The sequence below is a fragment of the Streptomyces sp. NRRL S-31 genome (genome assembly GCF_000718775.1).
Lineage (GTDB): Bacteria > Actinomycetota > Actinomycetes > Streptomycetales > Streptomycetaceae > Streptomyces.
Genome location: NZ_JOCB01000006.1, coordinates 57,672 through 115,342, shown reverse-complemented (window position 1 = coordinate 115,342; position 57,671 = coordinate 57,672). Strand labels below are relative to the sequence as shown.

45 protein-coding genes (2 of these 45 cut by a window edge) are annotated in these 57,671 nt (G+C 72.9%); 23 read left to right on the top strand and 22 right to left on the bottom strand.

The window, feature by feature from the left end; genetic code table 11:
• Nucleotides 1–247, top strand: partial view of a histidine phosphatase family protein gene (locus IF37_RS0104445; RefSeq protein WP_030736425.1) — the 3' portion only. Its footprint begins 353 nt before the window's first position; 247 of the gene's 600 nt are visible here — the last part of the coding sequence; its start codon lies off the left edge, out of view; its stop codon occupies nucleotides 245–247.
• 475 nt (nucleotides 248–722) lie between these two features.
• The gene (locus tag IF37_RS0104435) at nucleotides 723–1,343 is read left to right on the top strand and encodes a hypothetical protein (RefSeq protein ID WP_030736419.1); all 621 of its coding nucleotides are present in this window, start codon (nucleotides 723–725) and stop codon (nucleotides 1,341–1,343) included.
• A gap of 186 nt (nucleotides 1,344–1,529) precedes the next feature.
• Here IF37_RS0104435 and IF37_RS0104430 read toward each other — a convergent pair whose 3' ends face one another.
• The 8 genes from IF37_RS0104430 to IF37_RS0104395 form a co-directional block, all read right to left on the bottom strand.
• On the bottom strand, nucleotides 1,530–2,897 hold the full coding sequence (locus tag IF37_RS0104430) for a nucleobase:cation symporter-2 family protein (protein ID WP_030736416.1): 1,368 nt from the start codon (nucleotides 2,895–2,897) through the stop codon (nucleotides 1,530–1,532).
• Nucleotides 2,898–3,141: 244 nt separating this feature from the next.
• Complete coding sequence (locus IF37_RS0104425; protein WP_030736413.1) at nucleotides 3,142–4,527, bottom strand: 8-oxoguanine deaminase; 1,386 nt, start codon at nucleotides 4,525–4,527, stop codon at nucleotides 3,142–3,144.
• A 72-nt stretch (nucleotides 4,528–4,599) separates the two neighbouring features.
• Nucleotides 4,600–6,012, bottom strand: a complete 1,413-nt coding sequence (locus IF37_RS0104420; protein WP_030736410.1) for a nucleobase:cation symporter-2 family protein — start codon at nucleotides 6,010–6,012, stop codon at nucleotides 4,600–4,602.
• Nucleotides 6,013–6,076: 64 nt separating this feature from the next.
• Nucleotides 6,077–7,012, bottom strand: a complete 936-nt coding sequence (pucL, locus tag IF37_RS0104415) for a factor-independent urate hydroxylase (RefSeq protein WP_030736407.1) — start codon at nucleotides 7,010–7,012, stop codon at nucleotides 6,077–6,079.
• An 8-nt stretch (nucleotides 7,013–7,020) separates the two neighbouring features.
• Complete coding sequence (gene uraH, locus IF37_RS0104410) at nucleotides 7,021–7,422, bottom strand: hydroxyisourate hydrolase (protein ID WP_030736404.1); 402 nt, start codon at nucleotides 7,420–7,422, stop codon at nucleotides 7,021–7,023.
• Between the two features lie 8 nt (nucleotides 7,423–7,430).
• Nucleotides 7,431–7,940, bottom strand: a complete 510-nt coding sequence (gene uraD / locus IF37_RS0104405; protein ID WP_030736401.1) for a 2-oxo-4-hydroxy-4-carboxy-5-ureidoimidazoline decarboxylase — start codon at nucleotides 7,938–7,940, stop codon at nucleotides 7,431–7,433.
• 189 nt (nucleotides 7,941–8,129) lie between these two features.
• Nucleotides 8,130–8,498 carry a helix-turn-helix domain-containing protein gene (locus IF37_RS0104400; protein WP_030736398.1) on the bottom strand — a complete coding sequence of 123 codons (369 nt, stop codon included), beginning with the start codon at nucleotides 8,496–8,498 and terminating at the stop codon, nucleotides 8,130–8,132.
• Complete coding sequence (locus IF37_RS0104395) at nucleotides 8,495–8,743, bottom strand: hypothetical protein (protein ID WP_037855633.1); 249 nt, start codon at nucleotides 8,741–8,743, stop codon at nucleotides 8,495–8,497. Before IF37_RS0104395 ends, IF37_RS0104400 begins: the two co-directional genes overlap by 4 nt.
• Before the next feature lie 204 nt (nucleotides 8,744–8,947).
• Between IF37_RS0104395 and IF37_RS0104390 the strand changes: the two genes are divergently transcribed.
• From IF37_RS0104390 to IF37_RS0104370, 5 genes are all read left to right on the top strand, one after another.
• Nucleotides 8,948–9,805: a TIM barrel protein gene (locus IF37_RS0104390; protein WP_030736393.1), complete on the top strand. Its 858-nt coding sequence runs from the start codon at nucleotides 8,948–8,950 to the stop codon at nucleotides 9,803–9,805.
• Between the two features lie 40 nt (nucleotides 9,806–9,845).
• Nucleotides 9,846–10,751, top strand: coding sequence for a 2-hydroxy-3-oxopropionate reductase (locus tag IF37_RS0104385; RefSeq protein ID WP_030736390.1), 906 nt, complete (start codon nucleotides 9,846–9,848; stop codon nucleotides 10,749–10,751).
• A gap of 205 nt (nucleotides 10,752–10,956) precedes the next feature.
• On the top strand, nucleotides 10,957–12,420 hold the full coding sequence (locus IF37_RS0104380; protein WP_030736387.1) for a catalase: 1,464 nt from the start codon (nucleotides 10,957–10,959) through the stop codon (nucleotides 12,418–12,420).
• A 407-nt stretch (nucleotides 12,421–12,827) separates the two neighbouring features.
• On the top strand, nucleotides 12,828–13,061 hold the full coding sequence (locus IF37_RS0104375; protein WP_030736384.1) for a hypothetical protein: 234 nt from the start codon (nucleotides 12,828–12,830) through the stop codon (nucleotides 13,059–13,061).
• 160 nt (nucleotides 13,062–13,221) lie between these two features.
• Complete coding sequence (locus tag IF37_RS0104370) at nucleotides 13,222–13,971, top strand: hypothetical protein (RefSeq protein WP_030736381.1); 750 nt, start codon at nucleotides 13,222–13,224, stop codon at nucleotides 13,969–13,971.
• Between the two features lie 80 nt (nucleotides 13,972–14,051).
• On the opposite strand, the gene gcl is transcribed toward IF37_RS0104370, so the two are convergent.
• Nucleotides 14,052–15,839 carry a glyoxylate carboligase gene (gene gcl / locus IF37_RS0104365; RefSeq protein WP_079165544.1) on the bottom strand — a complete coding sequence of 596 codons (1,788 nt, stop codon included), beginning with the start codon at nucleotides 15,837–15,839 and terminating at the stop codon, nucleotides 14,052–14,054.
• A gap of 271 nt (nucleotides 15,840–16,110) precedes the next feature.
• Here gcl and IF37_RS0104360 point away from each other — a divergent pair, with 271 nt between their 5' ends.
• Complete coding sequence (locus IF37_RS0104360) at nucleotides 16,111–16,878, top strand: hypothetical protein (protein ID WP_173456719.1); 768 nt, start codon at nucleotides 16,111–16,113, stop codon at nucleotides 16,876–16,878.
• A 111-nt stretch (nucleotides 16,879–16,989) separates the two neighbouring features.
• Here the strand turns inward: IF37_RS0104360 and IF37_RS0104355 are convergent, their stop codons facing one another.
• Nucleotides 16,990–18,582, bottom strand: a complete 1,593-nt coding sequence (locus IF37_RS0104355; protein ID WP_030736374.1) for an AMP-binding protein — start codon at nucleotides 18,580–18,582, stop codon at nucleotides 16,990–16,992.
• The gene (locus IF37_RS0104350; RefSeq protein WP_030736371.1) at nucleotides 18,579–20,252 is read right to left on the bottom strand and encodes an AMP-binding protein; all 1,674 of its coding nucleotides are present in this window, start codon (nucleotides 20,250–20,252) and stop codon (nucleotides 18,579–18,581) included. Before IF37_RS0104350 ends, IF37_RS0104355 begins: the two co-directional genes overlap by 4 nt.
• Before the next feature lie 115 nt (nucleotides 20,253–20,367).
• On the opposite strand from IF37_RS0104350, the gene IF37_RS0104345 reads away from it, so the two are divergent.
• The 5 genes from IF37_RS0104345 (at nucleotide 20,368) to IF37_RS0104325 (ending at nucleotide 27,138) form a co-directional block, all read left to right on the top strand.
• Nucleotides 20,368–21,198 carry a helix-turn-helix transcriptional regulator gene (locus IF37_RS0104345; protein ID WP_030736369.1) on the top strand — a complete coding sequence of 277 codons (831 nt, stop codon included), beginning with the start codon at nucleotides 20,368–20,370 and terminating at the stop codon, nucleotides 21,196–21,198.
• Nucleotides 21,199–21,351: 153 nt separating this feature from the next.
• Nucleotides 21,352–24,171: an AAA family ATPase gene (locus tag IF37_RS0104340; RefSeq protein WP_030736366.1), complete on the top strand. Its 2,820-nt coding sequence runs from the start codon at nucleotides 21,352–21,354 to the stop codon at nucleotides 24,169–24,171.
• A gap of 208 nt (nucleotides 24,172–24,379) precedes the next feature.
• Complete coding sequence (locus IF37_RS0104335) at nucleotides 24,380–25,171, top strand: trypsin-like serine protease (protein ID WP_030736363.1); 792 nt, start codon at nucleotides 24,380–24,382, stop codon at nucleotides 25,169–25,171.
• A 233-nt stretch (nucleotides 25,172–25,404) separates the two neighbouring features.
• Nucleotides 25,405–26,244: a patatin-like phospholipase family protein gene (locus tag IF37_RS0104330; RefSeq protein WP_030736360.1), complete on the top strand. Its 840-nt coding sequence runs from the start codon at nucleotides 25,405–25,407 to the stop codon at nucleotides 26,242–26,244.
• A gap of 186 nt (nucleotides 26,245–26,430) precedes the next feature.
• The gene (locus IF37_RS0104325; protein WP_253915641.1) at nucleotides 26,431–27,138 is read left to right on the top strand and encodes a polysaccharide deacetylase family protein; all 708 of its coding nucleotides are present in this window, start codon (nucleotides 26,431–26,433) and stop codon (nucleotides 27,136–27,138) included.
• A gap of 13 nt (nucleotides 27,139–27,151) precedes the next feature.
• Here IF37_RS0104325 and IF37_RS0104320 read toward each other — a convergent pair whose 3' ends face one another.
• Nucleotides 27,152–28,165, bottom strand: a complete 1,014-nt coding sequence (locus tag IF37_RS0104320; protein ID WP_030736348.1) for a DUF2278 family protein — start codon at nucleotides 28,163–28,165, stop codon at nucleotides 27,152–27,154.
• A 195-nt stretch (nucleotides 28,166–28,360) separates the two neighbouring features.
• Here IF37_RS0104320 and IF37_RS0104315 point away from each other — a divergent pair, with 195 nt between their 5' ends.
• Nucleotides 28,361–28,801 carry an SRPBCC family protein gene (locus IF37_RS0104315; RefSeq protein ID WP_030736345.1) on the top strand — a complete coding sequence of 147 codons (441 nt, stop codon included), beginning with the start codon at nucleotides 28,361–28,363 and terminating at the stop codon, nucleotides 28,799–28,801.
• A 491-nt stretch (nucleotides 28,802–29,292) separates the two neighbouring features.
• Here IF37_RS0104315 and IF37_RS0104310 read toward each other — a convergent pair whose 3' ends face one another.
• The 5 genes from IF37_RS0104310 to IF37_RS0104290 all read right to left on the bottom strand — a co-directional run bounded on the left by IF37_RS0104310 (nucleotide 29,293) and on the right by IF37_RS0104290 (nucleotide 36,040).
• Nucleotides 29,293–30,444 (bottom strand): XdhC/CoxI family protein, encoded by a 1,152-nt coding sequence (locus tag IF37_RS0104310; RefSeq protein ID WP_030736341.1) that lies wholly within the window; start codon nucleotides 30,442–30,444, stop codon nucleotides 29,293–29,295.
• 48 nt (nucleotides 30,445–30,492) lie between these two features.
• Nucleotides 30,493–31,950: an NCS2 family permease gene (locus IF37_RS0104305; RefSeq protein ID WP_030736339.1), complete on the bottom strand. Its 1,458-nt coding sequence runs from the start codon at nucleotides 31,948–31,950 to the stop codon at nucleotides 30,493–30,495.
• A 211-nt stretch (nucleotides 31,951–32,161) separates the two neighbouring features.
• Complete coding sequence (locus tag IF37_RS0104300; RefSeq protein WP_052844967.1) at nucleotides 32,162–34,582, bottom strand: xanthine dehydrogenase family protein molybdopterin-binding subunit; 2,421 nt, start codon at nucleotides 34,580–34,582, stop codon at nucleotides 32,162–32,164.
• A 1-nt stretch (nucleotide 34,583) separates the two neighbouring features.
• A complete protein-coding gene (locus tag IF37_RS0104295; protein ID WP_030736333.1) occupies nucleotides 34,584–35,147 on the bottom strand; it encodes a (2Fe-2S)-binding protein in 564 nt (187 codons plus the stop codon).
• Complete coding sequence (locus tag IF37_RS0104290; protein ID WP_030736329.1) at nucleotides 35,147–36,040, bottom strand: xanthine dehydrogenase family protein subunit M; 894 nt, start codon at nucleotides 36,038–36,040, stop codon at nucleotides 35,147–35,149. The genes IF37_RS0104295 and IF37_RS0104290 overlap by 1 nt, the downstream gene beginning before the upstream one ends.
• 343 nt (nucleotides 36,041–36,383) lie before the next feature.
• Between IF37_RS0104290 and IF37_RS0104285 the strand changes: the two genes are divergently transcribed.
• Both IF37_RS0104285 and IF37_RS0104280 read left to right on the top strand, forming a co-directional pair.
• The gene (locus IF37_RS0104285; RefSeq protein ID WP_030736327.1) at nucleotides 36,384–38,057 is read left to right on the top strand and encodes a PucR family transcriptional regulator ligand-binding domain-containing protein; all 1,674 of its coding nucleotides are present in this window, start codon (nucleotides 36,384–36,386) and stop codon (nucleotides 38,055–38,057) included.
• Nucleotides 38,058–38,223: 166 nt separating this feature from the next.
• The gene (locus tag IF37_RS0104280; RefSeq protein WP_030736325.1) at nucleotides 38,224–38,988 is read left to right on the top strand and encodes a hypothetical protein; all 765 of its coding nucleotides are present in this window, start codon (nucleotides 38,224–38,226) and stop codon (nucleotides 38,986–38,988) included.
• A 32-nt stretch (nucleotides 38,989–39,020) separates the two neighbouring features.
• Here IF37_RS0104280 and IF37_RS0104275 read toward each other — a convergent pair whose 3' ends face one another.
• From IF37_RS0104275 to IF37_RS0104260, 3 genes are all read right to left on the bottom strand, one after another.
• Nucleotides 39,021–39,803 carry a GntR family transcriptional regulator gene (locus IF37_RS0104275; protein ID WP_030736323.1) on the bottom strand — a complete coding sequence of 261 codons (783 nt, stop codon included), beginning with the start codon at nucleotides 39,801–39,803 and terminating at the stop codon, nucleotides 39,021–39,023.
• 275 nt (nucleotides 39,804–40,078) lie between these two features.
• The gene (locus IF37_RS0104270) at nucleotides 40,079–41,425 is read right to left on the bottom strand and encodes an MFS transporter (RefSeq protein ID WP_030736448.1); all 1,347 of its coding nucleotides are present in this window, start codon (nucleotides 41,423–41,425) and stop codon (nucleotides 40,079–40,081) included.
• Nucleotides 41,422–41,799, bottom strand: a complete 378-nt coding sequence (locus IF37_RS0104260; RefSeq protein ID WP_030736321.1) for a hypothetical protein — start codon at nucleotides 41,797–41,799, stop codon at nucleotides 41,422–41,424. Before IF37_RS0104260 ends, IF37_RS0104270 begins: the two co-directional genes overlap by 4 nt.
• 1,116 nt (nucleotides 41,800–42,915) lie before the next feature.
• Here IF37_RS0104260 and IF37_RS0104255 point away from each other — a divergent pair.
• From IF37_RS0104255 to IF37_RS0104225, 7 genes are all read left to right on the top strand, one after another.
• Nucleotides 42,916–49,008, top strand: a complete 6,093-nt coding sequence (locus tag IF37_RS0104255; RefSeq protein ID WP_052844966.1) for a type I polyketide synthase — start codon at nucleotides 42,916–42,918, stop codon at nucleotides 49,006–49,008.
• Entirely contained in the window at nucleotides 49,005–50,825 is a 1,821-nt protein-coding gene (locus IF37_RS0104250) for an amino acid adenylation domain-containing protein (RefSeq protein WP_030736317.1), read from the top strand. The genes IF37_RS0104255 and IF37_RS0104250 overlap by 4 nt, the downstream gene beginning before the upstream one ends.
• A gap of 36 nt (nucleotides 50,826–50,861) precedes the next feature.
• Nucleotides 50,862–52,646 carry a type I polyketide synthase gene (locus tag IF37_RS0104245; protein WP_030736315.1) on the top strand — a complete coding sequence of 595 codons (1,785 nt, stop codon included), beginning with the start codon at nucleotides 50,862–50,864 and terminating at the stop codon, nucleotides 52,644–52,646.
• Nucleotides 52,643–53,881, top strand: coding sequence for a cytochrome P450 (locus IF37_RS0104240; protein ID WP_030736313.1), 1,239 nt, complete (start codon nucleotides 52,643–52,645; stop codon nucleotides 53,879–53,881). Before IF37_RS0104245 ends, IF37_RS0104240 begins: the two co-directional genes overlap by 4 nt.
• Complete coding sequence (locus tag IF37_RS0104235) at nucleotides 53,881–54,096, top strand: MbtH family protein (RefSeq protein WP_030736311.1); 216 nt, start codon at nucleotides 53,881–53,883, stop codon at nucleotides 54,094–54,096. The genes IF37_RS0104240 and IF37_RS0104235 overlap by 1 nt, the downstream gene beginning before the upstream one ends.
• On the top strand, nucleotides 54,093–54,788 hold the full coding sequence (locus tag IF37_RS0104230) for a formyltransferase family protein (RefSeq protein ID WP_037855615.1): 696 nt from the start codon (nucleotides 54,093–54,095) through the stop codon (nucleotides 54,786–54,788). The genes IF37_RS0104235 and IF37_RS0104230 overlap by 4 nt, the downstream gene beginning before the upstream one ends.
• 402 nt (nucleotides 54,789–55,190) lie before the next feature.
• Entirely contained in the window at nucleotides 55,191–56,240 is a 1,050-nt protein-coding gene (locus IF37_RS0104225; RefSeq protein WP_030736307.1) for a DUF2637 domain-containing protein, read from the top strand.
• Between the two features lie 80 nt (nucleotides 56,241–56,320).
• Here the strand turns inward: IF37_RS0104225 and IF37_RS0104220 are convergent, their stop codons facing one another.
• Nucleotides 56,321–56,764 carry an ATP-binding protein gene (locus IF37_RS0104220; protein WP_030736305.1) on the bottom strand — a complete coding sequence of 148 codons (444 nt, stop codon included), beginning with the start codon at nucleotides 56,762–56,764 and terminating at the stop codon, nucleotides 56,321–56,323.
• A gap of 399 nt (nucleotides 56,765–57,163) precedes the next feature.
• Nucleotides 57,164–57,671: the final stretch of a pyruvate dehydrogenase gene (locus IF37_RS0104215; protein ID WP_030736303.1), read on the bottom strand. Its footprint extends 1,235 nt past the window's final position; 508 of the gene's 1,743 nt are visible here — the last part of the coding sequence; its start codon lies off the right edge, out of view; its stop codon occupies nucleotides 57,164–57,166.

Below are 57,671 nucleotides of genomic sequence, written 5' to 3'. Positions count from 1 at the left end.
CCCCGAGCAGGTCGGGGAGCGCGCCGACCGGATGCTGGCCAAGGCCGACGCCGCCCTCGCCGGCACCGGGGGCGCCGTCGTCCTGATCGCCCACGGTCACTTCCTCCGCGTCCTCACCGCCCGCCGCCTGGGGCTCCCCGCGCGGCACGGGGCGCTCTTCCAGCTCGCCACGGGCGCGCTGGGCCGGCTCGGCACCGAGCACGGGCGGCCGGTGGTGGCGGGCTGGAACATCCGGGCTCCGCAGTAGCGGTGGCGGGCCGCGTCGTTCGGGCCCCGGACCTCCCGGACCCGCGGTAACGCTGCCGGGCCGAACTGCGGGGCCGGGGCCGTCCGGAGCCCGAAGCAGCCGTGCCGGACCGAGCCGCCCGGGCCCGGATCCAGGCCCGCCCGAGTGCGGCGGCGGGCGGGCCGGAGGGCCCCGGCGACCAGTTGGATGACGGCCGCGTACCAGCCGGGCCGGGTGCCGGCCCGGGATCGTGCCGCCGGTGCCGGCCGCGCCGCCGAGGGCACCGAACAGGGAGGCGGCGCCGTGCACGGTGACCGCCGTCCCACCCGATGCGGGACCCTTCCGTTCCCGGAGCCGCCGATGCCGGCCACCACCACGCCCGCCGTCCTGACCGCCCGCGCCGCGCGGACCCGCGTTGTCAGACCCGCCCCGTAGTCTGCTGATGGGTCGTCCGCCGGGCGGCCGCGCACACCGACGGTGCCGGAAGGAGGCTGCCGTGTCCCGACCGCCGACCGTCGCGCAGCGGCGGGTGATCGAGGCCGCCGATCCGGTCACCGGCCGGCTGCGCGGCACCCGATCCCAGCTGGCCGCGCTGGTGCAGCGGGGGCTCGCCTTCCGTCACCCCCGGCCGCCGCACGACCACTTCCTCACCCCGGCGGGCCACCGGATACGGGAGGCGGTGCCCGAGGCGCCCGCCGCACCGGTGCCGGAGGCCGGGGTGTTCGCGGCCCGCGTCGGCGGCGAGGAGGAGCCGCCCGCGTCCGGCCCGGCCCGGCAACGCGAGGTGCACAGCGCCTGGCAGGGCCTGCTGGAGCTGCGCCGGATGACGCATCCCGACGGCGCCGTGGACCGGCCCTGCGGCTGGGAGCGGGCGCATCTGGTGCGGGCCGCGGCGCTCGCGCTGGAGGCGGCCGGGCACCGTCCGGCGGGCGGCGGCGCGGACGGCTACCGGGTCCGGGCCACCCCGCAGCCGGAGGCGGTCGCGGTGTACGCGCCGGATGCGGAGGCGCTGGCGGCCTGCGCGGCCACGCTGGAGGAGGCGGGCTGGCAGACGGGCGAGTACACCGAGCCGCGGACCAGGGCGCGCTATCTGCTGGCCTCGCCGCGCCGGGTGTGACCCGCATGCCGGGATCGGTCGACGCCAGAGCCGGCGCCGGAGTCGACCGCGGAGTCGACCGCGACATCGAACGTGGGCGACCGACCCGGACCCGCTCGGCCTGTAGAGCGCCGGGGCCAGCGCGAAGGCCGGGGGTCGCGGAGTCGGCTCCGTGGCCCCCGGCCGGGTAAGTGCTGGTCGTCGGTGTCAGTGGACAGCGGCGATCTCCTCCCCCGCCTCCATCGGATGGGTGACGTCCTGGGCGTCGCGGCCCCTGCCGATGTGGTTGAAGAGGAGGTTGAGCACCACGGCCATGACGCAGCCGGTGGAGATGCCCGAGTCCAGGACGATCTTCGCGGTCTCGGGGAAGGAGTGGTAGAACTCCGGCGCGGTGATCGGGATGATGCCGACCGCGAGGGACACGGCCACGATCAGCACGTTGTTGTCGCGGTCCAGGCCGGCCCGGACCAGGGTCTGGATGCCGCTGGCCGCGACCGAGCCGAACAGCACGACGCCGGCGCCGCCGAGCACCGGGCGGGGCACGACCGCGATGAGCGAGGCGGCCATCGGACACAGGCCCATCAGGACCAGGAAGCCGCCGCCGGTCGCGACGACGTACCGGCTGCGGATCCGCGTCATCGCGACCAGGCCGATGTTCTGTGCGAAGGCGCTGCACATGAAGCCGTTGAACAGCGGGCTGAGCGCGGAGCCGAGGGTGTCGGCGCGCAGGCCGGCGGCGATGGTCTTCTCGTCGGCGGGCCGTTCGACGATCTCGCCGAGCGCCAGCATGTCGGCGGTCGACTCGGTCATCGAGACCACCATCACCACGCACAGGGAGAGGATCGCGGCGAGCTGGAACTGGGGTGCGCCGAAGTGGAACGGGGTCGGGAAGCCGACCACGTCGGCGTCGGCGACGGGACTGAAGTCGGTGACGCCGAAGGGGATCGCGACAAGAGTGCCGACGATCAGACCGAGCAGGACGGCGATCTGCTTGACGAAGCCCCGGGTGAAGCGGCGCAGCAGCAGGACGATCAGCAGGGTGACACCGGCGAGGGTGAGGTAGGTCGTCGAACCGTAGTCGTCGGCCTTGGGGTCGGGGCCCTGCGCCCAGCCGAAGGCGACCGGCAGCAGGGAGATCCCGATCAGGGTGATGACGGAGCCGGTGACGACCGGCGGGAAGAAGCGGACCGCCTTGCAGAAGACCGGCGCGGCGAGGAAGCCGAGGAGTCCGGCGACGATGACCGCGCCGAAGATGATCGGCAGGGCGTCGGACTTGTCCTCGGTGGAGGCGACGATCGCGGTCATGGGGGCGACACCGGCGAAGGTGACGCCGTTGACGAAGGGCAGCCGGGCGCCGATCTTCCAGAAGCCGAGCGTCTGGAGGAAGGTGGCGAGGCCGGCGGTGAACAGGCAGGCACCGGTGAGGAAGGTCAGGTCGGTGGCGGACAGGCCGATGGCCGCGCCGACGATGAGGGGTGGGGCGACGACTCCTGCGTACATGGCGGCCACGTGTTGTAGACCGCTGGTCGCCATTTTGAGAGCGGGGAGTTTTTCGTCAACTGGATGGGCGGCCACGGCTGCTCCTCCGGGCGGGTGACACGTCGTCACGTGGGTTTCATGGAGGTGGTGCGTGTGGTCGTGCGGGACCGTGACGGGGGTGACGCGTGAGCGGTGGGTGAGCGGTGCGGGGTGACCGTCTCCGGGGCGCGTGCGTCCGCACGGGCCCCGGAGACGGCGTGCCGTGGATCCCGCTCGGATCCACGGGTCCCGGCCGGGAGCCGTCCCTCCCGGCCGGAGTCTGGGGAGAGCCCGGGGCGGATCAGCCCTGGGCTGCGATCCGGGCCAGGCGCTGGGCCTCCTCGCGGGTGGAGGCGGCGACGGCGTCCTCGTCGACGGTGAGCAGGCGGCCGTCCTCGACGATCTGCCGGCCGCCCACGAAGGAGGCGGTGACCGGGGCCGCCGCGCCGAAGACCAGCGCGGTCACCGGGTCGGCGATGGAGGCGTGGGCGAGCGTGTCCATCTTCCACAGCACCACGTCGGCCAGCTTGCCGGGCTCCAGCGAGCCGATCTGTTCGGCCCGGCCGAGGACCCGGGCGCCGCCGTGGGTGCCGAGCCGCAGGGCCTGGCGGGCGTTGAGGGCCGCCTCGCGGTGGGCGCCGAGGCGGTTGATCAGCAGGGCGTTGCGCAGCTCGGTGTGGAGTTCGCCGGACTCGTTGGAGGCGGTGCCGTCGACGCCGAGGCCGACCGGTACGCCCGCCTTCAGCAGGTCGGGGACGCGGGCGATGCCGGCGGCGAGGCGGGCGTTGGACGAGGGGCAGTGGGCGACGCCGGTCCTGGTCCGGGCGAAGGCCGCGATGTCGGAGTCGTTCATGTGGACGCAGTGCGCCATCCACACGTCCTCACCGAGCCAGCCGGTGGACTCGAAGTAGTCGGTGGGGCCCATGCCGAACAGCTCGTGGCAGAACTTCTCCTCCTCCACGGTCTCCGAGCCGTGGGTGTGCAGCCGTACCCCCAGGCGGCGGGCCAACTCGGCGCCCTCACGCATGAGTTCGGTGGAGACGGAGAACGGCGAGCAGGGCGCGACGGCCACCTGGGTCATGGCGTCGAAGGAGGCGTCGTGGTGCTTCTTGACGGTCTCCTCGGTGGCGGCGAGGGCGCCCTGGAGCGTCTCGACGGCGAAGTCCGGCGGCAGACCGCCGTCCTTCTCGCTGCGGTCCATCGAGCCGCGGGCCAGCGTGAAGCGGACGCCCATCTCGGCGGCGGCCCGGATGATCGAGCCGGACAGGTCACCGGTGCCGTGCGGGTAGACGTAGTGGTGGTCCATGGCCGTGGTGACACCGCCCCGGGCCATCATGGCGAGGGAGCCCTGCGCCGCCGCGTACGTCATCTGCTCGTCGATACGCGCCCACGTGGGGTAGAGCGCGACCAGCCAGTCGAACAGGTTGTGGTCGGTGGCCAGGCCCCGGGTGATCCACTGGTAGAAGTGGTGGTGGGTGTTGACCAGACCGGGCGTGGCCAGATGGCCGCGCCCGTCGATCCGGCGCACCACGTTCTCCAGGTTCCCGGGGGCCTTGCCCGCGCCGACCGACTCGATCCGGTTGCCGGCGAGGACGAGGTGTCCGGAGGCGTACTCCGTGTCCGCCGCGTCCACGGTCGCGATCGCGCAGTTCTCGATGACGATGCGCTGGGCTGCCGATGGTGCCATGGTGCTTCCTTGTCTTTCGGTGGCGGCCCGTGGACGCGGGGGGCGTGTCCACGGGGAGGGCACGGCAGGACCCTAGGAGGATTTGAGTGCCGGAGCCGTCTGACGGCTCCGGGTGCCGAGATGGTGGAAGAACAGATTCAGCAGCACGGCGACGAGGGCGCCCGCGCTGATGCCGGAGCCGAGCACGGTCTGGGCCCAGGCCGGGAAGCCGACGTAGAAGGTCGGCGCGGCCAGCGGGATGATGCCGGCGCCGAGGGCCACGGCCACCAGGATGATGTTCGAGCTGTCGTCCAGCCCGGCCTCAGACAGTGTGCGGATGCCGCTGACGGCGATGGAGCCGAAGAGCACGATGCCCGCGCCGCCGAGGACCGGCATGGGCACCAGGGAGACGACCGCGCCGAGCACCGGGAAGGCGCCGAGGACCAGCAGGCTGCCGCCGGCCACGGCGACGACGTAGCGGCTGCGCACCCGGGTGAGCGAGACGACCCCGACGTTCTGGGCGAAGGCGGAGGTGGGGAAGCCGCCGAAGACGGGGCCGAGCAGGGTGGCGAGGCCGTCGGTGCGCAGACCGCGGGTGATGATCTTCGCGTCGGCGCGGCGGTCGCAGATCTCGCCGAGGGCGAGCATGCCGGCCGAGGACTCGGTCATCAGCACCAGCATCACGATGCACAGCGAGAGGATGGCCGCCGGCTGGAACTCGGGGGTGCCGAAGGCGAACGGGGTGGGCAGCGCGGCGACGGGCGCGGACTTCAGGCCGCTGAAGTCGGCCATGCCGAAGGGGATCGCGGCCAGGGTGCCGATGAGCAGGCCGAAGAGCAGGGCGACCTGTTTGACGAAGCCCTTGCCGAAGCGCTGGATCAGCAGGATGACGGCGAGGGTGAATCCGGCGAGCGCGAGGTGCCGCATGGCGCCGAAGTCGGCGGCGGCCTTGTCGCCGCCTTGCGCCCAGCCGACCGGGACGGGCATCAGGGTGACGCCGATCAGGGTGATGACCACGCCGGTGACCAGGGGTGGGAAGAACCGGAGCAGCCGGCCGAAGAACGGGCCGAGCGCCAGGCAGAAGGCGCCGGCGACCATCACCGCGCCGTAGATGGCGGGGAGTTGGTGTCCCTTTCCGTTGGTCTCGGCGATCGCCAGGATGGGGGCGATGCCGGCGGAGGAGGCGGCGTTGACGAAGGGCAGCCGGTTGCCGACGAATCCCTTGACGCCGATGGTCTGGAGGATGGTCGCGACGCCGGCGATGAGCAGGCTCGCGGCGATGAGCCGGGTGCGGGCCGCGATGTCGAGTCCGCAGGCCTGGCCGATGATGAGCGGAGGAGTGACGACGCCCGCGTACATGGCGGCGATGTGCTGGAGCGCGGCGGGGACGAGCCGCGATACGTGGAGCTTCTCGTCCACCGGGTGCACGGACGTGACGGCGTCCTCGATGTGCTCCGGCGGGGTGGAACAGGGGGCTGTGGCGGGCCCCTTCGCAGGCAGTGCCATTTTGTTCCCTCCGGTGTGGCGTGCCCCCGGCCCGGGTGGCGGGGCCGGGGGCACGCGTCCCGCGTCAGAGGTTGGTCATGTCGACCGGGATGAGCTGCTCGGCGCCGTCCCGCAGGATGGTGGCCTCGATCAGGCCGTAGGGGCGGTCGGCGGCGAAGTAGACGGCGCCGTCCTTGGCCTCGTTGTCGATCCCGAAGGGCGACAGGTCCGAGCGGAAGTGGTGCTTGTTGGGCATCGAGAAACGGATCTCCTCGACCTCGTCGCGCGAGTTCAGCACCCGCACGCCCATCTCGAAGAGGGTCTGCTGGAGCGAGTACGAGTAGGTCTCGGCGAACGCCTGGAGCGCGTGCTTGCGCACCCCGTTGTACGAGCGGTCCCAGTCCGGGGCGTGCGAGTCGACGCCGTCCCAGTTGTGCCGCCACCAGGTGGAGACGGTGGTGGCGAGTATGCGGTCGTAGTCCTCCTGAAGGGTGGTGTACTTGTCCTTGAGGAAGCCGAAGAACTCGGAGTTGGTCGAGTTCAGGACGGTGAGGTCCTTGAACCCGGAGAGCACCTGGATGCCGTGGCCGTCGTAGGTGATCTGCGCGACGCGGGTCTCCTGGCCCTTGCGGACGAAGGAGTGGGCGATCTCGTCGGCGCCGACGAAGCGGGCACCGGACTGCGAGGTCTCGATCCGCTCCCAGGCGTACTCCTCGATGCGGATGCGGGCCCGGTGGATCGGCTCGTTGTTGTCCACGAAGTGGCGGGCGAGCTTGACGCCGAGGTCCTCGGCGCTCACGATGCCGTGTTCCTTGGCGAAGGCGTACACCGTGTTCTTGGTGGTGTCGGTCGGCAGGACGTTCGCGTTGGAACCGCTGCGGTGGACCTCCTCCATGTCGCCGGAGAGGGCGACGGAGACGTTCAGGTCCTTGATGTGGTGCGTGTCGCCGTCACGCGTGATCTTGACAACGCGGTTCTCGGACTTGCCGTACTGGTTCTGTCCCAGGACGAAACGGGTCATGGTGTCGGTCAGCTCCCTCGGTAAACGGAGTAGCCGAACGGGTTGAGCAGCAGCGGAACGTGGTAGTGCTCGCCGGGCACCACCGCGAAGGCGATGGTGACCTCGGGGAAGAACACCGGTCGGCCGTTCTCGCTGTCCCGGAGCGCGGGGGCGTCCTGCTGGGCCGCGGCTTGTTTCTTGGCGAAGTACGGCTCGGTGTCGAAGTCGAGCCGTACGTGGGTGGTTCCCTCCGGCAGAGCCGGGAGATCCTTGCACCGCCCGTCCGCGTCGGTGGCCGAACCGCCGAGTTCGCGCCACTGGGCGTCGCGCCCGGAGCGGGCGGAGAGGCGGACGGGGACGGCCTCGGCGGGCCGGCCGGCGGAGGTGTCCAGGATGTGCGTGGACACCGAGGCCGTGGTGCTGGTGCTCATGGCTGCTGTCAGTCCTCTTCGACGAGTCGTGCCAGTCGGATGCGGTTGATCTTCCCCAGCTCCGTGCGGACGATCTCCCGCTCCCGCTCCGGCGAGTTCCCGATCCGCTCCTTGACGGCGTCCCGCATCTGCTCACCGGTCCTGCCGGTGGCGCAGATCAGGAAGACATGGCCGAACTTCTCCTGGTAGGCCAGGTTGAGTTCGAGCATCTCCGCCTTGAGCTGCTCGGAGGCGCCGGCCATGCCGCGCTGTTCCCGGGCCGAGGCGGGGTCCCCCGGCTTGGGGCGGCCGATCGGCGGGTGCCCGGCCATGGCCTCCCGGAGATCCTTGGCGGTCAGCTCCGCCGTGGCGGCGTCGCTGGCTGCGTAGAGATCCTCGGGGCCGGCGTAGGGACGGGCGGCCAGCAGCCGCCGTGCCCACACCGTGGAGCTGCACGCCTCGTGGAGCGCGGCGAGCGCGTCGCCCTCCGGCGAGGTGTTGAAGCGGGCCAGGCCCGGCGGCGTGGAAGTCGAAGTCACGGGTGCCTCCGTGGCCTTGTGCTGAACGGGCTGCGGATAGCTAACGCCCTCGGAAACATGACGTCAACAGTTTGTTGAAAATTCTGAGTAACAAATACGAGGGCTTCACGACAGGGTCGAACGGCCCTCCGCCGAAACGCCGGGAGCCGCCGTCCGGACAGGCCGGACGGCGGCTCCACAAGGGCCCGGTCAGCTCTCTTTCTGGCGGTTCAGGTAGTTGTAGACGGTGAAGCGGCTGACGCCGAGGGCGCCGGCGACGGTCTCCACGCCGTGCCGCACCGAGAAGGCCCCGCGGGCCTCCAGCACCCGGACGACCTCCTGTTTGGCCTTGCGGTCCAGATCCGCGAGGGGCATGCCCTTGCGGCGCTCCATCGCGGCCAGGATGTGGTCGAGGGAGTCGGCGAGCTGCGGCAGCCGCACGGCGACGGCCGCCGCACCCTCCCAGGTCAGCACCACGTCGTCGGGGCACGCCTCGTCCGGCGGCAGCATCTCGCCGCCGATCGCGTCGACCAGCGGCTTCACGGCCGCGATGAACGACTCGTCCCCGGTGCCGGTCACTCGCTCTCCCCGATCACGTTGACCTGGAGCGAGATGCGGGTGGCGCCGGCCGCGAGCGACCTGCGCAGCAGCGCGTCCACCGCGGTGAGCACGGCGTCCGCACCGCCCTCCGCGGTGTTGCCGAACGGTCCCACGTCCAGGGCGTCCAGCCGGGCCGCCTCGACGACCTCGCGGGCGACCACGGCGTGCGGCGGCGCCTCGTCGAGGTCGAAGGGCTCGGTCGTGAACTCCACTCTCAATCGCACGCGCACAACCTAACGCCCGGCACGCCTTTCCGCGCAGCCTCGGCCCGCCCCGGACCCGGCCGCCGCGCACAGGCGGCCCGGCCGGTGCGCGGCCATCGGGGCGACCCCCCTTGACAAGCGGCGACACACAACGGCAATCTTCCATTAAGCAGAAACGAACTTCCGTAATACGGAAACTCGACCACGGAAGGGAGCGCGGCCCCGATGCCGGGTTTCAGCTGGAGCACCGCCGCAGACCAGCGCTTCAACGTCAACCTGTCGATCCTCTTCACGGAACTCCCGCTCCTGGAGCGTCCCGCGGCCGCCGCCGCGGCCGGTTTCACCGCGGTCGAGCTGTGGTGGCCCTGGATCGAGACCCCCACCCCCGAGCAGGCCGAACTCGACGCGCTGCGCAAGGCGATCGAGGACGCGGGCGTCCGGCTCACGGGGCTGAACTTCTACGCCGGGCGGCTGCCGGGCCCGGACCGCGGCGCGCTGTCGATCCCCGGCGCGGAGTCGGAGAGGTTCCGCGCCAACATCGACGTGGCCATCGCCTTCGCGGGACCCCTCGGCTGCACGACGTTCAACGCCCTGTACGGCAACCGCGTCGACGGCGTGGACCCGGCCGAGCAGGACGCGCTCGCCCTGGAGAACCTGGTGCTCGCGGCCCGGGCCGTCGGCCGGGTCGGCGGGACCGTCCTGATCGAGGCGCTCAACCGGCCCGAGTCGCCGAAGTGCCCGATCGTGAGCGCGCCCAAGGCGATCGAGATCGTCGACGAGGTGAACGCGGCGACGGGCCTCGGGAACGCCAAGTTCCTGATGGACCTCTACCACCTGTCCATGAACGGCGAGGACCTGCCCTCGGTGATCGAGCGGTACGCGGCGCGCACCGGGCACGTGCAGATCGCCGACAACCCCGGCCGCGGCGCCCCCGGGACGGGCTCGCTCCCGCTTCAGGAGCTGCTGGGCCTGTTGCGGAAGGCCGGTTACGACGGCTGGGTCGGCCTGGAGTACAAGCCGGGCGACCGTCCGAGCGCCGAGTCCTTCGACTGGCTCCCGCGCGAAGCGCGCGCCGCTCGCTGAACCCCCTTGACTTTGCAGAGCAGTTAGAGAGGCACCCCCGATGAGCACCCTTGCAGACAGCTCCCGTCCCGCGATCGCCTGGATCGGCCTCGGCATCATGGGCTCGCCCATGTCCGAGAACCTGATCAAGGCGGGTTACCCGGTCACCGGGTTCACGCTGGAGCAGGAGAAGCTGGAGCGCCTGGCCGCCGCCGGCGGCACGGCCGCCCCCTCCATCGCCGAGGCCGTCCGCGACGCCGACGTGATCATCACGATGGTGCCCGCCTCCCCGCAGGTCGAGGCCATCGCCTACGGCCCGGACGGCATCCTGGAGAACGCGAAGCGGGGCGCCCTGCTGATCGACATGTCCTCGATCACCCCGCAGACCTCCGTGGACCTCGCCAAGGCCGCCGCGGACAAGGGCATCCGGGTGCTGGACGCCCCGGTGTCCGGCGGTGAGGCCGGCGCCGTCGAGGCCGTTCTGTCGATCATGGTCGGCGGCGAGCAGGCCGACTTCGACGAGGCCGGGCCGATCTTCGAGGCGCTCGGCAAGACCATCGTGCTCTGCGGTCCGCACGGCTCCGGCCAGACCGTGAAGGCCGCCAACCAGCTCATCGTCGCCGTGAACATCCAGGCGTGCGCCGAGGCCGTGGTCTTCCTGGAGAAGTCCGGCGTGGACCTGAAGGCCGCCCTGGACGTCCTCAACGGCGGGCTGGCGGGTTCCACCGTGCTGACGCGGAAGAAGGACAATTTCCTGAACCGCGACTTCCGGCCGGGCTTCCGCATCGACCTGCACCACAAGGACATGGGCATCGTCACCGACGCCGCGCGCAACGTCGGCGCGGCCCTGCCGGTCGGCGCCGTGGTCGCCCAGCTCGTCGCCAGCCTGCGCGCCCAGGGCGACGGCGGCCTGGACCACTCGGCCCTGCTGCGGGCCGTGGAGCGCCTGTCCGGCGCCCGGGTCTGACCGCTCCGCACAGACTTCCGGGCCGCGGTGCCGCCGACACCTGTCCTGTCGCGCCCAGGCGGTACCGCGGCCCGGAATCCACCCCTGCCCCCCTTGTTCAACAAACCGTTGAATTCTACTTCAACAAACTGTTGACTCCCCTGGTCGGGCGTTCCTACTCTCAGTCCACCGTCCCCAGGCTCAGCAGTCCGTTCGGAAGGTCCCCATGTCGAAGCGCGTGCTCACGACCGAGTCCGGCGCCCCCGTCGCCGACAACCAGAACTCCGCCTCCGCCGGCGTCGGCGGGCCGCTCCTCCTCCAGGACCAGCAGCTTCTGGAGAAGCTCGCGCGCTTCAACCGCGAGCGGATCCCGGAGCGCGTGGTGCACGCCCGGGGCTCCGGCGCCTACGGCCACTTCGAGGTGACCGACGACGTCACCGGCTACACCCACGCCGACTTCCTCAGCGCGGTCGGCAAGCGCACCGAGGTCTTCCTCCGCTTCTCGACGGTCGCCGACTCGCTCGGCGGCGCGGACGCCGTCCGTGACCCGCGCGGCTTCGCGGTGAAGTTCTACACCGAGGAGGGCAACTACGACCTCGTCGGCAACAACACCCCGGTCTTCTTCATCAAGGACCCGATCAAGTTCCCCGACTTCATCCACTCGCAGAAGCGCGACCCGTTCACCGGCAGGCAGGAGCCGGACAACGTCTGGGACTTCTGGGCGCACTCCCCCGAGGCCACGCACCAGGTGACCTGGCTGATGGGCGACCGCGGCATCCCGGCGTCGTACCGCCACATGGACGGCTTCGGCTCGCACACCTACCAGTGGACGAACGAGGCCGGAGATGCCTTCTTCGTCAAGTACCACTTCAAGACCGACCAGGGCATCCGCTGCCTGAGCAGCGAGCAGGCCGCGGAGATCGCGGGCAAGGACCCCAACTCGCACCAGACGGACCTGCTCCAGGCCATCGAGCGCGGGGTGCGCCCGTCCTGGACCCTGTACGTCCAGGTCATGCCGGCGGCCGAGGCCGAGAACTACCGCTTCAACCCGTTCGACCTCACCAAGGTGTGGCCGCACCGGGACTACCCGCTCAAGCGCGTGGGCCGCCTGGTGCTGGACCGCAACCCGGACAACGTCTTCGCCGAGGTCGAGCAGGCCGCGTTCTCCCCGAACAACTTCGTGCCCGGCATCGGCCCGTCCCCGGACAAAATGCTCCAGGGCCGCCTGTTCGCCTACGCGGACGCCCACCGCTACCGGCTCGGCGTCAACCACACCCTGCTCGCCGTGAACTCCCCCAAGGCGGTCCCCGGCGGTGCGCGGAACTACGGCCGCGACGGCTTCATGGCGGTCAACGGCCAGGGCCGCGACGCCAGGAACTACGAGCCGAACTCCTACGACGGCCCGGTGGAGACCGGCCGCCCGCTGTCGGCCCCGCTCCCGGTCTCGGGCCACACGGGCAACCACGAGGCCCCGATCCACACCAAGGACGACGACTTCTTCCAGGCCGGCGAGCTGTACCGTCTGATGCCCGAGGACGCGAAGTCCCGCCTGATCGCGAACATCGCCGGCGGCCTGTCGCAGGTCTCCCGCAACGACGTGATCGAGAAGAACCTGGCCCACTTCCACGCCGCCGACCCCGAGTACGGCAAGCGTGTGGAGGAGGCGGTCCGCGCCCTGCGCGAGGACTGAGCACCCAGACTGCGTCCGGGACGTGACGGGGAGGTCATGCCCCGGACGCGAAGACCCCGCCGCCAGGTGATCCGGATGAGGGGTGATCACCCGGTACGGCGGGCAGGGCGAGGACCGCGGTGGCGTGCGAGCCAGTGCGGTGGTGAAAGAGATCGCGGTTCCCTTCTCGACCAGAGGGAAGGAACCCGGCTCCGTCGCACCCACCGCGGTCCCAGCCCCTCCCTCCGGGAGCGTTCCGGAGGGACTCCCGCTCCGTCCGGCGGCGCGAACGACCTGTCGCGCCCGGCCTCGCGCCGTCGGACGGCCACCACATGGCGAAGCGCCCCCTGGTCAGGGGGCGCTTCGCCATGTGGTGGCCGTCCCCGCTCCGGCGTGCGCATCCCCCGCCCGCGCAGCACGCTGAAGGCATGGGCAATCCCGCGCAGTACCCGCACATCGTGGTCCACTCCCCGGCCCTGGACGGCTCCCGGCGCGTCACCGAGGGGGACGTGACCCTGGGGATCGCGTCCCACCTGGACGACGTCGTGGAGATCCTCCGGCTGGCCGACCTGGACCGGATCGAGGTGGAGGTGAGCGACCTGATCGAATGGCAGGGCGGCGGCCCGGACGACTGGCCGGGGCTGTCGGAGCACGAGCTGTAGCGGGGCCGCGTACGGCAGGGTCCGTAGCCGGGCTACGCAACCCTCAAATCAAGCTCTGAACAGCGCGGACTAGGCTTCGACAGCCCCCGTTCCCGGGCATGTTCAGGGCAGGCGGGGCCCGCCGGCACGGGGGCTGCGGGCCCCGCACGGGGGGTGTCTCATGGGCCGTACGACGTCGATTCCGATCCCGCCGGACCCGTGCGCGGTCGCGCTGCTGCGCGGGGGCGACCGCGCCGCCGTGACCGTCGCCGTCCTCGGACTGCACCTGAGCGGGGTGGTCGAGGCGGGCCGTCCGGGCACGCTGCGCAAGACCGCGACGGGCGGTGCCGGGCCCTTCCGGCACCCGCTGGAGAAGGCGGTCCGCACCGGCCTCTACCGGCCGGCGGGACCACGGGAACTGCCCGGCCGCGCCGTGGTGCGGCGGACCCTGGCCCGGATGCGGGCCGAACTGGCGGCGCGGGGACTGCTGCGGACGCTGCCGCCCGGCCGTACCCGCGCCGCCCGCCGCAGCCTGGCGGCGCTGCGCGCGCGCCACCCGCTGCCCGACGGCGCCGACGGCCTGCCGGAGGAGGAGGTGCTGTTCGCCGTCGCGCTGTACGGCGAGCGGGCCCTGGCCGTTCTGGTGCCGCGGTTCGCCCGCGCGGCGGGACTCACCGGCCGTGGCGCGCTCGCGGACGAGGGCCGCTTCCCGTTCGCCCGCGGCGACGGCTCCCGCCGCCTCCTCGACGGCGCCTACCTGGCCGCCTGGGACGACGACGACCGCGACGGCGGGCACGGTGCCCACGGCCGCCATGACCACGGCGGCGGGCACGGTGGTGGCCTTGACCACGGCGGACACGGTCACGGCGGACACGGTCACGGCGGCGGGCACGACCACGGCGGCGGATGCGGGGGCGGCGGCTTCGGCTGAGGTCCGCACGGTCCTCGCGCGGACACGGCGAAGGGACGGCCCGTCCTCCCCGGCGGGCCGCCCCTTCGCCGTCGGCCGCGTCAGACCTTCAGCGTCCTGATCGACGTCGGCGCGTGACCGGGCTCGGTGGCCAGGTCCTCGAACTCGGAGATGTCGCTGATGTCCATGGTGCGGCTCATCGAGATGTTGGTGATCCGCTCCAGGATCGCCTCGACGACGACCGGCACCCGGTACTCGGCGGCCAGCTTCTTCGCCTGCTCGAACGCGGCGCCCAGCTGGTCCGGCTCGGTGACCCGGATGGCCTTGCAGCCCAGGCCCTCGGCGACCTTGACGTGGTCGACGCCGTAGACCCCGATCTCGGGCGTGTTGATGTTCTCGAACTCCAGGTTCACCTGGAAGTCGATGTCCAGGCCGATCTGCGCCTGGCGGATCAGCCCCAGGTAGGCGTTGTTCACCAGCACGTGGACGTACGGGATGCGGTGCTGCGCGGCGACCGCCAGCTCCTCGATCATGAACTGGAAGTCGTAGTCGCCGGAGAGCGCGACGACCGGGGCGTCCGGGTCGGCCTTGGCGACGCCGATCGCGGCCGGGATGGTCCAGCCGAGCGGGCCGGCCTGACCGCAGTTGATCCAGTGGCGCGGCTTGTAGACGTGCAGCATCTGCGCGCCGGCGATCTGGGAGAGGCCGATCGTGGTGACGTACCGGGTGTCCGGGCCGAACGCCTTGTTCATCTCCTCGTACACCCGCTGCGGCTTCATCGGCACGTCGTCGAAGTGCGTACGGCGCAGCAGGGTCGCCTTGCGCTCCTGGGTGGAGGCGACCCAGCCGGCGCGGTCGGGCAGCCGGCCGGCCGCCTTCAGCTCCCGGGCGACCTCGACGAACAGCTCCAGCGCGGCCTTGGCGTCGGAGACGACACCGTAGTCCGGCGGGAAGATCTTGCCGATCTGGGTGGGCTCGATGTCGACGTGGACGAACGTGCGGCCCTCGCGGTAGACCTCGAGCTTGTAGCCGGTGTGGCGGTTGGCCCAGCGGTTGCCGATGCCGAGGACGAAGTCGGACTCCAGGAAGTTGGCGTTGCCGTACCGGTGCGAGGTCTGCACGCCGACCATGCCGGCGTTCAGCTCGTGGTCGTCGGGCAGCGTGCCCCAGCCCATCAGGGTCGGGATGACCGGGGTCCGGGTCAGCTCGGCGAACTCCACCAGCAGGTCGGTGGCGTCGGCGCCGATGACGCCGCCGCCGGCGACGATGACCGGACGCTCGGAGGCCAGGAGGTAGGAGAGGGCCTTCTCGATCTGGGCGCGGGTCGCGGCGGGCTTGTAGACCGGCAGCGGCTCGTAGGTCTCCGGGTCGAACTCGATCTCGGTGAGCTGGACGTCGATCGGGAGGTCGATCAGCACCGGGCCGGGACGGCCGGAGCGCATCAGGTGGAAGGCCTGCTGGAAGACGCCGGGGACCTGCGCGGCCTCCAGCACGGTGACCGCCATCTTCGTGACCGGCTTGGCGATCGAGGCGATGTCGACGGCCTGGAAGTCCTCCTTGTGGATCACGTGGGTGGGCGCCTGGCCCGTGATGCACAGGATCGGGATGGAGTCGCCGATGGCGGAGTAGAGGCCGGTGATCATGTCGGTGCCGGCCGGACCCGAGGTGCCGATACAGACGCCGATGTTGCCCGGCTGGGTGCGGGTGTAGCCCTCGGCCATGTGGGAGGCACCCTCGACGTGGCGGGCGAGGGTGTGGTTGATGCCGCCACCCTCCTTGAGCGCCTTGTAGAACGGGTTGATCGCGGCGCCCGGCACACCGAAGGCGTCGGTGACGCCCTCGCGCTTGAGGATCTCAACTGCCGCGCGGGCAGCGGTCATACGAGCCATCGAGTACTCCTGCTTCGGCTTCTCGGATGCGTACTACCGGCGCGCCCCGCGGTGAGCACGGTCTCCCGATCGTCGGTCTCCGCGACGGCTCCGGACGGCGTCCCGAGTAATTTCCGTATCGCGGAATATAACTTCTACTATCTGGAAGCAATGTAGGGGCGGGGGCGAAGGTCGTCAAGAGCCGTCCGGACAGCGGAAAGCGCCGGACAGGAGAGGCCGGCGAGGAGCACCATGGGAGCGCCGTCCCGACGCGACGCCTTGGAGTGGGCCCATGCCCGAGAGCGTGCCGGTGCGCTGTCCGGTCTGCCGGCGCGCACACGTCTACACCGCACCGGCCTATCCGTGCGTGTGCGGGGCGCCGGTCGCCCCGGGGCTGGACCCGGCGGCCGAGCCGGCCGTGGCGGAGCACCGCGGCTGGGACGACGAGTGGCTCACCGTGGCGTGCGACGCCTGCGGGCGCCCGGGCCAGTGGCCCCGCCCGGAACTGGGCTGCCCCTGCGGCACGGTGCTGCGGCCGGCGGTGGCGGCGCGGCGGACCGACGGCACGGCGACGGGGCCGGGTGCGGGAACGGGACCGGAAACGGCGCTGACGGCCGCGGCGGTGCGCACACCCGGCGAGGCGCGTCCCCCGTTCCGGCCCCGCGCCGTCCGCTCCGCCCGCGACGCCGTCGCCACCGCCGCGCTCTATCTGCGGTGGCTCGGGCACCGGGACGTCCGCCGGACCGGCCACCGGCCGCCGAACGGCATCGCCCTCGCCGCCCCCGGGCTGCTCGCCCAGGTGGACCCGACGGTGCGGCCGGCGGCCCCGCGGGACGTGGAGTGCCTGTGGCTGACGGCGATGGCCGAGTCCGCGCGGTGCGTGTACTTCTCCCTCGCCGGTTACACGGCCACCGCCCGGACCGGCGCGGACGCGCTGGGCGTCCCGCTGTTCGTGCTCGACCTGGCGGGCGTACCGCAGCCGGTCAACGACGCCGCCGAGACCCTGCACGCCACGGGCGCCCCGGAGCCGGGCACCGGGACACGGGACGGACAGCCTTGACGGGACTGCCGGGACTGCCGGGACGGACGGGACCGCCGGGCCTGAGGCGCGTCGGCTTCAGAACCGGCCCGCCGTTTCCCGGCTCCGGACACGGCCCGCCGCTTCCCGGCCTCAGCCCCCGTACGTCGCGCGCAGCTCCACCTTGCGCACCTTCCCCGACACCGTCATCGGGAAGGCGTCGAGGATGCGCAGCCGGCTGGGGATCTTGTAGTGCGCGAGCCGGTCCGCGCAGAACGCGCGCAGTTCCTCCAGCGTGAGCGGGTCCGCCGGGTCGCCGGGGATGACGCAGGCGAGGACCTCCTCGCCGTACCGCTCGTGCGGCACCCCGACGACCTGCACGTCCCGGATCTTCGGGTGGGCGTGGAGGAACTCCTCGATCTCGCGCGGGTAGATGTTCTCGCCGCCCCGGATGATCATGTCCTTGATCCGGCCGACGATCTCGACGTACCCGTCCTCGCGCATCACCGCGAGGTCCCCGGTGTGCATCCAGCGGCCCGCGTCGATCGCCTCGGCCGTCCTCTCCGGCTCGTTCCAGTAGCCGAGCATCACGCTGTAGCCGCGTGTGCACAGCTCCCCCGCCGCGCCGCGGGGCCGGGTCACGCCGGTGGCCGGATCGACGATCTTGACCTCCAGGTGGGGCAGGACCCGGCCGACGGTGGCGGTGCGGTGCTCCAGGTCGTCCTCGATCCGCGTCTGCAAGGACACCGGCGACGTCTCCGTCATGCCGTAGCAGATGGAGACCTGTTCCATGTGCATCTCGGCGACCACCCGCTTCATCACCTCGACCGGGCAGGGCGAGCCCGCCATGATGCCGGTGCGCAGGGAGGAGAGGTCCCAGGAGGCGAAGTCGGGGAGGTTCAGCTCCGCGATGAACATGGTCGGGACGCCGTACAGGGAGGTGCAGCGCTCCCGCTGGACCGCCTCCAGCGTGGCCCTCGGGTCGAAGGACGGGGCCGGGATGACCATGCAGGCGCCGTGGGACGTGGCGGCCAGGTTGCCCATCACCATGCCGAAGCAGTGGTAGAAGGGCACCGGGATGCAGATCCTGTCCTGTTCGGTGTAGGCGACCGACTCCCCCACGAAGTAACCGTTGTTGAGGATGTTGTGGTGGGAGAGGGTGGCGCCCTTGGGGAAGCCCGTGGTGCCCGAGGTGTACTGGATGTTGATCGGGTCGTCGCAGGACAGCTCCGGGAACACGGCGCCGGGGGTCCGGCGGGTGAGCAGCGCCTCCCAGCTCGGGTCGCCGAAGTAGACCGTCTCCCTCAACCCGGGGCAGCGGCCCCGCACCTCCTCGGTCATCGCCCGGTAGTCGCTCGCCTTGTGGCGGAGCGAGGCGAAGAGGAAGGAGACACCCGCCTGTTCGAGGACGTACGCGACCTCGTGGGTGCGGTAGGCCGGGTTGATGTTCACCATCACCGCGCCGATGCGGGCGGTGGCGTACTGGACCAGCACCCATTCCGGGCAGTTGACCGCCCAGATGCCCACCCGGTCGCCCTTGGCGACCCCGCCGGCGAGCAGCGCGTGCGCCAGCCGGTCGACGTCGGCGGCGAACGCGGCGTAGGTCCAGCGCCGCCCGGACGGCACGTCGACGAGCGCCTCGCGGTCCGGCCAGGCCGCGACGGCGCGGTCCAGGTTGGCGCCGATGGTGTCGCCGAGGAGCGCGGTCGGCCCGGTCCCGTGCGTGTACGAGGGCCGCGCGGTCACCGGAAGTCCTCCTCGCGGTACTCGTCGCCGGAGCCGGCGGCCGTGGCCTCGCGCAGCTCGATCCGGCGGATCTTGCCGGAGACGGTCTTGGGCAGGGTGCCGAACTCCAGCCGGCGGATGCGCTTGTACGGGGCGAGCACCCGGCGGGAGTGCTCGAAGATGGCCTTCGCGGTGCCGGGGCCGGGCTCCCAGCCCTCGGCGAGCACGACGTACGCCTTGGGCACGGCGAGCCGCAGCTCGTCCGGGGCGGGCACGACGGCCGCCTCGGCCACCGCCGCGTGCTCCAGCAGCGCGCTCTCCACCTCGAACGGACTGACCTTGTAGTCCGACGCCTTGAACACGTCGTCGCTGCGCCCGATGTACGTGAGGTAGCCCTCCTCGTCCCGGGTGGCGATGTCCCCGGTGCGGTAGTAGCCGCCCGCCATGGCCTCCGCCGTGCGGTCCGGATCGCCGTGGTAGCCGGTCATCAGCCCGACCGGCCGCTCGCCGAGGTCGAGGGCGATCTCCCCCTCGGTGACACCGGGCGCGCCGGAGACGGGATCAAGGAGCTCCACCCGGAAGCCGGGGCTGGGGCGGCCCATGGAGCCGGTCTTCAGCCGCTGGCCGGGGCTGTTGGAGACCTGTACGGCGGTCTCGGTCTGTCCGAAGCCGTCCCGGATGGTGACGCCCCACGCCCGGCGCACCTGCTCGATGACCTCGGGGTTGAGCGGCTCGCCCGCGGCGACGGCCTCGCGGGGCACCCCGCGCGACCGGGTCAGGTCGGCCTGGATGAGCATGCGCCACACGGTCGGCGGGGCGCAGAAGGTGGTCACCCCGGCCCGCTCCATCTCGGCCATCAGTCGGGCCGCGTCGAACCGTGTGTAGTTGAAGATGAAGACGGTCGCCTCCGCGTTCCACGGGGCGAACAGGTTGGACCAGGCGTGCTTGGCCCAGCCGGGCGAGGAGATGTTCAGGTGCACGTCGCCGGGTTTGAGGCCGATCCAGTACATGGTGGCCAGGTGCCCGATCGGGTACGAGGTGTGGGTGTGCTCGACCAGTTTGGGGCGGGCGGTGGTGCCCGAGGTGAAGTAGAGCATCAGCGGGTCGTCGGCCAGGGTCGGCCCCTCCGGGACGAAGTCGGCGGGGGCCGTGTACGCGTCCTCGTACGGCTCCCAGCCCTCCTCCGGCAGCCCGCCGACCGAGATCCGGGTGTAGGTGCCGGGCACCTCGGCGAACTTCGCGGTGTCCTCGGCCCGGACGACCACGTGCCTCACCCGGCCTCGCTCGACCCGGTCGCACAGGTCGGCCGGACCGAGCAGCGGGGTGGCCGGGATGACGACCGCCCGCAGCTTCATCGCGGCCAGCGCGGTCTCCCACAGCTCGGCCTGGTTGCCGAGCATGACGAGGACGCGGTCCTCGGCGGCGACGCCGCGCTCGCGCAGCCACCGGGCCACCCGGGTCGACCGCTCGGACAGCTCGGCGAAGGAGAGGCGGGTCTCGGTGCCGTCCTCCTCGACGATGTGCAGCGCGGTGCGGTCGTTGCCCGCGGCGATCACGTCGAACCAGTCCAGCGCCCAGTTGAAGTGGTCCGGCCGGGGCCAGCGGAAGCCGGCGTAGGCGGTGGCATAGTCCTCGCGGTGTTCCAGCAGGAAGTCCCGGGCCCTGCGGAACGACTCGGTCGCCGTCGTCATCACACACTCCTTGCTCTTCCGGACCATTGCCGGGCGGCTCTCTGGCATCGTCTAATCCGTGATGCGGGTCTCACTACCCCCGAACGGGGGTGTGGGCGGCCGAAGGGCGGACGAGGTGACGGCAGACGCGGTGGGGGCGGTGGAGATCGGCGGCGCGCTGGCCCGGCTGCGGCGCGCGACGGGACTCCCGGTGGCCTTCGGCGGTCTGGTGGAGTCGGGCCGGCCGCGGGTCCGCATCAGCGAGCTGAGCGGCACCACCACGGCCGCGCTGCGCTCGCTCGCGGTGACCTCCGGCAACGGGCTCGGCGGCAAGGCGGTGGCGCTGGCCCGCCCGTGCGCGGTGCCGGACTACTCGCGCTCCCGGCAGATCAGCCACGAGTACGACGTACCGGTGGCCGCCGAGGGCATCCGCGCGGTGCTCGCGGTGCCGGTGGTGGTGCGGCGCCGGGTGCGCGGGGTGCTCTACGGCGCGCTGCGCTCGGCCCGGCCGCTCGGCGACCGCACGCTGGGCGCGGCGATGGCGGTGGCGCGGGACCTGGAACAGACCCTGGTGGTGCGGGACGAGGCGCGGGAGCTGCTGGCGGCGGCCCGGCCGGAGCGGGCCGACGCCGGGCGGGGCGCCGCCTGGGAGCAGGTGCGCGAGGCGCACGCGGCGCTGCGGGCCCTGGCGCCCCGGATCGCCGACCCGGGCCTGCGGGCGGAGCTGCTGGCGGCGTGCGGGCTGCTGAACGCGCCGCCACGAGCCGGGGGCGTGACCCTGGCGCCACGCGAGCTGGACGTGCTGTCCTGGGTGGCGGCAGGGGCCACCAACGCGGCGGTGGCCGAACGGCTGGGCATCGGCCCGGAGACGGTCAAGGGCTATCTGCGTTCGGCGATGCGGAGGCTGGGCGCGCACACGCGAGGGGAGGCGGTGACCGCGGCCCGCAGGGCGGGACTGCTCCCGTAGCCCGAAGACGGTCAGGAAACCTGCCCATTCATCCGGCGCCGCTTTGAATTTCCCTCGGCTTGACCGTTTGTTATTTCCCTCACCACGGCTTCCGTCCGAATTTCCAGGATCGTTGCCTAGAATTTGGCCCGGACACGACACACGAGGGGAGCGGTGACCGTGCGACGGGACTTCCAGGAGCCTGCCAGGTGCCGCCCCGACCTGGTCATCGGCCGCGGGGAGCTGTTCGCCGGCGCCCGTGGGCAACTCGCCTCGGGGGGCAGTGTGCTGCTCCACGGCCCCGCCGGAATAGGGAAATCCACCGTCCTGCGGGCATTGGCCGAGGAATACGGCGCCACCGCGCACACGGTCCTGCGCTGCTCGGCGACCGAGTCCGAATCGCACCTCCCCTTCCTCGCCCTCGCCGACCTCCTCGGCCTGGTGCTGGACGACGTCGCCCCGCGCCTGCCCGCCGCCCAGCGGACCGCGCTGGAGTCGGCGCTCACCGGCCGCGGCGAGTCCAGCCTCCAGCGCGACGGGCTCGCCCTGCGCCTGGCCGTGCTCTCCGCGCTGCGCACGCTCGCCGCGCACGGCCCGGTCCTGATCGTCGCCGACGACCTCCAGTGGCTGGACCCGGCCAGCGCCGAACTCCTCGGCTTCGCCGCCCGGCGCCTGGAGGGCACCCCGGTGCAACTGCTCTGCGCGGTCCGCACGGAGGGGCAGGACAGCCAGGAGTACGACCGTCATCTGCGCGCCGGCCCGCCGGACACCCTCGCCGTCCGGCTCGGCCCGCTGAACCGCGCCCAGGTCGCCGAGCTGCTCGACCACCGCGGTCACGGCGGCCTGCCCCGCTCCACCGTCCGGGAGATCCACCGCACCAGCGGAGGCAACCCGCTGTTCGCCCTGGAGCTGGGCCGCGCCCTCGCCGAGAGCCCCACCCCGCCCCGGCCGGGCGAACCGCTGCCGGTGCCGACCTCGCTGCGCGCGCTGGTCCTCAGCCGCCTGGACATGCTCTCCGTGGAGGCCCGCCGCACCCTGCTGGTGGCCAGCGCCGGCGCCCGCCCCACCCCGGCGCTGCTGCACGCCGCCGGCCGGGAGAACGCCGAGGCCGAGTGCGCCCAGGCCGCCGAACTCGGACTGCTCGCCACCGAGCCCGACGCACCCGCCGTACGGTTCGCGCACCCGCTGATCTCGGCCGCGCTGTACGCGGAGACCCCCGCGCACGAGCGGCGGGCCGCGCACGCGGCGCTGTCCACCGCCGCCTCCGACCCGATCGAGCGGGCCCGGCACCTGGCGCTCGCCACCACCGGCACCGACCCGGAGGTCGCCGCCCGGCTCGCCGGGGCCGCGGCCCTCGCCCGGGACCGCGGGGCGCCCTCGGTCGCCGCCCAGCTGGGGCTGCTCGCCGCCCGGCACACCCCCGCCGACGGCGTGCCGGGACCGGAGGAACGCCGGCTCACCGCCGCCGAGGACGCCATCACCGCCGGTGAGGTCGATCTGGCCCGGGACATCGCCCGGGAGGTGCTGACCCGGGCCACCGTGCCCGCCGACCGGGTGCGGGCCTGGATCATCGTCATCGACACCGCGGGCCACACCATGGCCGAGGTCGACGCCGTCTTCCCGCAGGCCCTCGCCGATGCCGGCGACGACCCCCGGCTGCTGGCCCTGGTCCACTACCAGCTGGCCTGGCGGGCACTGATCGTGGAGGGCGACTTCACCGAGGCCCGGCAGGCCGCCGCGCACGCCGCCGACCTGGCTGCGTGCGGCGGGGACCGGCGCACCGAGCTGCTCGCCCTCGCCTTCCAGGCGCAGACCGAGACCCTGATGGGCCATCCGGAGGCGCCCCGCACCATCAAGCGCGCCCTGCACGAACCCCAGGACGCCCGGGTGGCGTGCCATCACAACGGCGCGGGCAGCGCCCGGTTCCGCTGGCTGGTGATGGGAGACCAGCTGGCCGAGGCCCGGACCACCGTCACCGCGCTGCTGCGCGAGGTGCGCCGGCGCGGCTCGGTGGAGAGCGAGGTGCACTTCCTGCGCGGCCTCGCCGAGACCGAGCTGCGCGCCGGGCACTGCGGGCGCGCCCTCGACCTGGCCCGCGACAGCCTGCGGCTGGCCCGGGACTCGGGTATCGGCGAGACCGCCTCGGCGATGCTCACCTCGCTCGCGGAGGCATCCGGCGGCGAGGTGGACCGGGCCCTGGCACTCGCCCGGGAGGCGGTGGACCACGCGGAGGAGGACGGCGACCAGATGTACCTCTCCCGTGCCCTGGGCGCCCTCGGCTACGCCCAGCTGGTGGCCGGGGACCCGGCGGGCACCGTGCGCTCGCTGCGCCGGGTGCGCACCCTGGAGCTGGGGCTCGGCATCACCGACCCGGCCCGGGGCCGCTGGCAGGGCGACCTCGCCGAGGCGCTGGTCCGCACCGGTGAACCCGCCGAGGCGCAGGACGTCATCGACGTCAGCCGGGAACACGCGCTGCGGCTGGGCCGGGAGAGCGTGCTCGCGGTGCTCGACCGGTCCGAGGCCCTGGTGCGCGCCGCCCGGGGCGACCTCGAGGCCGCCGTCGCCCAGTTGACGTCCGCTCAGGAACGGCTCGGCAAGCTCGGCTACGGCCTGGAGGAGGCGCGGGCCGCGTTCGCGCTGGCCCGGCTGCGCGGGCGGGGGCCCGGACGGCCGGTCTTCGACGAGGCCACCCGGATGTTCCGGCGCTGCCGGGCGCTGCCCTGGCTGCGCCAGGTGGACGACGCCCTCGCCGCCCCCGAGCCGGAACCGGCGCCGCCCGCGTCCAAGGCGCCGGCCGCCCTGGACGTGCTCGCCGCGATGGAGCGTCAGGTCGCCGCGCTGGTCATGGAGGGCGCCACCAACCGGGAGATCGCGGCCCGCCTGTTCATCAGCGTCAAGACGGTGGAGGCGACCCTGACACGGGTCTACCGCAAGCTCGGCATCCGGTCGCGTGTCGACATCGTCCGATTGGCGGCAGGTCGCCGCGCGCCCTGAACGGCGACCTTGTTAACTGAACCGGACCGAGGGTTTTCCCTCACCCAGCCCCTTAGGGGGTTCCCTCATTGGGAGCCGCGGGTTCCGGGTCCTAGCGTGAAGGGCGTGCCGCTCGCCCGGGCATACGGGGGTCGGTCCCGCGACCCCCGTGCAGACCCCCGACACCCGCGCGATCCCCCACCGGTGCAACCCCCCACTGAGGAGCCTCATGTTCGGGCCCAGACGTCTGAGAAAGACCACCGTGACCCTGGTGGCCACCGCCGCCGCGGCGGCGACCGCGCTGCTCGCCTCCCCCACGGCCGGCGCCGCGCCCCAGCCCATCGTCGGCGGTACGACCACGACGACGACCGCGTACCCGTTCACGATGCAGATCACGGACGCGTCCCAGAACCAGTTCTGCGGTGGCACCCTGGTGGCGCCCAGGAAGGTCGTGACGGCCGCGCACTGCATGGTCGGCGAGACCACGGGCAGCGTCCGGGTGGTGGGCGGCCGGACCTACCTCAACGGCACCGACGGCACGGTGAGCCGGGTCGGCAAGATCTGGATCAACCCCGGCTACACGGACGCCACCAACGGCGACGACGTGGCCGTACTGACCCTCTCGACGTCGATGCCGTACACCGCGGCGAAGTACGTCGGCTCCTCCCAGACGGGCGTCTACGCGGCCGGCACCACGGCCCGGATCCTCGGCTGGGGCACCACCTCGGAGAACGGCGGCTCCTCCAACCAGCTGCGGACCGCGACCGTCCCGGTCGTGTCCGACTCCAGCTGCCGTTCCTCCTACGGTTCGGACTTCGTCCAGTCCGACATGGTGTGCGCCGGATACACGTCCGGCGGCGTGGACACCTGCCAGGGCGACAGCGGCGGTCCCCTGCTCATCGGGGGCGTCCTGGCAGGGATCACTTCTTGGGGCGAGGGGTGCGCGGAGGCGGGTTACCCGGGTGTCTACACCCGGCTGACCACCTTCTCGGACCTGGTGACCGCGCAGGTCGACTCGTAACCCGGAAGATTTCCCGAGTACCCCCTCGGGTGTACGCCGGGGGGCGTTGCGGGCCACCACGAGCGGCCCGCAACGCCCCCTCTCCAACGCGTGACGATCCTCGCGGCCCGGCCCCGGCCCACGGCGGTACGGGCGGAATCCGCAACCTGCCTTCCGGCAGGGTCCGTTGCCCGTGATACGTACGAGTGTGCGACTGTCCGACGGACGGTACGGCGGAGACGGAAGGGGCGGACATGACGGATGCGTTGGTGCTGGGCGGTGGCGGAGTGGGCGGGATCGCCTGGCTCACCGGGCTGCTGGCGGGACTGGCCGACGCCGGGCGGGACGTGACGGGAGCCGGTCTGCTCGTGGGCACCTCGGCCGGGTCCACCGTGGCGGCCCAGCTGGGCAGCGGGCTGAGCCTGGCGGAGCTGTACGCCCGGCAGGCGGACCCCGCGCGGCAGACCGCCGAGATCGTGCCCGAGACCGACCTGGAGGAGGCCGTCGCGCGGATCGGGGACGCCGTCCGGTCGGCCGCCTCCGTCCCGGAGGCGCGGCGCGCGGTGGGACGAGCGGCGCTCGCGGCGCGGACGGTCGCCGAGCCGGAGCGGCGCGCGGTGATCGCGTCGCGGCTGCCCCGCCACGAGTGGCCCGAGCGGGACCTGCGGATCGTCGCGGTGGACGCGGACAGCGGTGAGCCGCGGGTCTTCGACCGGACCTCGGGCGTCCGGCTGGTGGACGCCGTCACGGCGAGCTGTGCCGTGCCGGGCGTGTGGCCGCCGGCCACCATCGGTCACCGCCGTTACGTGGACGGCGGCGTGCGGTCCATGGCCAACGCCGACCTGGCCGCCGGCGCCGACCGGGTGCTGGTGCTGGTGCCGCTGGGCACCGCCGAGCCGTTCCCCGGCGAGCACCCGCTGGAGCGGACCGTGGCGGAGCTGCGCGCCCGGGGCACCGAGGTCGTGGTCGTCGCTCCTGACGAGGCGTCGGTCGCGGCGGTCGGCGGCAGGGCCCTGGACCCGGCCACCCGCCGTCCGGCCGCCGAGGCGGGCCGGGCACAGGGACGGGCGCTCCTGCTGCCCTGGGAGGGCTGAGCGCGCCCGAGGGGCGGTGCCCGGACGGACGCGGGGCCGTCGAACAGGTGCTCTATACACCCAGTGTATAGTCCGGGCATGCCTCTTTCGACCGAGATCTCGATGCCGCAGCGCGCGCCCAGGAAGACGCGCGGAACGGGCCGGGGGTTGCGCCGCCGGGTCCTCGTGTCCGCCACGGCCTGCCTCATGCTGGCGCTCTCCGGCTGCGCCCGGGTGGACACGACGGCGCCGAGCACCGCGCGGGCCGAGGCGGCACACGGCGCGCCGGCCCGGTTCGGGACCGCCGACTGCCGCGAGGCCAAGTGCATCGCGCTCACCTTCGACGCGGGACCCAGCGAGAACTCGGCGCGGCTGCTCGACATCCTGAAGGAGAAGAAGGTCCCGGCCACCTTCTTCCTGCTCGGCAAGCGGCACATCGAGAAGTACCCGGAGCTGGTCAAGCGGATGGCGGCGGAGGGCCATGAGGTCGCCAGCCACACCTGGGACCACAAGATCCTCACCCGCATATCCGACCGGCGGATACGCGAGGAGCTGAAGCGGCCCAACGACGCCATAGAACGGCTCACCGGGCGCAAGCCGACGCTGATGCGCCCGCCGCAGGGCCGCACCGACACGAACGTGCACGAGATCAGCAAGGAGCTGGGCCTGGCGGAGGTGCTGTGGAGCGTGACCGCCAAGGACTACACGACCGACGACTCGGCGCTCATCACGAAGCGGGTCCTCGACCAGTCGTCCCGGGACGGGATCATCCTGCTGCACGACATCTACCCCGGGACCGTGCCGGCCGTGCCCGGCATCATCGACGCGCTGAAGGAGCGCGGCTACGTGTTCGTGACGGTCCCCCAGCTGCTGGCGCCCGGCCGGGCGGAACCCGGCAAGGTGTACCGCCCGTAGCCGGTCCGGCCGTTCAGAACACCACCGACCAGCCTTCCCCGGCGGCCTGCTCCGCGGTGTAGGAGACGCCGTCGGCCTTCAGGCCGGCCGCGTCCAGGAGCGTGATCTCGCCGCCGTGGTTGCCCAGCGGGGTGTCCGCGGTGAGGGGCACGCCGAGGCAGGCGCCGGCCGCGAGCGGAGCCGCGGCGGGGACCGGCGAGCCCTTGCCGAGCCGGCTCACGATTCTCCAGCCCGTCAGGTCCACGGCGTCCGGCGAGGCGTTGAACAGGGTGACGGTCTCCGCCTCGGGGGCCGGGCCCTTGGGGTTGACCAGCGCCGCGACGATCCGCACGGGCCGCGTGCCGGCCGTGGGCCGGGTGCCGTCCACGTCGTCCAGGGTGTGCCCGGTGGTGTCGTCGGTGTGCCATGCCTGGCTCTGGAAGGCCAGGAAGATGCCGACCCAGCGGGGCTGCCCGGGGAAGTGCAGCAGCAGGCCGCCGTCCTGCCACACGCCGTCGTCGTCGGTGAACCGCCCGCTGTTGCCCTGGTTCATGTGGATGTCGTGCACGCCGTTGCCGGGGAGGAAGCCGAACACCTTGTCCTCGGTGGCGGGTTCGGGTCCGAAACGGGAGCCGAAGACGTACAGCCGGGCGCCGGGGTCGTCGACCGCCCGCCGCACGTAGTGGTCGAGGAGGTCGGCGAGGTCGTTGTCCGGGCCCGCGACGTCCGGCGGGAGCGTACGCATCGCGGACGGGTCGAAGAGGTTGCCGCGGACGAAGTCGAGGTTCGGTCCGCCGGGGCCGGGCGGCAGGGTGTTCCAGCCGCCCGGCAGCCCTTCCAGGGCCGCTGTCAGCGGGTGACGGACGTCGTTGTCGACGAGGTAGAGCAGGTCCGAGGGGCGCTGCTGCGAGAGCACGTTGACCGCGGCGCGGTAGTGCGTGCCCGTGTCGTCCGTGAGATGGATCTGGTAGTGCGGTGTACCTTTCGCGCCCTCGCGCCTCGTGGCGACGGCGCGGGCGATCAGAACACCGTAGGTTTTCACCGGCATGATGGATCAACTCCCCCGGGAGGCGAGGGGGTTGCCCGGCCCTTGGCAGGGAGCCTGGGAGTTGGGGGGCCGGGGCGCCGCCCCGCGCACCGACTGTTCCAGGATACGACTGCCCCGGGACGCCTGCCAGGCGAACGGGGCGTGGCGCGGGGCCGAACGCGCGGGTGACCGGCGCCTCTTGCCTACGATCGTGCCGTGCCCACCTTCTCCCTCGTACGTACGCCCCCGCTCCCGCCCGACGAGGCCTGGCGCCGGCTCACGGAGTGGCCCCGCCACGCCCACGCGGTCCCGCTGACCCGGATCAGGGTGCTCACGCCCGCGCCGACCCGCGAGGGCACCCGCTTCGTCGCCCGGTCGGGGCTCGGTCCGCTCACCGTCGACGACGTCATGGAGGTGACGGTGTGGCGGCCGCCGGCCGGTGACGAGGGCGGCCTGTGCCGGCTGGAGAAGCGCGGCCGGATCGTCCTGGGCTGGGCGGAGATCGAGGTCCTGCCCGGGCCGGGGGGCCGCAGCCGGGTGGTGTGGCGGGAGGAGCTGCGGGTCCGCTCCCTGCCGCGCGCCTTCGACGGCGCCCTGGAGTGGACGTCCCGCCGGATGTTCGGACGCGCGGCGGACCGGCTGCTGAGGAGGGCGTGAACCGACCGCCACGCACCGTCTCGCAGTCCTCGCGGCCTGACCGTCTCCGCAGATCGCGACTGGTTCGCGTGTGCGTCCCGGTGGAGTGTGCGGACCGACGATGGCCGACCCGGGTGTGATAGCCCCGCACACCGTCACGGGGGGGGCGTTGCAGACACGGCCCGACAGCAGCCTCCCCCACCGGACCCGCTGCATCGGCCCCCCGGCCCCGGTGACCCTCCACCCACAGCATGCCGCGCCGCCGCCGCGCCTCAATGCCGAGTCACCCCACGGACCCGATCCGGCCCGCGGGCCGCACGACCACGTGGCGGCCAGCGCGAATCAGCCTCCGGTGGCGGAGACAGCCGGTCCCGCACGCCGTCGGCAACCACCGCGCACCCGTCGCAGATCAAGTCCGACAGCAGCCTCCCCGCCGAAACCGCCGGGCGGCTCCCGGCCCCGGTGACCACGCGCCCGCAGCGAGCCGCGCTGCCGCCGCCCTCGGCGTCGCGTCAGGCCACGGAGCCGATGCGGCCCGTCGGCCGGGCGGGTGTGTCGTGGTGGATGGGAGTGTGTGCGCCGGTCAGAGCGACGCCGCTGCCGCCGCGGCGGTTCGCGACGATCTCCGCGCCGATCGACAGCGCCGTCTCCTCGGGGGTGCGGGCGCCGAGGTCCAGGCCGATCGGGGAGCGCAGCCGGGCCAGCTCAAGCTCGGTGACGCCGACGGCGCGCAGCCGTTCGTTGCGGTCCAGGTGGGTGCGGCGGGAGCCCATGGCGCCGACATAGGCGACCGGGAGGCGCAGGGCCACCCGCAGCAGCGGTACGTCGAACTTGGCGTCGTGGGTGAGGACGCACAGCACGGTGCGCGCGTCGACCTCGGTGCGCTCCAGGTACTCGTGCGGCCACTCGACCACGATCTCGTCGGCCTCCGGGAAGCGGGCGGCGGTGGCGAACACGGGGCGGGCGTCGCACACGGTGACGCGGTAGCCGAGGAACTTGCCGACGCGGACCAGCGCCGATGCGAAGTCGATGGCGCCGAAGACGATCATCCGGGGCGGCGGGACGGAGGACTCGACCAGGACGGTGAGCGGAGCGCCGCAGCGCGAGCCCTGTTCGCCGATCCGGACGGTGCCGGTGCGGCCCGCGTCCAGCAGGGCACCGGCCTCGGCCGCGACCGTGCGGTCCAGTTCGGGGTGGCCGCCGAACCCGCCGTCGTACGAACCGTCGGGGCGGACCAGCAGGGCCCGGCCGCGCAGCTCATCCGGCCCGTCGGCGATCCGCGCGACCGCCGCCGCCTCCCCACGGGCGGCGGCGGCCAGCGCGCTCGCGAAGACCGGCCGGGCGGGACCGTCCGCCCGGACCGGCGTGACGAGGATGTCGATGACACCGCCGCAGGTCAGACCGACGGCGAAGGCATCCTCGTCGCTGTACCCGAAGCGTTCGAGGACGGTCCGGCCGTCCTGGAGCGCCTGCCGGCACAGCTCGTACACGGCGCCCTCCACGCACCCGCCGGAGACCGATCCGACGGCCGTGCCCCCGGTGTCCACCGCGAGGGCGGCGCCGGGCCGGCGCGGAGCGCTGCCGCCGACGGCCACCACGGTGGCGACGGCGAAGTCACGGCCCTGCTCGACCCACCGGTCAAGTTCCTCGGCGATGTCCAGCATGTGTGCGGTCTCCTCACGGGATGGGGTGCGGGGGGGGCGTACGGCGGGCTAGTGGACGCCCAGCCAGCCCTCGAGGGGATGAAGGGCGAAGTAGACCAGGAACACGATCGTCAAACCCCACATGAAGGCGCCGATCTCGCGGGCCTTGCCCTGGGCCGTCTTGATGGCGACGTAGGAGATGACGCCCGCGGCGACACCGGTGGTGATGGTGTACGTGAACGGCATCAGGACGACGGTCAGGAAGACGGGGACGGCGGTGGCGCGGTCGGCCCAGTCCACGTGCCGGGCGTTCATCAGCATCATGGCGCCGATGACGACCAGGGCGGCGGAGGCGACCTCCTGCGGCACGATCGCGGTGACCGGAGTGAAGAACAGGCAGGCCGCGAAGAACAGACCGGTGACGACCGAGGCGAGTCCGGTGCGGGCGCCCTCGCCGACGCCGGTGGCGGACTCGATGAACACGGTCTGGCCGGAGCCGCCCGCCACACCGCCGATCGCGCCGCCGGCGCCGTCGATGAACAGCGCCTTGGACAGGCCCGGCATCCGGCCCTTGTCGTCGGCGAGCCCGGCCTCGGTGCCGACGCCGATGATGGTGGCCATCGCGTCGAAGAACCCGGCCAGCACCAGCGTGAAGACGATCATTCCGACGGTCATCGCGCCGACCTCGCCCCAGCCGCCGAACTCGACGTCGCCGAAGAGCGAGAAGTCGGGCATGGAGACCGCGCCGCCGTGCAGCTCGGGGGCGCCGGCGGCCCACTGTCCGGACGGGATGACGCCGGTGGAGTTCAGGACGGCGGCGACGACCGTGCCGCTGACGATGCCGATGAGGATGGCGCCGGGGATGTTCCGGGCCTGGAGCATGAAGATCAGCAGCAGGGTGCCGGCGAAGAGCAGGACCGGCCAGCCGGTCAGCTCACCGGCGGGGCCGAGGGTGACGGGGCCGCCCTTGCCCTGGTGGACGAAGCCGGACTTGTAGAAACCGATGAACGCGATGAACAGGCCGATGCCCATCGTGATGCCGTGCTTGAGCGCCAGCGGGATGGCGTTCATGATCATTTCACGCAGGCCGGTGACGACGAGCAGCATGATGACCGCGCCGTACATCACGCACATGCCCATCGCCTGCGGCCAGGTCATCTCGGGGGCGACCTGGGTGGACAGCACCCCGGAGACGGAGAGGCCGGCGGCGAGGGCGAGCGGCACCTTGCCGACGAAGCCCATCAGCAGCGTGGTGAGGGCCGCCGCGAACGCGGTGGCGGTGATCAGCGCCTTCTGGCCGAGCGTGTCCCCCGCCGCGTCCTTGCCGGACAGGATGAGGGGGTTGAGCAGGAGGATGTACGCCATCGCCATGAAGGTGGTGATGCCGCCGCGCACCTCACGCGCGACCGTGGATCCTCTTCGGGATATGTGGAAGTACCGGTCGAGCCAGGACCGCCCGGCCGGGACGCGACTGCCGTCGGCGGCGTCCTCGGCCACGGTCCCGGGCTCCACTGACTGCTGGGTCATGGTGCCATCTCCCAAGGTTCACAGGGGCACCCGTGCCACCGCGCTGACGGGGCTCCGGGATTTGGGGAATGGACGACCCGGGGGACGGCCCGAGACGAACGAGTTTCCGGGTGCTTCGAGGACCGCGAGCGGAGCGGAACGCGAAGGGGTTCCTCCGGGCGGCGCGGCGGGGTGTGTGACGTTCCCGGCGCCGCCCGGAGAGCTCGCGGTGCTACGCGGTTCCCGTGAGGTGCTCGGGCCGCACCGGCGTGCGGTCGAGCTCCAGTCCGGTCGCGTTCCGGATCGCCGCGAGGACGGCCGGGGTGGAGGACAGGGTCGGGGCCTCGCCGACGCCGCGCAGGCCGTACGGGGCGTGCTCGTCGGCCAGTTCGAGCACGTCGACCGGGATGGTCGGCGTGTCGAGGATGGTCGGGATCAGGTAGTCCGTGAAGGAGGGGTTGCGGACCTTGGCCGTCTTCGGGTCCACGATGATCTCCTCCATCACGGCCACGCCCAGGCCCTGGGTCGTACCGCCCTGGATCTGGCCGACGACGGAGAGCGGGTTGAGCGCCTTGCCGACGTCCTGGGCGCAGGCCAGTTCGACCACCTTGACCAGGCCCAGTTCGGTGTCGACCTCGACCACCGCGCGGTGTGCGGCGAAGGAGTACTGGACGTGTCCGTGGCCCTGTCCGGTACGCAGGTCGAAGGGCTCGGTCGGCCGGTGCCGCCACTCGGCCTCGACCTCCACGACCTCGCCCTCCAGGACGTCGGCCAGGTCGCCGAGGACCTCGCCGCCGTCGGTGACGACCTTGCCGCCCTCCAGCAGGAGTTCGGCGGTGGCCCAGGCCGGGTGGTAGGAGCCGAACTTGCGCCGGCCGATCCGGAGCACCTGCTCGCGGACCAGCTCGCAGGCGTTCTTCACGGCGCCGCCGGTGACGTAGGTCTGCCGGGAGGCCGAGGTCGAACCGGCGCTGCCCACCTGGGTGTCGGCGGGGTGGATGGTCACCTGGGTGACGCCCAGCTCGGTGCGGGCGATCTGCGCGTGCACGGTGACACCGCCCTGGCCGACCTCCGCCATCGCGGTGTGCACGGTCGCGACCGGCTCACCGCCGACGACCTCCATGCGCACCTTGGCGGTGGAGTAGTCGTCGAAGCCCTCGGAGAAGCCGACGTTCTTGATGCCGACCGCGTAGCCGACGCCGCGTACGACGCCTTCGCCGTGCGTGGTGTTGGACAGGCCGCCGGGCAGCTGCCGGACGTCGGCGCCCTCGCTCGACTCCCACTGGCGCTCGGGCGGCAGCGGCATCGCCTTGACGCGGCGCAGCAGTTCGGCGACCGGGGCCGGGGAGTCGACCGGCTGCCCGGTCGGCATGATGGTGCCCTGCTCCATCGCGTTGAGCTGCCGGAACTCCACCGGGTCCAGGCCGAGCCGCTTCGCCAGCTTGTCCATCTGCGCCTCGTAGGCGAAGCACGCCTGCACCGCGCCGAAGCCGCGCATGGCGCCGCAGGGCGGGTTGTTGGTGTAGAGGGCGATGGCCTCGATGTCGACGTCGTCGATGACGTACGGGCCGACCGACAGCGAGGAGGCGTTGCCGACGACCGCCGGGGAGGCGGAGGCGTAGGCGCCGCCGTCCAGCACGATCCGGCACTTCATGTGCGTGAGCTTGCCGTCCCGGGTGGCGCCGTGCTCGTAGTACAGCTTGGCCGGGTGCCGGTGGACGTGCCCGAAGAAGGACTCGAACCGGTTGTAGACGATCTTCACCGGCTTGCCGGTGCGCAGGGCGAGCAGACAGGCGTGGATCTGCATGGACAGGTCCTCGCGGCCGCCGAACGCGCCGCCGACGCCGGACAGGGTCATGCGCACCTTGTCCTCGGGCAGGCCGAGGACGGGTGCCATCTGGCGCAGGTCGGAGTGGAGCCACTGGGTGGCGATGTAGAGGTGGACGCCGCCGTCCTCCTCGGGCACGGCGAGGCCGGACTCGGGGCCGAGGAAGGCCTGGTCCTGCATGCCGAAGGTGTACTCGCCCCGGACGATCACGTCCGCCCGCCTCGCGGCCGCCTCCGCGTCGCCGCGGACGATCGGCTGGCGGTGCAGGACGTTCGGATGCGGGACGTGGCCCGCGTGGTGGTCGTCGCGGCCTTCGTGGACGAGGATGGCGTCCGGTGCGAGCGCCGACTTCTCGTCCGTGACGACCGGGAGTTCGCGGTAGTCGACCTTGATCTTGGCGGCGGCGCGGCGGGCCGTCTCGGGGTGGTCGGCGGCGACGATCGCGACCGGCTCGCCGTGGTGGCGCACCTTGCCGTGCGCGAGGACCGGGGTGTCCCGGATCTCCAGGCCGTAGTTCCTCACCTCGGTGGGCAGGTCGTCGTAGGTCATGACGGCGTACACGCCCGGCAAGGCCAGGGCCTCGGAGGTGTCGATCGAGACGATCTCGGCGTGCGCGACGGTGGAGCGCAGGATCTGCCCCCACAGCATGTCTTCGTGCCACATGTCGGAGGAGTACGCGAACTCGCCGGTGACCTTGAGGGTGCCGTCCGGGCGGAGCGTGGACTCGCCGATGCCGCCCTTGGTCTGCGAGCCCTGCGTGATCTTCGTAGGAGCGCCGGTGGCGGCACCGCCCGTTCGAGCGGAGCCGAGAATGGGGGACGGCATGTCAGACTCCCTCGGACTGGCGGGCGGCCGCCAGGCGGACCGCGTCCATGATCTTCTCGTAGCCCGTGCAGCGGCACAGGTTGCCCGACAGCGCCTCGCGGATGTCGGCGTCGGACGGGTTCGGGTTGCGCTCCAGCAGTTCGTCGGAGGCGACGAGCAGACCCGGGGTGCAGAAGCCGCACTGGACGGCGCCGGCGTCGATGAACGCCTGCTGGACGCAAGAGAGTTCGGTGCCCTCGCCGGTCTGCGAATCGGCGCCCTCGGCCTGCCGGGCCTCGTCCAGGGGGGTCCCGTGCGGGTCGCCGCAGGAGCGCTGCCTGGCGAAGTCCGCGAGTCCCTCGACGGTCACCACCTCACGGCCCTCGGCCTGGCCCGCCGCGACCAGGCAGGAGCAGACCGGCACGCCGTCCAGGCGCACCGTGCAGGAGCCGCACTCGCCCTGCTCGCAGGCGTTCTTGGAACCCGGCAGGCCGAGCCGCTCGCGCAGCACGTACAGCAGGGACTCCCCCTCCCAGACGTCGTCGGCCTCCTGCGGACGTCCGTTGACGGTGAAGTTGACGCGCATCACGCAGCTCCCTCGGTGGTGCGGCCGGTGCCGCGGTACGACTCCCAGGTCCAGGTCAGCGTCCGGCGGGCCATCACGCCGACCGCGTGCCTGCGGTAGCTCGCGGTGCCCCGGACGTCGTCGATCGGGTTGCAGGCGGCCGCGCACAGGTCCGCGAACCGCTTGGCGACCGACGGGGTGATGATCTTTCCGTTGTCCCAGAAGCCGCCCTCCTCCAGGGCCGCGTTCAGGAACTCCTCGGCGGCCTTGGCCCGGACCGGGGTCGGGGCGGCCGAGCCGATGCCGGTGCGCACGGTACGGGTCTCGGGGTGCAGGGCGAGGCCGAAGGCGCACACGGCGATGACCATCGCGTTGCGGGTGCCCACCTTGGAGTACTGCTGCGGGCCGTCCGCCTTCCGCACGTGCACGGCGCGGATCAGCTCGTCGGGCTGGAGAGCGTTGCGCTTGACGCCGGTGTAGAAGGCGTCGATCGGGATCATCCGGGTGCCGCGGGCCGCCGACGCCACCTCGACCTCGGCGCCGGCGGCGAGGAGGGCGGGGTGGGCGTCGCCGGCGGGCGAGGCCGTGCCGAGGTTGCCGCCGACGCCGCCGCGGTTGCGGATCTGCGGGGAGGCGACCGTGTGCGAGGCGAGCGCGAGGCCCGGCAGCTCGGCACGGAGACTGTTCATGATCTCGGTGTACGGGACGGAGGCGCCCAGCCGTACGCTCTCCTCGCCTGCCTCCCATTCGTAGAGGTCGCCGACGCGGTTCAGGTCCAGCAGGTACTCGGGCCGGCGGTGGTCGAAGTTGATCTCGACCATCACATCGGTGCCACCCGCAATCGGCACAGCGGTGGGGTGCTCGGCCTTCGCGGCGAGCGCCTCCTCCCAGCTGGCGGGGCGAAGGAAGTCCATGACCGGCTCTCTTCTTCGTCTCGTGGGTCGTTCGGATTGAGCCAATCCGTGTGCGGCGGGCCCGGCTCGTTCATGTGCTGTTCACGTGGAGTGGACTCAGTACACCGCTCCGTACTCCGGCGGGGTCAGTCACCGAAACCATGAAGGAGTTGGCTGGCCAGGGCGGGCATCTTGTAGATTCGTATGAACGGAGGTCATCGGTAACCTCTCCGAATCCCCCGGGTAACGCGGGAAACGGCACGGAGACCGCGGGACGCGTCCCCGGGCGTCCGGTTCCGAGCGGCCCCCACCCCACCCACCAAGATCCATCGTAGGTTTCGAGACAAAGAACGGCGGCGACGAGATGCGGCTGCGCGCACTGCTGGACACCGATGCGCTGGGCCTGCGGCTGCTCGGCGGCGAGGACGAGCTGGACCGCTCGGTCCGCGGGGTCATGACCACCGACCTGCGCGACCCGAGCCGCTACCTGTCCGGCGGCGAGCTGGTGCTGACCGGCCTCGCCTGGCGCCGCGACGCCGCCGACTCCGAGCCCTTCGTGCGCATCCTGGTACAGGCCGGGGTCGCGGCCCTCGCGGCCGGCGAGGCCGAGCTGGGCGCGGTCCCGGACGACCTGGTGCTGGCCTGCGTCAAGCACCGGCTGCCGCTGTTCGCGGTGCACGAGTCGGTGGCGTTCGCGACCATCACCGAGCACGTCGTCCGGCAGGTCTCCGGCGAACGCGCCGGAGACCTGGCCGCCGTGGTGGACCGGCACCGCCGGATGATGACCTCGGGCCCGGCGGGCGGCGGCCCCGACGTGGTCCTGGACCTGCTCGGCACCGACCTGGACCTGCGTGCCTGGGTGCTCTCCCCCACCGGCCGGCTGATCGCCGGCTCCAAGGTGGGGGGCCCCGCGCTGCCCGCCGACACCTGCGCCCGGCTCGCCGCCGAGCACCTGGCGGCCACCCGCACCGGCCGCCGCGGCCCGCACCGGGTGCCGCTGGACGGCACCACGTACTCGCTGTTCCCGATCCGCTCCTCCGGCCGCTCCCCGGCGGCCTCCCGGGACGTGCGCGCGACCGTCCTGTCGGACTGGCTGCTGGCCGTGGAGGCGGACGCCGGCGACTGGCCCGGGGAGCGGCTGGACCTCCTCCAGGGCGTCACCCAGCTGATCGCCGTCGAGCGGGACCGCCGGGACGCGGCCCGCACGGTCCGGCGCCGGCTCGCCCAGGAGGTGCTGGAGCTGGTGCAGACGGGCGCCGCTCCCGCCGAGATCGCCGCCCGCCTCCGGGTGGCGGCGCCGGTGCTGCTGCCCGGGCTCGGCGCGGCCCCGCACTGGCAGGTCGTGGTGGCCCGCGTGGAGTGGGCGGACGCGGAGGTCGAGGGCGGTCCGGTCGCCCAGTCCCTGCTGGAGGAGGTGCTGGTCGACCCGCTGGCGACCGGCCCCGAACCGTCCGACCGGATAGCCGTCGCGCACACCGGGGACGAGGCGGTCGCCCTCGTCCCGCTGCCCGCGGTCTCCGCCGAGCACGACGGCTCGGAGACCGGCCTGCTCGCCGACTCCCTGCTCCAGTCGGTGCGGGAGCCGCTGTCGGCGGGCCTGGACGACGACGGCCGGCTCACCCTCGGCGTCAGCGCCGCCGTGCACTCGGCCGAGGGACTGCGCGGCGCCCTGGAGGAGGCCCGGCACGCCCGCCGGGTCGCCGCCGCCCGCTCCGGCCGGGTCTGCGCGGCCGGTCACCAGGAGCTGGCCAGCCACGTCCTGCTGCTGCCGTTCGTCCCGGACGACGTACGGCGCGCGTTCACCGCCCGCCTCCTCGACCCCCTGACGGAGTACGACCGCCGGCACCGGGCCGAGCTGATCCCGACCCTGGAGGCGTTCCTCGACAGCGACGGCTCCTGGACCCGCTGCGCCACCCGTCTCCACCTGCACGTCAACACGCTGCGCTACCGGGTCGGCCGGATCGAGCAGTTGACGGGACGGGACCTGTCGCGCCTGGAGGACAAGCTCGACTTCTTCCTGGCCCTGCGCATGAGCTGAGGCCGGCGGGGGCGTGCGGGGGCCCGGCCCGCCACGCCCGCGCCCCCCTACTTTGTGAAAACTTTCACCCACCCTCTTGGCCGCGCCCTCCGATTGGTGCTGGAATGCCGCCACCACTCAACAGCTCGATGGCGCGCATGGGGAGGGCAACGTGGCGCATACCGCCATGTCTGGTAATGGAACGACCGGTGACGATCCTCTCCAGACCGCGGTATGGCGGTTGCGCAGCCGCGCCTGCTGGGCCGACGCGGCGGCCCTGCTGCCGGCCGACCGCGCCGCCCCGGCGTTGCAGCGGGCCGCCCTGCTGGTGGAGCGGTGCCTGTACACCGAGCGGGGCTGGGCGGAGGCGGAGGACGCGCTGCGCACGGCCGAGGCGCTGGCGCACGGCGACGAGGAGCGCGGGGCCGCCGCGTGCGAGCGGGGCCAACTCGCCTACACGGCCACGCTGCACGGCGTCCGGGACCGCGCCGACGAGGCGCGGGCCGCGCTGGGCCGGGCTGCGGCGCTGATCCCTCCGGGGGCTCCCGCGCGGGCCCTGCTGGACTTCCGCCGGGGCCTGATCGCCGAGAACCTGACCCGGTCGCCGCAGGCGGCCCGGGCCGCGTACCGCCGCGCCCACGCGGGCGCCACCGCGCACGCCGATCCCCTGCTGCTCTCCTTCACCTGGCGCCACCTCGCCGGGCTGGCCCTGCGGGAGGGCGAGGTGGCCGACGCGCGGCACGGTTTCGCCGAGTCCCTGCGGATCCGGGAGGAGCTGGGCTACCTGGTGGGCACGGCGCCCGCGCTTGCGGCCCTGGCCGATACGGAGGAGGAACCGGAGGCGTCCCGCCTGCGGGAGGAGGCACGGCGCCTGTTCCGCCTGCTGGGCGGCGTACCCACCTGGCTGGCCCGCCACCTCGCCCCACCGGCTCCGGGAGCGGCCACGGCGTAGCGGGCGGCGGCACACCGCCCCGCCGGCGCCGTTCAGCCCGTGCCCGCGAAGTGCTCGCCCATCAGTCCCCGCACCACGTCCAGGTCCCCCACGGCCAGGGCGTCCAGCAGCGCCATGTGCTCGGCCGCGTCCGCGACCAGGTCGGCCCGGCCGTGCCGCACCGGCGGCCACTGCGCCCGGCGGTGGAGGTCATCGGCGATCCGGACCAACTGCTCGTTGCCCGACAGGGCGAGCAGCTCCCGGTGGAAGGCGCGGTCGGACTCGGCGTACCCGGCCGGGCAGCCCATGGCCGCCGCCCGTACCGTCTCCTCCGCGAGGGGCCGCAGCTCGGTCCACCGCTCGGCCGGCACGGTGCGCGCGAGCCGCAGCATCACCGGCACCTCCAGGAGCGCCCGCACCTCCGCCAGCTCGGCCAGCTCCCGGGCCCCCCGCTCGACCACCCGGAACCCGCGGTTGGGCACCACCTCGACGGCGCCCTCGAGCGCCAACTGCTGCATGGCCTCCCGCACGGGCGTGGCCGAGACGCCGAAGCGTTCCCCGAGCACCGGCGCCGAGTGGACCTCCCCCGGCTTCAGCTCACCGGTGGCCAGGGCCGTGCGCAGCGCGTCCAGGATCTGCCCGCGCACCGAGGAGCGCTGCACGGCGGCCCGTGGCCCGGCACCGGGCCGCTCGTCGTGGGTGTGCTCGCCCCGCACCGCGCACGGCACCGCTGCGTCGCGCTCCCGGCCCGGGCCGCCGTCGGCCGCCGGGCGCGCCTGCGCCGGCACCCGGGCCGCGACCGGCTTGCCCGGGGAGCCCTGCACGCCCTGTTTCATGGGTCCTCCTGGCGGCTTGTCGGCACTTGGGATCATTGACGACGGGTTGTCGCTTGTCCGTCAAGCACCTTAGGCGCACCGGGCGGCAGTTCAAACTCCAGCGCGGACGGGCGGGATGGCCGGGGCCGCCGCCGCGCGGCCGGAAGCCCGCGCGGCGGGACGGGAGGACACCGGGCGGGCGGCCGGGTCCGGTCACTCGAGCCGTGTGCCGCGCCGGGGGACAGCCGGGCCGTCCCCTCGGCGGCACCGTCCTCGCGGCCGGACGACGGCGCGTGTCAGGTGCGCCGCCCCAGGGCGATGGCCGCCGCTCCCAGCGCGCAGGCGATACCGGCCACGAGGTAGGCGAGGTGGTAGCCGGTGAGCCGGTCGTCACCGGTCGCCGCGACCAGGACCATGGCCGCCACGCCGGCGCTGGCGCCGATCTGCTGGGCCACCACGTTCACCGCTCCGGCCACCGCGTGCCGCTCCGGCTCGACGCCGGTCAGTCCGGCGGACGTCATCGAGGGGAAGTTCAGGCCCTGTCCGATGCCGCTGATCACCAGGCCGGGAAGCACGTGCGCCAGATAACTGCCGTGCTGCGGTGTGCCCACCCACAGGGCCGTTCCGCCGCCGATCAGGACCAGCCCGACGGCCATCAGGGCGCGCGGGGTGTATCTGGTCAGCAGCCGCCCGGTGGCGAAGTTGGCGGTGAGGAACACGCCCAACGACATCGGCACCAGCGCGAGACCGGACTCGACCGGGGAGTAGTCCAGCATGCCCTGGAGGTACAGCGGCGCGAAGAACAGCATCCCGACCGAGCCCATGTACTGGAGGAACGCCGCCAGGCTCGCGGCCCGTACCGAGGCGATCCGGAAGAGGCCGAGGGGGAGCACCGGGTCGGGCGTGCGGTGTTCGCGCACCACGAAGAGCAGCAGGAGGGCCGCCGCGGCGCAGAGCGCGATCCAGGCCGTCGTGCCGCCGGTGCTCACGCCGACGATCAGCAGGGTGAGGCCGAGCGTGCCCGTCACCGCGCCGGGCAGGTCCAGCCGGCCGCCGCGCCCGGCACCACCGGGCAGCGCGGCGCGGGTCACGGCCAGCACGGCCAGTCCGAGCAGCACCGAGAACCACAGCACCGACCGCCAGCCGAAGAACTGGGTCAGTACGCCGCCCAGCAGCACCCCGCCGCTGAAGCTCGCGGCGCCGACCGCGGCGTACACGCTGAGCGCCCGGTTGCGCGCGGGGCCGGCCGGGAACACCTCGGTCAGCAGGGCCAGGGCGGCCGGGCCCGACAGGGCCGCGCCGATGCCCTGGGCCGCCCGCGCGGCGAGCAGCACGGCGATGCCCGGTGCCAGGGCTCCGGCCGCGGCGGACGCCGTGAACAGGGCGACGCCGGACGCGAACACCAGCCGTCGGCCGAGCACATCGGCCAGTCGGCCGCCGACCAGCAGGAAGCCGGCGAAGGTGACGGCGTAGGCGGTCATGACCCACTGGAGCGTGGTGTCGTCCAGGTCGAAACGTGTGCCGATGGAGGGCAGGGCGGCGTTCAGCACCCCGAGACCGCTCACGTCCAGCGCGAGCGCTCCGGCCAGCGCGCCCAGCGCCAGGCCCGGCCGGTGCCGTGGCAGCACGGTGGTCCCGGTCATACGGACCCGCCGGGGAACTCGCCGCCGATGCCGTCGGTGCGGCTGGTGCTGCCGGAGACGGACGGCCGGGTGACCGCGCCGCCGTCACGGGAGCGGCCGGTGGCCGCCCCGGGCAAGGGCCGCCCGAGCACTGACCGGGGCGCCGCCGCGCCCACGACCGCCGCGCTCGCGCCCACCGCGGGCGGGTTCACGCGGCGCGCGGGGCCGGGCCGGTCGTCGCGTACGGCCGCGGGACGGTGGGGGGAAGGTCCGGATAAGGAGATCTCGGCGCCGGCCGCGAGCGCCTGCCGTGCGGTGGCGAGCCCCGGCCGACCGGTGCCCACCACCTGGGCTCGGGCGTCGGCCGTCACCGGCACGTGGTTCGTGATTTTCATGCCGAGCAGCTTGCAATGCCGCTCATCTGCTGTCCAGCCCGCCCTTGTTGACGTGCCGTCAGTTTCCGTGCGCCACGAGGCGTGCCGCGAGTGCCGGGCCCCGCCCTTCCCGTGGATCGTTCCGCACGGGCCCCCGCGTCCGGCCGATAACCGACCCACCTGACACGGGGGTCGTGCGTCGGCCCGCACCGGCCTCAGCCACCTCGGCCCGCCACCGCCGTCCGGGCGACCAGGCGTGCGAGGGCCGCTCCGCACCTGATGGAGCCGTCGGCGGGTCAGGCGCGCAAGATCGTCGAACCGGACACCGGGGAGTCAATTCCCGCCACTACACCCACAGGGCCACGCATCACACTTGTCTCACCATTCACAGAGTGGCAGTCTGACATCGGCCGGTCGGGCAAGCGCCTCATATGATCTCCACTTCGGGCGCGGCGACCCGGACGCTCACCGGCATGTGCTGTGCGGGTGCAGATTTTTGCGTGCGCGTTCCCAAAGTCAACACAGTCTCGGATCAACGTGACCAGGAGACGGACGACGTATCCCCGGCGGTCGGACTGCCGGGTAGTGATCCCGAAACAGATTCGCCATCTGATGCGGTCGGAATGACTTGACGGGGGTAGGTCGCGGTGCACGGACCTCTTTTTCGGCATTTTCACCCTGACCGGGTTTTCTCGCGGGAAGTCCCGACCTTTTTCGTGCTCAAGTTGAATTCCCGCCCGCCGATTCCCTGACGGCCCGACGGGTACGACGTCGGCGGGATGCCGCCCCTGTCTGACCACGACCCCCTGCGGAAACCCGCGGAACCGCCCCGGCATGACCGGCCGGGTGCCTGAGCCCTCCGCATTCCGCCTCCATCGCTACGGCCCCGTCCGGAATACCGGTCGGCAGATCCTCCCGGGCGGCCACACTCCCGGGGAAACACCCGGCGCCCTGGGAAAGGGCGTCCCGCCCTCCTTGCGCCATGAGCCGTTCCCGGGTTCGCCCGCCCGGGAACCGACCACCATTTCTCCAGCCGTCGCACGGCCTTGCGTGCTCGACGGCACGGCGACTCGTGCGCCGCAAAAACGCCGTCCCACTGCCGTCGCTTGGCCATCCCATCCGCCCTGAGGAGCTGAAATGCCCCAAGAGCGCGCAGCGCGAGATGCGCACGCCGTAACAGAGTTTCTGCTTTCTCGCGTCGTCGAGCTGCTGGACGTATCCGAAGACGCGGTGGATCGCTGGGCACCGATGCACCGGTACGGTCTGGACTCGGTGAAGGCGGCGACCCTCGCCGCCTCGTTGTCCGCATTCCTGGGCTGGAAGGTTCCGGTCACCTGGATGTGGCAGTACCCGACCGTCGACGAGTTGAGCCGTGCGCTCGTCGAGGGTCCGCGGACCGCGGAGACGGCGCCGCGCGAAGAGCGCCGGGGGGTCTCGCGCGAACCCGTCGCGATCGTGGGCATCGGCTGCCGGTTCCCGGGCGGACCGGACCCGTCCGCGTTCTGGCGGCTGCTGGCCGAGGGCCGCGACGCCGTGGGACCGGTGCCGGCCGCGCGCCGGGAACTGCTGGGCGACAAGGTGCGCTGGGGCGGGTTCATCGACGGCATCGACCGCTTCGACCCGCTGTTCTTCGGCATCTCCCCGCGCGAGGCCGTCCAGATGGACCCGCAGCAGCGCCTGGTGCTGGAGCTGGCCTGGGAGGCGCTGGAGGACGCGGGTGTCGCGCCCCTCAGCCTCGTCGGCAGCGACACCGGCGTGTTCATGGCCTCCTGCTGGGGCGACTACGCCGCGTTGGCGCACTACCGCGGTCCCGACAGCCAGATCACCCCGCACACCGCGACCGGCATGCACGACGGCATCATCGCCAACCGCGTCTCCTACGTCCTCGGCCTGCAAGGCCCGAGCATGGCCGTCGACGCCGCCTGCGCCGGATCGCTGGTCACGGTGCACCTGGGCTGCCAGTCGATCTGGACGGGCGAGAGCGAGCTGGTACTGGCCGGCGGTGTGAACCTGAGCTTCGTCTCCGACTACTACACCGCCATGGACGCGATGGGCGCCCTCGCCCCGGACGGCCGCTGCAAGGCCTTCGACGCCCGCGCCAACGGTTATGTGCGCGGCGAGGGCGCCGGGGTCGTCGTCCTCGCCCCGCTGAGCGTGGCGCTCGAACGCGAACTGCCGGTGTACTGCGTGATCAAGGGCAGCTCGTCCAACAACGACGGTCTGAGCAACGGCATGACCGCGCCGAACCCCCAAGCGCAGGAGCTGATGCTGCGCACCGCGTACCGGCGGGCCGGCATCGCGCCGTCCCTCGTGGACTACGTCGAGTGCCACGGCTCCGCGACCCCCCTCGGCGACCCGATCGAGGTCAACGCCATCGGGGCGGTGCTGGGCGGTGACCGCGGGGAGCCCCTGCGGCTCGGTTCCGTCAAGTCCAACGTCGGGCACCTGGAGGCGGCGGCCGGCATCGTCGGCCTGGTCAAGCTCGCCCTGTCGGTGCGCAACGGCGTACTGCCGCCGAGCCTGCACTACGTCACCCCGAATCCGCAGATCATGTTCGACGAGTACAACCTCACCGTGCAGGACCGGCTGACCCCGTGGCCGCGACGGTCCGACGCGCGCCGCGGCGGCGTCAGCTCGTTCGGCTTCGGCGGCGCGATCTGCCACGTCGTGGTCGAGGAACTGCCGCGCCCCGAGGGCTCGTTGCTCCTGCTGGCCGAGGACTCCCCCGAGGCGCTGGCCGAGCGGGCCCGAGCGCTGCGCGACGAGAGCGACCTGCGGGAGGTCTGCGGGCGGCCGGCCGGCGAGGGCCGGTTCCGGCTCGCGGCCGCCGCCCGCGACATGACCGAGCTGAGGACCCAGCTGGACGCCTTCGCCGCCGGCACCCCGGTCGCCGGGCTGAGCACCGGAGAGCGGACCGCGCGCAGGCCGCGGGTGGCGTTCCTGTTCTCGGGCAACGGTTCGCAGTGGGTGGGCATGGGCAGGCAACTGCTCGCCGGAATGCCGGTGTTCCGGCGGTCCATGATGCGCACCGACCAGCGGATGCGGGAGCTGCTCGGCTTCTCCCTCGTCGACCAGCTGATGGCGCCCGACGGCCGCCTGGACGACATGGACGTCTTCCAGCCGCTGCTGTTCTCCCTCCAGGTCGCGCTGGCCGAGGCGTGGCGTTCCCTGGGCGTGGAACCGGACGTCGTCGTGGGGCAGAGCGTCGGTGAGTTCGCCGCCTCCCACATCGCCGGCGCGCTCGACTTCGACGACGCCTCCCGGCTGGCCGCGTCCCACGGACGGCTGCTCCAGCAACTGGCCGTGGGCCGCGGCGAGGGCATCGTGGTCACGGCCGGCCCGGACGCCGTCGAGCCGCACCTGACCGGCCGGCTGACGGTGTCCGGCTACAACGGGCCGAACTCCACGCTGGTCACCGGCACACCGCAGGAGATCGACGGGCTGATCGAGCGGCTGGCCGAAGAGGGCGTCACGACCCACCGGGTGCGGATGGGCCATGCGCCGCACTCGCCGCTGGTCGACCACGTCCTCGCCCCGCTGCGGGCGGAACTCGAATCCTTGCGGCCCCGCGGTACGCGCATCCCGATGATCTCGACGGTCACCGGCGAACTCGTCGACGGCGCGGAGCTGGGGCCGGACTACTGGGCGGACAACCTGCGCCGGGAGATCCGCGTGGTCGACGCCCTGACGACCCTGCGCGACCACGACATCGACGCGGTGATCGAACTCAGTCCGCACCCGGTGCTGCTCAAGTCGGTGGCGGAGATGCTGCCGGCCACCACCCTGCCCTCGCTCCGGCGCGGCACCGACGAGGCCTGGACCCTGCTGGGCTCGCTCGGCGCGCTGTACGCCGCCGGGCACCCCGTCACGGCGGCCCCGTTCCTCGCGGGCGACCGGGGGCGGCACGTCGCGCCGCGCCGGACCGGCGTCGCGGCCGGCACGCGGCCGTACCTCGTCCCCGTGTCGGCGCACTCGGCGGCCGCGCTGGCCGACACCTGCCGTGAGCTGTCCAACCACGTCGAGCGGGACGCGGGTCTGCGGGTGTGCGACCTCGCCTACACGCTCGCGACCCGCCGCAGCCACCTCAACCACCGGATCGCGCTGCTCGCCCGCGACCGTCAGGAGGTGCTGGACGGGCTCGCCCGGGTGGCCGCCGGCCGGCCGCATCCCGATGTCGTCACGGGCACGGTCGTCGGCAACGCCGGCCGGCGGGTGGCGCTGGTGTTCTCCGGCGGCGGCACGCAGTGGGTCGGCATGGGCCGGGAACTCATGCGGACGCACGCCGGCTTCCGGACGTGGATGCACGCCTGCGACAGCGCCGTGCGCGCGGCCGGCGGCCCCTCGGTGCTGACACAGCTCGACGCCCCGGCCGACCTGGCCCGGTTCGAGGAGATGGACTTCCAGCAGCCCGTCCTGTTCGCCCTCCAGGTCTCGCTGGCGAAGGTCTGGCTGGGACTCGGTGTCCGCCCGGCCGCCGTCGTCGGGCACAGCCTGGGCGAGGTGGCCGCCGCGTGCGTCGCCGGGCTGCTGTCGTTGGAGGACGCCGCCCGTGTGGTGGTCGCCCGGTCGCATCTGCTTCAGCGGAGGGCGGCGCCCGGCGCCATGATCTCGGTCGACCTGCCGGAGCGGGAGCTGCTGCCGTGGCTCGCCCCGTACGCCGGGCAGGCGGCCGTCGCCGTGGTCAACAGTCCCACCAGCGCGGCGGTCTCCGGCTCGCCCGAGGCCGTCCGCGCCCTGGAGGCCGACCTCGGGCGGGCCGGGATCTCCACCAGGAACATCCGGGTCGAGCGGCCGGTGCACAGCCCCGGCATGGACCCACTGGTCCAGCCGCTGCGCGAACGCGTCGCCGGCATCACCCCGCTGACCGGCACCATCGACTTCCACTCGACGGCCCTGGCCGACACGGTCAACCCGGTCGCCGACGTCGACTACTGGGTGCACAACCTGCGCGACCAGGTCCGGTTCGCCGACACGATCGGGGCGCTCGTCGACGACGGCGTCGGCACCTTCATCGAGATCGGCCCGCACGAGACGCTGCGCGGCGCGGTCGAGGAGATCGCGCTGACCCGGGGCGCCCGGGTGCACGCGGTCAACTCCCTGCGGCGCGACGAGAGCGACGCTCGCTGCCTGCTGGCGGCCGCCGCCTCGTTGTACGTCCGGGGCGTCCCGCTGACGTTCGACTCGCTGTTCGCCGACGACGTCGAGGTCGTCGAGACCCCGCTCGTGCAGTGGCAGAAGGAGCGTTACTGGCTGGACAGTGTGCCCCGCGTCGACGCCGGGCCGTCCCTGACGGTGGCGGCCGCGGCCGGGACGGTGGCCGTGGCCGGTCCCGTGGCCGGTCCCGTGGCCGAGCCGGTGGCCGAGTCCGTGGTCACGGCGGCGGCGACCAGGCCGGTGAAGGACATCCTCCTCGGCGAGATCGCCGACGTGCTGGGCGTACCGCAGGACAGGTTCGACGAGGGCGCGAGCCTGCGCGACTTCGGCCTCGACTCGATGCTGGCGATCCGCCTGGTGAACAGGGTGCAGTCGCTGTTCGGGCAGCGGGTGTCGCCGGTGGTGTTCCTCGACGGCCGCTCCATAGCCGAACTCGTCGGCCACCTCGACGAGATCACCGGCCGGCCGGGCGGCACCGCGACGGCACCGGCCGCGCCGCCCTCGGTGGCCGCGCCGGCCCGGACACCGGACTCCGCTCCGTCCGCGGGGGCCGCGCCCGTCCCGGCGCCCCCGGCGCCCCCGGCCGCCCCGGGCCGGACGTTCCTCGACGACCTGTCCGAGGTCGACGCCGAGGAACTGGTCGACGAACTGGCCCTGCGCGGGCTGCTGGACCCCACCGACGCACCGGCGCTGGAGCAGCTGCGCGCCGACGGTCTGGGCCTGGAACTGGCACCGGCGTCGCACGGCCAGGCCTCGCTGTGGTTCATGCAGCAGATCGCGCCCGACGCCGTGCCCTACAACTTCATGGTGGCCGCCCGGGTCCGGAGCGCGGTCGACGAGAAGGCGCTGGAGGGCGCCGTACGGGCCGTGGTGGAGCGGCACCCCGCCCTGCGCACGATCTTCGCGGAGGCGGGCGGCAGCCCCTACCAGGTCATCCTCGACGAACCGGCGTACGAGTTCCTCGTCGTGGACAGCACGGACCTGGACGACGAACAGGCCCGCGAGGAACTCGCCGCGTACGGGCACCTGCCGATGGACCTGGACAACGGGCCGCTGGTGCGCGTGGTGCTGATGACGCGCGGGCCGGCGGACCACTACCTGCTGGTGCTCGTGCACCACATCGCGTCGGACGCGGCGTCGGCCGACGTGATGATCCGCGAACTCCAGGAGTTCTACCAGGGCGCCGGACCCGCCGACGGCGAGCCGGCTCCCCCGTACACGGAGTTCGTCGAGTGGGAGCGGCAGTGGCTGGCCGGTCCGGCGGCCGAGGCGGCGCTGGACTGGTGGTCGGAGCGGCTGGCCGACCCGCCCGCCCACCTCGACCTGTCCACGGCCGAGCGCCCGCCCGGCGTCACCTACGAGGGCCGCGACCTCACGTTCCGCTGGAGCGCCGAGGAGACGCGCGCGCTCCGCGAGTTCGCGGTGCGCGAGGGCGTGTCGATCAGCACCGTCGCGCTGTCCGGTTTCTTCGCCACGCTCAACCGCGCGACCGGCACCGAGGACTCCGTCCTGGCCACCGCCATCGCCCAGCGCGGCGAGCCCGGCTGGGAGTCCGCGATCGGCTACTACCTCAACACGGTGCTGGTGCGGGCGAAACCGGCCGGTGACCGCAGCTTCCGGGAGCTGCTGCGCGAGGTCCACGCCTTCTCGCTCGGCCTGCTCGAGCACATGAACTACCCCCTCGACCTGCTGGCGTCCACCCTGAAGCCGCCGCGGGCCGAGGGCCGCTCCCCGTGGTTCGACGCCGTGCTGAACTGGCTGTCCGCGGACGCCTTCCCGCGCTCCGTCAAGCTCTTCCACGGCATCGGCGACACCATCGCGCCCGACGGCGCCCTGCCCCTCGAACCGCTCCCCGTACGCAGGCACCTCGCCAAGTTCGACCTGGAGATCTCGATGGCCGAGGTCTCCGGCGAGGTGGTCGGCCACGTCCAGTACAAACCGAGCTACCTGGAGAAGCAGACCGTGACGGCACTGCTCGCGCTCTACCGCACCGTGCTCTTCGACTCGATCTCCCACCCCGACCTGGCCCTCGACGACCTCACGCCGGGCGGCCGCCCCGAGGGGACGGACCAGTGACCCAGACCCTGCACGCCGAGTTCGCCGCGCAAGCCGGCCGGACCCCGGACGCCACCGCGGTCTACGCCGACGCCGGTGTCCTGACCTACCGCGACCTGGACGAGCGCTCCCGCGCGCTGGCCGGGCGGCTCGCCGCCGAGGGCGCCGGTCCCGGTGTCCCGGTCGGCGTCTGCGTCGAGCGCACGCCGAACCTGCTCGTCGGCATCCTCGCCGTCCTGCGCACCGGCGCCTGCTACGTGCCACTGGACCCGGGGTATCCGGCCGACCGGCTGGAGTTCATGGTCCGGGACAGCGGGACCCGGCTGCTGCTGACCACGCCCGCCTCCCGGGCCAACTGCCCGGCCGGTCCGACCGTGGTCGTGCTGGACGAGGCCGTGACCACCGAGCCCGGTGAGCGGCCCGTGCCGGCCGTGCCCGCCGACACCGCGTACGTGATCTACACCTCGGGCTCCACCGGCCGCCCCAAGGGCGTGGCCGTCCCGCACGGCGGCTGCGTGGCCATGCTGTCCGCGATGGACCGGGCCCTCGGCGACAGCGACCGCAGCGGCGTCTCCGCGGCCAGCTCGATCTGCTTCGACATGTCGGTGATGGAGATCTTCCCCACGCTGTGCCGGGGCGGTGCCGTCGTGCTCGTGGAGAGCGCGGTCCACCTGCCGGAGAGCCCGCACATCGACAAGATCACCCACCTGCACGCCATCCCGTCGGTGATGAACACCCTGCTCGACGCCGGCGGGCTGCCCCCGAACCTGCGCACGGTCGTGTTCGGCGGCGAGCCGCTGCGGCGCAAGCTGGTGGACCGGGTGTACCAGGAGACCCACGCGGACCGGGTCTTCAACGCCTACGGCCCCACCGAGGGGACCGTCTTCTGCACGTTCGGACCGGTGCCGCGGGACGGGACCGGGGAGCCCACGATCGGCCCGCCGTCGGCCGACGCCCGGGTCTACGTCCTGGACGAGAACCTGAAGCCGCTGCCGGCCGGTGTGCCCGGTGAGCTGTACCTCGGCGGTGCGGGCCTGGCCCCGGGCTACGTCAACCGACCGCGTACCACCGCGGAACGGTTCGTCCCGGACCCGTTCCTGGACGGCGAGCGCATGTACCGCACCGGTGACGTCGTGAAGTTCACCGACGGCGGCGAGCTGGAGTTCGTCGGCCGCTCGGACCACCAGGTCAAGCTGCGCGGCTACCGCGTCGAGCTGGAGGAGGTCGAGGCCCGGCTCACCGGCACCCCCGAGGTCCGGGAGGCCGCCGCCACCGTTCGGGACGACCGGCTCGTCGCCTATGTCGTGCCCGAGGGCGGGGCCCGGGACGGCGTCCGGCTGGACCCGGCCCTCCAGACCGCCATCACCGACCGGCTCGGCGCCGAGGTGCCCGACTACATGGTGCCCCGGACGATCGTGTTCCTGGACGCGCTTCCGCTGGGGCCCGGCGGCAAGCTCGACCGGGCGGCGCTGCCCGAGCCGCCGGCCGCCGAGCCGGAACGCGCCGCGGAGACCGCCGGCACCCCGACCGAGGTGGCGCTGGCGGAGATCTGGGGCCAGCTGCTCAACCGGGACCCGTCGGGCATCGGGGTCCGGGCCACCTTCTACGACCTCGGCGGCGACTCGCTGCTGCTCGTCCGGCTGGCCCGGATGATGACCCGGCGCTTCGGCCGCCGGGTCGGCGTGCCCGACCTGTTCCGCTTCCGTGACATCTCCTCCCTCGGCCACTGGCTCGACACCGAGGACGGCGGCACCTCCGAGGTCGTCGAGTCGGCCCGCCGCCGTGCCACCGCCCGCCGTGCCGTGCTGCGCGGCCGTCCCACCTCCACCGGCAGCTGAGTCACCCCCCACCTCGACGCGAAGTAGGAGCCCCTCATGTCCGACAGCCCCGAGCAGGTCTACGACCCGGGCGACGTGGCCGTCATCGGCGCGTCGTGCCGGTTGCCCGGCGCCCGCTCCAAGGAGCGGTACTGGGACAACCTGGTGCACGGCAGGGAGTCGATCACCTTCCTGACCAAGGAGGAGATCGAGGTCGACGAGACCATCGTCAGCAACCCGTTCTACGTGCGGGCCGCCGGTCTGGTCGACGGTCACGACGAGTTCGACCCGTCGGTGTTCGGCATTAGCGACCGTACGGCGACCCTGATGACCCCGGAGCACCGGCTCTTCCTGGAGAGCGCCTGGGAGTCGCTGGAGGACGCCGGCTACGACCCGGAGCGGGTCACCGGCGAGGTGGGCGTCTACGGTGCCAACAACCCGCAGACCGCCGCGCGTTACAGCTCCCCGCCGGACTGGGCGTCGGTCGGCCCGGAGGTGATGGACCGCAGCCTGGCCTGGACGCCGGACACCCTGACGTCCAACGCGCTGTACTACATGGGGCTGACCGGTGAGGCCGTCACCGTCACCGCCGTCTGCGCCGGCTTCCACTACTCGGTCCACCTGGCCTGCCAGTCGCTGCTGCTCGGCCAGACCGACATGGCGATCGCCGGCAGCGTGATCGTGCGCCTGCCGCACCGGCGCGGCTACCTGTGGGAGGAGAACCGCATCCTCTCCCGGGACGGTCACTGCCGTCCGTTCGACGCCAAGGGCACCGGCTCGGTGCTGGCCAGCGGGGTCGCCACGGTGGTGCTCAAGCCGCTGGCCCAGGCCGTCGCCGACCGCGACCACGTCTACGCCGTCGTCAAGGGCACGGCCATCAACAACAACGGCGTCAGCGCGATGGCCTACGGTCTGGCGCAGCCCGAGCGGATGAGCGCGTGCATCGCCAATGCCATGGAGGTCGGCGGCGTCAGCCCGGACACCGTGTCCATGTACGAGGCCAACGGGTTCGGTCTGCCGATGACCGACGGGCTGGAGGTGAACGCGGCGACCATGGCGTTCGGCAAGCAGACCGGCACCTGCTCGATCGGTTCGGTGAAGGGCAACATCGGCCACGGCGGTGTGGTCGCCGGCGGTGCCGGTTCGATGAAGGCGATACTCGCCCTGCACCACAGGACGCTGGTGCCGACGATCAACCTGACCGAGGTCAACGAGGACCTCGACTTCCCGAGCACCCCGTTCGTGCCCCAGCGGGAACCGGCGGAGTGGGACCCGGAGTGCGGCGTCCGCCGCGCGGGCGTCACCGCGCTCGGCGGCGGCGGCTACAACGCGCACCTGGTGTTCCAGGAGGCGCCGGGCCTCCCCGGGCGTGCCCCCGAGGCCGTCGGCACACCGCGCCTGGTGGTGCTGTCCGCGCTGGACGACGAGGCGCTGGCCCGGCAGCGCGAGCGGCTGCGGGACCGGGTGACGGGCGACCCCGGGCTGCGGCTGGACGACATCTGCTTCAGCCTCGCCATGGGCCGCAAGGTGATGCCCCGCCGGTGGGCGGCCGTGGTGCGCAGCCGTGCGGAGCTGATCGAGGTGCTGTCGGCCGCCTCCCCGGGCGGCCTGGTCGCGGCGACCGGTAGCGCGCCGCAGGTGGACGCGGACGCCATGCGCCGCAACGACCGGGGGCTGCTGCCGTCCGGACAGGACCCGCAGGCGCTGTTCGAGCTGGCCGCCGCGTGGGTGAACGGCCGGCCGGCGGACTTCGCCTCCCTGTACCAGGGGGAGGACGCCCACCGGGTGTCCCTGCCCACCTACCCGTTCCAGCCGCGCCGGTTCTGGCGTACGGACTGGTGACCGTGAGCGCGCCGGCCCCGGGCACCGTGGACCTGGGTGACCCGAACACGTTCGCGGAGTACGACCTCGGCGCGTTCTGGCGCACCCTGCGGGACACCGCTCCGGTGCACTGGAACCCGCCGGCCGACGGCCGCCGGGGGTTCTGGGTGCTCTCCCGCCACGACGACATCCTGACCGCCTACCGGGACGACGTGCACTTCACGTCCGAGCGGGGCAACGTGCTCGTCACGCTGCTGGGCGGCGGTGACGCCGGGGCCGGGCGGATGCTGGCCGTCACCGACGGGCACCGGCACCACGAGTTGCGCAAGATCCTGCAACGGGTGCTCTCGCCCCGGGTGCTCCAGCAGGTCGCGGCGGCGGTACGGGTCAACACCCGGCAGCTGATCCGCGAGGCGGTGGAGACCGGCGGCTGCGACTTCGCCGAGCGGATCGCCAGCCGCATCCCGATGACCACGATCTCGAACCTGCTCGGCGTGCCCGAGCAGGACCGGGACTTCCTGCTGGCCCAGACCAAGACCGCGCTGTCGGCCGACGACGACGACGTGGACGAGGTCGACTCGGAGATGGCCCGCAACGAGATCCTGCTGTACTTCATGGACATGGTCGAGGAGCGGCGCGAGTCGCCGGGCGACGACGTGATCAGCCTGCTGATCGGCAGCGCCGTCGACGGTGTGCCGCTGTCCGACGAGGACATCGTGCTGAACTGCTACAGCCTGATCATCGGCGGCGACGAGACCAGCCGGCTGACGATGATCGACAGCGTCCACACGCTCGCGGCCCAGCCGGAGCAGTGGCGGCGGCTCAAGCACGGTGAGGTCGCGATCGACACCGCCGTGGACGAGGTGCTGCGCTGGGCTTCGCCCACGATGCACTTCGGGCGCACGGTGATCCGGGAGACCGAGGTGCACGGCGTACGGCTGCGGCCCGGCGAGATCGTCACGCTCTGGCACGCCTCCGGCAACCGGGACGAACGCGTCTTCGACCGGCCCGGGGTGTTCGACCCCGGTCGCACCCCCAACAAGCACATGGCCTTCGGCTACGGGCCGCACTTCTGCCTCGGCTCCTACCTGGCCAAGGTGGAGATCGCCGAACTGCTCCGCGCGCTCAGGGACTTCACAGTCGGATTCGAGCAGACCGGTAAGGCCCTGCGCATCCGGTCCAACTTCCTGACCGGGTTCTCCACCCTGCCGGTGCGGTTCCGGCCCGATCACTCCGGACTGAAAGAGGTCGACTGATGAGCGGTAACCCCTTCGAGGGCGGCGAGGCCGACTGGCTGGTGGTGGTGAACACCGGCGGGCAGTACGCGCTGTGGCGTCCGTACCTGGACGTGCCGAAGGGCTGGCGGGTCGTCCACTCGGGGCCGGACCGTGAGGGTGCCCTCGACTACGTCGAGCGGCACTTCACGGCGATGGCCGGGACACCGGCGAGCGACCGCCGGGAGCACGCGTGAACATCTACCTCTCCGGACAAGGGGCCTTCGCGGTGCAGGTCGCGGACGCCCTGCTGGACGAAGGGCACCGGATCCTGGGCGCGGCTGCGCCCCGGCTGCGCAAGGGGCATTCCGACGAGGGCAACGCGCTCTCCTGGGACCGCCTGCGCGCCTGGGCCTACCCCCGGGACATTCCCTGGACGGACTCCGCCGAGCTGCGGGCGATGCACGTCCCGGACGGGGTCGACATCATCCTCGCCGCGCACTCGCACGCCTTCCTCGGCCGCCGGACGCGCGCCAGGGCGGCCGTCGCGACCATCGGCTACCACCCCAGTCTGCTGCCGCTGCACCGCGGCCGGGACGCGATCCGGTGGACGATCCGCGACGGTGACAAGGTGACCGGCGGGAGCGTCTACCACCTCACCGAGCGCACCGACGCCGGTCCGCTCGCCGCCCAGGAGCACCTGTTCGTGCCCCCGGGCTCGACCGCGCAGAGCCTGTGGCGCGACCACCTGGCCCCGCTCGGTGTGCGGCTGCTGCTGAAGGTGGTCTCCGACCTGGCCGAGGGCCGGCGGATCGAGGTCCCGCAGGACGAGAAGCTCGCGACCTGGGAGCCCGCGATGGACGCCCCGCCGCTGTTCAAGCCCGAACTCATCGCCCTGCCGGGCACGACCGCCGTCGACGGCAGCAGGTGGGCGCTGCACGCGCGGTGAGGGCGGACACGGCGGCCGGTCGGGGCGGACACCACCCGATTCCGGCCGCCGCTCCGTCAACCCGGTGACGGAGCCGTCCCCCTGAGGGGCCCTCAGGTCGGTGGCACGCGCGTGCGTCCATTAAGATCACCGCCACAGGACCACTCGCCCACGGGCCGGCTTCGGACGGGCGAGGATGCACAACATCCTCACTTGTCACAGGAACTTTCCGCGGAACCATCCGTACGGGTAGTCTTGTTCGCACTCAACTCCCGCCCCTCATGAGCCAGTTCGAGCAGAACGCCGCCCTGGGCATCCCCTTGCACTCTCTGGGCGGCCTCTTGTCCCGAAACCCCTTGAGGGCCGTCGGGAGTGGGCCACTATGGCGGGCGTTACGCCCTATCCCAATGCAAGGGACCCCTGATGAGACTGACCGACATATCGCTGAACTGGCTGCTTCCGGGCGCCGTACTGCTCCTGGGCATGCTGGTGGCGGTGGCGGTGCTCGTGCGCGGCAAGCGCTCCTCCGGGGAGAGCGCGCACGCGGACGACTCCTGGGAGCGCAGCGAGGAGCGCCGCAGGCGCAAGGAGGCCATCTACGGCACGGCCTCCTACGCGCTCCTTTTCTGCTGTGCGGCGGTGGCGGCGGCCCTGTCCTTCCACGGCCTCGTCGGCTTCGGCGAGCAGAACCTCGGGCTGACCGACGGCTGGCAGTACCTGGTGCCGTTCGGCCTGGACGGCGCGGCCATGTTCTGCTCCGTCCTCGCGGTCCGCGAGGCCAGCCACGGTGACGCGGCCCTCGGCTCGCGGATACTCGTCTGGCTGTTCGCCGCGGCGGCGGCCTGGTTCAACTGGGTGCACGCGCCCCGCGGCGCGGGACACGCCGGTGCCCCGCAGTTCTTCTCCGGCATGTCGCTGTCGGCTGCGGTGCTGTTCGACCGTGCGCTGAAGCAGACCCGCCGGGCCGCGCTGCGCGAGCAGGGCCTGGTGCCGCGTCCGCTGCCGCAGATCCGGATCGTGCGCTGGGTGCGCGCGCCCCGCGAGACCTACCGGGCTTGGTCGCTGATGCTCCTGGAGGGCGTGCGCAGCCTCGACGAGGCGGTCGAGGAGGTCCGCGAGGACAAGAAGCAGAAGGAGGAGACCCGGCAGCGGCGGCGCGACCAGCAGCGCGTGGAGCGGGCCCAGCTGAAGGCGATCAGCCGGGGCCACCGCGGCTTCGTCGGCCGGGGTGCCGGCCGGCAGGTCGAGGTGCAGGCCGTGGAGCGTGGTTCCGCCGCCTCGGCGACCGCGGAGCCTGCCATATCCACCGCGGAGCAACTGCCCGTCCGCGCCCGGCCCTCCCTGCAACCGGTCCGCAGCGGAGCGGCTGAACCGCTGACCGTCGACCTCACGGCCGAGGACGACACCATGGCCCTGCCGCGCCTGGACTCCCTGGAACGCAAGCTCAAGGACCTGGAGCAGCAGCTCGGCTGACCGCGGACGCGCGGTGCGACCGCGACACGGGACGGGGCGTGACCACACCGGTCATGCCCCGTCCCGTCGCCGTCACCGGTTCACGCCGCCTCGGCGCCCAGCTCGAACCAGACCGACTTGCCCACCCCGTGCGGCCGTACGCCCCAGGAGTCGGCGAGGGACTGGACCAGCACCATGCCCCGGCCGTGGGTGTCCTCGTCCGAGCCGGGGCCGCGCAGCTCGGGTCTGCGGGCCACGAAGTCCCGTACCTCCACGCGCAGTCCGCCGGGTTCCAGGACGGCCGTGAGGACCGCGTCTCGGTCGGTGTGCACGAGCGCGTTGGTGACGAGTTCGCTGGTGAGCAGTTCGGCGATCTCCGAACGGCCCGGTCTGCCCCAGTGCAGCAGCAGTTCGCGCAGGGCCCGGCGGGCCTCCGGCACCGCCCTCAGGTCCGCCCGGCCCAGCCTGCGCCTGAGCCGCCGCGCGTGTTCCGTGATGGTGTCGGTCTCTTCCCCCGCTGTCGCCGAGAACGCCCCGATGGTCACGGGACCGCCTCCTCGTGCCTGCCTCTTCATGACCCCCGCCCGCACGCCGCCGGTCCCCTGCCCCTCCTGGTCGAACACGTTCACGGGGGATGCTTGCCCAGCAGACTCCGGGGCACTCCTGACGTATGTCCGATGCCCGGCGGTTCGGCCATATCCACACCGCGCCCCGGCCGGCCGCCGGACGGCGCCGCCGCCACGCCCCGGGCATCCCGGACGCCGCTGGACGCCACGGACGTCCCGTGACGGCGGCGCGGTCCCGCCCGGCACCGGCCGTCGACAAGCCGTCACGGCCCGTGAAACTGGCCGAAACACACTCCCCGGCCGCCCCTCCTGAACCCGTCCGGCCCTCCGCGCGGCCCCCGCGGCAGGCGCGAAACGGCCGGACAGGGCCGGTAAGCCTCATGGCCGCGGCACGTTGCGCAGGTTCGAGCGGGCCATCTGGAGCATCCGGCCGACCCCGCCGTCCAGCACGATCTTGGATGCCGACAGGGCGAACCCGGTGACCATCTCGGCGCTGATCCGCGGCGGGATGGACAGGGCGTTGGGATCGGTGACGACGTCCACCAGGGCCGGGCCCTTGTGCCGGAAGGCGTCCCTGAGCGCCCCGGCGAGCTGCTTGGGCTTCTCCACCCGCACGCCGTAGGCACCGCACGCCCGGGCGACGGCGGCGAAGTCCGGGTTGGTGTTGGCGGTGCCGTACGAGGGCAGTCCGGCGACCAGCATCTCCAGCTCGACCATGCTGAGGGCGGAGTTGTCGAACAGCACCACCTTGACCGGCAGGTCGTACTGCACGAGCGTCAGGAAGTCGCCCATCAGCATGGCGAATCCGCCGTCCCCGGAGACGGAGACCACCTGGCGGCGCCGGTCGGTGAACTGGGCGCCGATCGCCATCGGCAGCGCGTTCGCC

Coding starts and splice junctions, on each gene's coding strand:
- IF37_RS0104385 (WP_030736390.1), top strand. CDS start 9,846: ATGAGCACCCTTGCAGACAGCTCCCGTCCCGCGATCGCCTGGATCGGC.
- IF37_RS0104225 (WP_030736307.1), top strand. CDS start 55,191: ATGAGACTGACCGACATATCGCTGAACTGGCTGCTTCCGGGCGCCGTA.
- IF37_RS0104380 (WP_030736387.1), top strand. CDS start 10,957: ATGTCGAAGCGCGTGCTCACGACCGAGTCCGGCGCCCCCGTCGCCGAC.
- IF37_RS0104420 (WP_030736410.1), bottom strand. CDS start 6,012: ATGGCACTGCCTGCGAAGGGGCCCGCCACAGCCCCCTGTTCCACCCCG.
- uraH (WP_030736404.1), bottom strand. CDS start 7,422: ATGAGCACCAGCACCACGGCCTCGGTGTCCACGCACATCCTGGACACC.
- IF37_RS0104330 (WP_030736360.1), top strand. CDS start 25,405: ATGACGGATGCGTTGGTGCTGGGCGGTGGCGGAGTGGGCGGGATCGCC.
- IF37_RS0104375 (WP_030736384.1), top strand. CDS start 12,828: ATGGGCAATCCCGCGCAGTACCCGCACATCGTGGTCCACTCCCCGGCC.
- IF37_RS0104300 (WP_052844967.1), bottom strand. CDS start 34,582: ATGCCGTCCCCCATTCTCGGCTCCGCTCGAACGGGCGGTGCCGCCACC.
- IF37_RS0104370 (WP_030736381.1), top strand. CDS start 13,222: ATGGGCCGTACGACGTCGATTCCGATCCCGCCGGACCCGTGCGCGGTC.
- pucL (WP_030736407.1), bottom strand. CDS start 7,012: ATGACCCGTTTCGTCCTGGGACAGAACCAGTACGGCAAGTCCGAGAAC.
- IF37_RS0104275 (WP_030736323.1), bottom strand. CDS start 39,803: ATGAAACAGGGCGTGCAGGGCTCCCCGGGCAAGCCGGTCGCGGCCCGG.
- IF37_RS0104245 (WP_030736315.1), top strand. CDS start 50,862: ATGTCCGACAGCCCCGAGCAGGTCTACGACCCGGGCGACGTGGCCGTC.
- IF37_RS0104360 (WP_173456719.1), top strand. CDS start 16,111: ATGCCCGAGAGCGTGCCGGTGCGCTGTCCGGTCTGCCGGCGCGCACAC.
- IF37_RS0104255 (WP_052844966.1), top strand. CDS start 42,916: ATGCCCCAAGAGCGCGCAGCGCGAGATGCGCACGCCGTAACAGAGTTT.
- IF37_RS0104320 (WP_030736348.1), bottom strand. CDS start 28,165: ATGCCGGTGAAAACCTACGGTGTTCTGATCGCCCGCGCCGTCGCCACG.
- IF37_RS0104235 (WP_030736311.1), top strand. CDS start 53,881: ATGAGCGGTAACCCCTTCGAGGGCGGCGAGGCCGACTGGCTGGTGGTG.
- IF37_RS0104325 (WP_253915641.1), top strand. CDS start 26,431: ATGCTGGCGCTCTCCGGCTGCGCCCGGGTGGACACGACGGCGCCGAGC.
- IF37_RS0104350 (WP_030736371.1), bottom strand. CDS start 20,252: ATGACGACGGCGACCGAGTCGTTCCGCAGGGCCCGGGACTTCCTGCTG.
- IF37_RS0104310 (WP_030736341.1), bottom strand. CDS start 30,444: ATGCTGGACATCGCCGAGGAACTTGACCGGTGGGTCGAGCAGGGCCGT.
- IF37_RS0104270 (WP_030736448.1), bottom strand. CDS start 41,425: ATGACCGGGACCACCGTGCTGCCACGGCACCGGCCGGGCCTGGCGCTG.
- gcl (WP_079165544.1), bottom strand. CDS start 15,839: ATGGCTCGTATGACCGCTGCCCGCGCGGCAGTTGAGATCCTCAAGCGC.
- IF37_RS0104285 (WP_030736327.1), top strand. CDS start 36,384: ATGCGGCTGCGCGCACTGCTGGACACCGATGCGCTGGGCCTGCGGCTG.
- IF37_RS0104260 (WP_030736321.1), bottom strand. CDS start 41,799: ATGAAAATCACGAACCACGTGCCGGTGACGGCCGACGCCCGAGCCCAG.
- IF37_RS0104335 (WP_030736363.1), top strand. CDS start 24,380: ATGTTCGGGCCCAGACGTCTGAGAAAGACCACCGTGACCCTGGTGGCC.
- IF37_RS0104280 (WP_030736325.1), top strand. CDS start 38,224: ATGTCTGGTAATGGAACGACCGGTGACGATCCTCTCCAGACCGCGGTA.
- IF37_RS0104290 (WP_030736329.1), bottom strand. CDS start 36,040: ATGGACTTCCTTCGCCCCGCCAGCTGGGAGGAGGCGCTCGCCGCGAAG.
- IF37_RS0104295 (WP_030736333.1), bottom strand. CDS start 35,147: ATGCGCGTCAACTTCACCGTCAACGGACGTCCGCAGGAGGCCGACGAC.
- IF37_RS0104425 (WP_030736413.1), bottom strand. CDS start 4,527: ATGGCACCATCGGCAGCCCAGCGCATCGTCATCGAGAACTGCGCGATC.
- IF37_RS0104305 (WP_030736339.1), bottom strand. CDS start 31,950: ATGACCCAGCAGTCAGTGGAGCCCGGGACCGTGGCCGAGGACGCCGCC.
- IF37_RS0104390 (WP_030736393.1), top strand. CDS start 8,948: ATGCCGGGTTTCAGCTGGAGCACCGCCGCAGACCAGCGCTTCAACGTC.